At 71.4% G+C, this 48,349-nt stretch carries 46 protein-coding genes and 1 pseudogene (1 of these 47 cut by a window edge); 31 read left to right on the top strand and 16 right to left on the bottom strand.

Annotated elements, in window-relative coordinates; genetic code table 11:
- Positions 1–161 precede the first annotated feature (161 nt).
- Positions 162–926: a thioredoxin domain-containing protein gene (locus R2S09_RS19720; protein ID WP_306183689.1), complete on the top strand. Its 765-nt coding sequence runs from the start codon at positions 162–164 to the stop codon at positions 924–926.
- A 57-nt stretch (positions 927–983) separates the two neighbouring features.
- Here R2S09_RS19720 and R2S09_RS19715 read toward each other — a convergent pair whose 3' ends face one another.
- Genes R2S09_RS19715 through R2S09_RS19705 form a run of 3 tightly spaced genes read right to left on the bottom strand, consistent with a single transcriptional unit; the run spans position 984 to position 4,547 of the window.
- On the bottom strand, positions 984–3,281 hold the full coding sequence (locus R2S09_RS19715; protein ID WP_306183691.1) for an FtsX-like permease family protein: 2,298 nt from the start codon (positions 3,279–3,281) through the stop codon (positions 984–986).
- A 4-nt stretch (positions 3,282–3,285) separates the two neighbouring features.
- A complete protein-coding gene (locus tag R2S09_RS19710) occupies positions 3,286–4,035 on the bottom strand; it encodes an ABC transporter ATP-binding protein (protein ID WP_306183693.1) in 750 nt (249 codons plus the stop codon).
- Complete coding sequence (locus tag R2S09_RS19705; RefSeq protein WP_316742371.1) at positions 4,032–4,547, bottom strand: PadR family transcriptional regulator; 516 nt, start codon at positions 4,545–4,547, stop codon at positions 4,032–4,034. Before R2S09_RS19705 ends, R2S09_RS19710 begins: the two co-directional genes overlap by 4 nt.
- 129 nt (positions 4,548–4,676) lie before the next feature.
- On the opposite strand from R2S09_RS19705, the gene R2S09_RS19700 reads away from it, so the two are divergent.
- The 5 genes from R2S09_RS19700 (at position 4,677) to R2S09_RS19680 (ending at position 11,313) form a co-directional block, all read left to right on the top strand.
- Entirely contained in the window at positions 4,677–5,948 is a 1,272-nt protein-coding gene (locus tag R2S09_RS19700) for an ABC transporter substrate-binding protein (RefSeq protein WP_306183696.1), read from the top strand.
- Between the two features lie 144 nt (positions 5,949–6,092).
- Positions 6,093–7,706: a glycoside hydrolase family 13 protein gene (locus tag R2S09_RS19695; protein WP_306183697.1), complete on the top strand. Its 1,614-nt coding sequence runs from the start codon at positions 6,093–6,095 to the stop codon at positions 7,704–7,706.
- A 59-nt stretch (positions 7,707–7,765) separates the two neighbouring features.
- A complete protein-coding gene (locus R2S09_RS19690) occupies positions 7,766–9,097 on the top strand; it encodes an ABC transporter substrate-binding protein (protein WP_316742369.1) in 1,332 nt (443 codons plus the stop codon).
- Positions 9,098–9,103: 6 nt separating this feature from the next.
- A complete protein-coding gene (locus R2S09_RS19685; protein ID WP_316742368.1) occupies positions 9,104–10,477 on the top strand; it encodes an ABC transporter permease subunit in 1,374 nt (457 codons plus the stop codon).
- Positions 10,474–11,313, top strand: a complete 840-nt coding sequence (locus R2S09_RS19680; protein WP_306183700.1) for a carbohydrate ABC transporter permease — start codon at positions 10,474–10,476, stop codon at positions 11,311–11,313. Before R2S09_RS19685 ends, R2S09_RS19680 begins: the two co-directional genes overlap by 4 nt.
- Before the next feature lie 162 nt (positions 11,314–11,475).
- On the opposite strand, the gene pgl is transcribed toward R2S09_RS19680, so the two are convergent.
- Genes pgl through tkt form a run of 5 tightly spaced genes read right to left on the bottom strand, consistent with a single transcriptional unit; the run spans position 11,476 to position 18,113 of the window.
- A complete protein-coding gene (gene pgl, locus R2S09_RS19675) occupies positions 11,476–12,258 on the bottom strand; it encodes a 6-phosphogluconolactonase (protein WP_306183701.1) in 783 nt (260 codons plus the stop codon).
- Positions 12,255–13,316, bottom strand: coding sequence for a glucose-6-phosphate dehydrogenase assembly protein OpcA (opcA, locus tag R2S09_RS19670; RefSeq protein ID WP_306183702.1), 1,062 nt, complete (start codon positions 13,314–13,316; stop codon positions 12,255–12,257). Before opcA ends, pgl begins: the two co-directional genes overlap by 4 nt.
- Complete coding sequence (gene zwf, locus R2S09_RS19665; protein ID WP_306183704.1) at positions 13,313–14,851, bottom strand: glucose-6-phosphate dehydrogenase; 1,539 nt, start codon at positions 14,849–14,851, stop codon at positions 13,313–13,315. Before zwf ends, opcA begins: the two co-directional genes overlap by 4 nt.
- Positions 14,852–14,855: 4 nt before the next feature.
- Positions 14,856–15,974, bottom strand: coding sequence for a transaldolase (gene tal / locus R2S09_RS19660; RefSeq protein ID WP_316742367.1), 1,119 nt, complete (start codon positions 15,972–15,974; stop codon positions 14,856–14,858).
- Positions 15,975–16,010: 36 nt separating this feature from the next.
- Positions 16,011–18,113, bottom strand: a complete 2,103-nt coding sequence (gene tkt, locus R2S09_RS19655) for a transketolase (protein ID WP_306183706.1) — start codon at positions 18,111–18,113, stop codon at positions 16,011–16,013.
- A 664-nt stretch (positions 18,114–18,777) separates the two neighbouring features.
- Here tkt and R2S09_RS19650 point away from each other — a divergent pair.
- From R2S09_RS19650 to R2S09_RS19640, 3 genes are all read left to right on the top strand, one after another.
- Positions 18,778–19,764, top strand: coding sequence for a heme o synthase (locus R2S09_RS19650; protein WP_372337605.1), 987 nt, complete (start codon positions 18,778–18,780; stop codon positions 19,762–19,764).
- Positions 19,765–19,878: 114 nt separating this feature from the next.
- Positions 19,879–20,211, top strand: coding sequence for a hypothetical protein (locus tag R2S09_RS19645; RefSeq protein WP_306183710.1), 333 nt, complete (start codon positions 19,879–19,881; stop codon positions 20,209–20,211).
- Between the two features lie 85 nt (positions 20,212–20,296).
- On the top strand, positions 20,297–21,403 hold the full coding sequence (locus R2S09_RS19640; protein ID WP_316742366.1) for an amidohydrolase family protein: 1,107 nt from the start codon (positions 20,297–20,299) through the stop codon (positions 21,401–21,403).
- A 59-nt stretch (positions 21,404–21,462) separates the two neighbouring features.
- On the opposite strand, the gene R2S09_RS19635 is transcribed toward R2S09_RS19640, so the two are convergent.
- The 4 genes from R2S09_RS19635 to R2S09_RS19620 all read right to left on the bottom strand — a co-directional run bounded on the left by R2S09_RS19635 (position 21,463) and on the right by R2S09_RS19620 (position 25,272).
- A complete protein-coding gene (locus tag R2S09_RS19635) occupies positions 21,463–22,473 on the bottom strand; it encodes a COX15/CtaA family protein (RefSeq protein ID WP_316742365.1) in 1,011 nt (336 codons plus the stop codon).
- Positions 22,474–22,528: 55 nt separating this feature from the next.
- Positions 22,529–23,338: an ABC transporter permease gene (locus R2S09_RS19630; RefSeq protein ID WP_316742364.1), complete on the bottom strand. Its 810-nt coding sequence runs from the start codon at positions 23,336–23,338 to the stop codon at positions 22,529–22,531.
- 112 nt (positions 23,339–23,450) lie between these two features.
- Positions 23,451–24,428, bottom strand: a complete 978-nt coding sequence (locus tag R2S09_RS19625) for an ABC transporter ATP-binding protein (RefSeq protein WP_306183717.1) — start codon at positions 24,426–24,428, stop codon at positions 23,451–23,453.
- Between the two features lie 31 nt (positions 24,429–24,459).
- Positions 24,460–25,272 carry an AAC(3) family N-acetyltransferase gene (locus R2S09_RS19620; protein ID WP_316742362.1) on the bottom strand — a complete coding sequence of 271 codons (813 nt, stop codon included), beginning with the start codon at positions 25,270–25,272 and terminating at the stop codon, positions 24,460–24,462.
- 161 nt (positions 25,273–25,433) lie between these two features.
- Between R2S09_RS19620 and R2S09_RS19615 the strand changes: the two genes are divergently transcribed.
- The 12 genes from R2S09_RS19615 to R2S09_RS19560 all read left to right on the top strand — a co-directional run bounded on the left by R2S09_RS19615 (position 25,434) and on the right by R2S09_RS19560 (position 34,765).
- On the top strand, positions 25,434–26,186 hold the full coding sequence (locus R2S09_RS19615) for a metalloregulator ArsR/SmtB family transcription factor (RefSeq protein ID WP_306183721.1): 753 nt from the start codon (positions 25,434–25,436) through the stop codon (positions 26,184–26,186).
- Positions 26,183–27,604 (top strand): Fe-S cluster assembly protein SufB, encoded by a 1,422-nt coding sequence (gene sufB / locus R2S09_RS19610; RefSeq protein WP_306183722.1) that lies wholly within the window; start codon positions 26,183–26,185, stop codon positions 27,602–27,604. The genes R2S09_RS19615 and sufB overlap by 4 nt, the downstream gene beginning before the upstream one ends.
- Positions 27,605–27,664: 60 nt before the next feature.
- Positions 27,665–28,849 carry a Fe-S cluster assembly protein SufD gene (gene sufD / locus R2S09_RS19605; protein WP_316742361.1) on the top strand — a complete coding sequence of 395 codons (1,185 nt, stop codon included), beginning with the start codon at positions 27,665–27,667 and terminating at the stop codon, positions 28,847–28,849.
- Positions 28,846–29,169: a non-heme iron oxygenase ferredoxin subunit gene (locus R2S09_RS19600; protein WP_306183726.1), complete on the top strand. Its 324-nt coding sequence runs from the start codon at positions 28,846–28,848 to the stop codon at positions 29,167–29,169. Before sufD ends, R2S09_RS19600 begins: the two co-directional genes overlap by 4 nt.
- Positions 29,170–29,176: 7 nt before the next feature.
- Positions 29,177–29,941, top strand: a complete 765-nt coding sequence (gene sufC, locus R2S09_RS19595) for a Fe-S cluster assembly ATPase SufC (RefSeq protein ID WP_030182243.1) — start codon at positions 29,177–29,179, stop codon at positions 29,939–29,941.
- Entirely contained in the window at positions 29,938–31,194 is a 1,257-nt protein-coding gene (locus R2S09_RS19590; protein ID WP_306183728.1) for a cysteine desulfurase, read from the top strand. The genes sufC and R2S09_RS19590 overlap by 4 nt, the downstream gene beginning before the upstream one ends.
- A 21-nt stretch (positions 31,195–31,215) precedes the next feature.
- Positions 31,216–31,677 (top strand): Fe-S cluster assembly sulfur transfer protein SufU, encoded by a 462-nt coding sequence (sufU, locus tag R2S09_RS19585; protein WP_316742360.1) that lies wholly within the window; start codon positions 31,216–31,218, stop codon positions 31,675–31,677.
- Positions 31,674–32,006: a metal-sulfur cluster assembly factor gene (locus R2S09_RS19580; RefSeq protein ID WP_030182234.1), complete on the top strand. Its 333-nt coding sequence runs from the start codon at positions 31,674–31,676 to the stop codon at positions 32,004–32,006. The genes sufU and R2S09_RS19580 overlap by 4 nt, the downstream gene beginning before the upstream one ends.
- Positions 32,007–32,113: 107 nt before the next feature.
- A complete protein-coding gene (locus R2S09_RS19575; RefSeq protein ID WP_306183733.1) occupies positions 32,114–32,434 on the top strand; it encodes a multidrug efflux SMR transporter in 321 nt (106 codons plus the stop codon).
- On the top strand, positions 32,434–32,970 hold the full coding sequence (locus R2S09_RS19570; RefSeq protein ID WP_306183735.1) for a TetR/AcrR family transcriptional regulator: 537 nt from the start codon (positions 32,434–32,436) through the stop codon (positions 32,968–32,970). The genes R2S09_RS19575 and R2S09_RS19570 overlap by 1 nt, the downstream gene beginning before the upstream one ends.
- A 370-nt stretch (positions 32,971–33,340) precedes the next feature.
- Positions 33,341–34,330, top strand: a complete 990-nt coding sequence (gene dapD, locus R2S09_RS19565; RefSeq protein ID WP_306183736.1) for a 2,3,4,5-tetrahydropyridine-2,6-dicarboxylate N-succinyltransferase — start codon at positions 33,341–33,343, stop codon at positions 34,328–34,330.
- Between the two features lie 186 nt (positions 34,331–34,516).
- A complete protein-coding gene (locus R2S09_RS19560) occupies positions 34,517–34,765 on the top strand; it encodes an SCO4226 family nickel-binding protein (RefSeq protein WP_316742359.1) in 249 nt (82 codons plus the stop codon).
- A 68-nt stretch (positions 34,766–34,833) separates the two neighbouring features.
- On the opposite strand, the gene R2S09_RS19555 is transcribed toward R2S09_RS19560, so the two are convergent.
- Both R2S09_RS19555 and R2S09_RS19550 read right to left on the bottom strand, forming a co-directional pair.
- Complete coding sequence (locus tag R2S09_RS19555) at positions 34,834–35,349, bottom strand: hypothetical protein (protein ID WP_316742358.1); 516 nt, start codon at positions 35,347–35,349, stop codon at positions 34,834–34,836.
- Between the two features lie 32 nt (positions 35,350–35,381).
- A pseudogene (locus R2S09_RS19550) lies at positions 35,382–36,259 on the bottom strand (4-hydroxy-tetrahydrodipicolinate synthase family protein).
- A 277-nt stretch (positions 36,260–36,536) separates the two neighbouring features.
- On the opposite strand from R2S09_RS19550, the gene R2S09_RS19545 reads away from it, so the two are divergent.
- The 6 genes from R2S09_RS19545 to R2S09_RS19520 all read left to right on the top strand — a co-directional run bounded on the left by R2S09_RS19545 (position 36,537) and on the right by R2S09_RS19520 (position 39,978).
- Positions 36,537–36,677, top strand: a complete 141-nt coding sequence (locus tag R2S09_RS19545) for a hypothetical protein (RefSeq protein ID WP_189906459.1) — start codon at positions 36,537–36,539, stop codon at positions 36,675–36,677.
- A complete protein-coding gene (locus R2S09_RS19540) occupies positions 36,674–37,432 on the top strand; it encodes a hypothetical protein (RefSeq protein WP_316742357.1) in 759 nt (252 codons plus the stop codon). Before R2S09_RS19545 ends, R2S09_RS19540 begins: the two co-directional genes overlap by 4 nt.
- A 54-nt stretch (positions 37,433–37,486) precedes the next feature.
- Positions 37,487–37,924: a phage holin family protein gene (locus R2S09_RS19535; protein WP_306183745.1), complete on the top strand. Its 438-nt coding sequence runs from the start codon at positions 37,487–37,489 to the stop codon at positions 37,922–37,924.
- Positions 37,921–38,475, top strand: a complete 555-nt coding sequence (locus R2S09_RS19530) for a DUF3618 domain-containing protein (RefSeq protein ID WP_316742356.1) — start codon at positions 37,921–37,923, stop codon at positions 38,473–38,475. The genes R2S09_RS19535 and R2S09_RS19530 overlap by 4 nt, the downstream gene beginning before the upstream one ends.
- 158 nt (positions 38,476–38,633) lie before the next feature.
- A complete protein-coding gene (locus R2S09_RS19525) occupies positions 38,634–39,230 on the top strand; it encodes a helix-turn-helix domain-containing protein (protein ID WP_316742355.1) in 597 nt (198 codons plus the stop codon).
- 13 nt (positions 39,231–39,243) lie between these two features.
- On the top strand, positions 39,244–39,978 hold the full coding sequence (locus R2S09_RS19520; protein WP_316742354.1) for an SRPBCC domain-containing protein: 735 nt from the start codon (positions 39,244–39,246) through the stop codon (positions 39,976–39,978).
- Positions 39,979–40,062: 84 nt separating this feature from the next.
- Here the strand turns inward: R2S09_RS19520 and R2S09_RS19515 are convergent, their stop codons facing one another.
- Positions 40,063–41,889: an endonuclease/exonuclease/phosphatase family protein gene (locus R2S09_RS19515; protein WP_316742353.1), complete on the bottom strand. Its 1,827-nt coding sequence runs from the start codon at positions 41,887–41,889 to the stop codon at positions 40,063–40,065.
- Positions 41,890–42,187: 298 nt separating this feature from the next.
- Between R2S09_RS19515 and R2S09_RS19510 the strand changes: the two genes are divergently transcribed.
- From R2S09_RS19510 to R2S09_RS19500, 3 genes are all read left to right on the top strand, one after another.
- The gene (locus R2S09_RS19510; RefSeq protein WP_316742352.1) at positions 42,188–43,633 is read left to right on the top strand and encodes a hypothetical protein; all 1,446 of its coding nucleotides are present in this window, start codon (positions 42,188–42,190) and stop codon (positions 43,631–43,633) included.
- Between the two features lie 265 nt (positions 43,634–43,898).
- Positions 43,899–45,350 (top strand): alkaline phosphatase PhoX, encoded by a 1,452-nt coding sequence (locus tag R2S09_RS19505; RefSeq protein ID WP_316742351.1) that lies wholly within the window; start codon positions 43,899–43,901, stop codon positions 45,348–45,350.
- A gap of 524 nt (positions 45,351–45,874) precedes the next feature.
- Positions 45,875–47,458 (top strand): TROVE domain-containing protein, encoded by a 1,584-nt coding sequence (locus tag R2S09_RS19500; RefSeq protein WP_316742350.1) that lies wholly within the window; start codon positions 45,875–45,877, stop codon positions 47,456–47,458.
- A gap of 15 nt (positions 47,459–47,473) precedes the next feature.
- Here the strand turns inward: R2S09_RS19500 and R2S09_RS19495 are convergent, their stop codons facing one another.
- The gene (locus R2S09_RS19495; protein WP_306183761.1) at positions 47,474–47,899 is read right to left on the bottom strand and encodes a nuclear transport factor 2 family protein; all 426 of its coding nucleotides are present in this window, start codon (positions 47,897–47,899) and stop codon (positions 47,474–47,476) included.
- Between the two features lie 130 nt (positions 47,900–48,029).
- Between R2S09_RS19495 and R2S09_RS19490 the strand changes: the two genes are divergently transcribed.
- Positions 48,030–48,349, top strand: partial view of a helix-turn-helix domain-containing protein gene (locus R2S09_RS19490; protein WP_316742349.1) — the 5' portion only. The gene runs 247 nt beyond the window's last position; 320 of the gene's 567 nt are visible here — the first part of the coding sequence; its start codon is at positions 48,030–48,032; its stop codon lies beyond the right edge, outside the window.

The raw sequence follows: 48,349 nt of genomic DNA, 5'->3' as shown, positions 1-48,349 counted from the left end.
GGTCACCGGCCTGGACGCCTCGACCGAGGCGCTGGTCGCGAAGTACCGGGAGCTGCGCGGACGGAGCTGATCCGCCGCTCGTGCCGTCGCGGCGAATTTCCCTGTGCGCTCTCAGGGCGCGTCCCTTAGGGTTCCGGTGAACTTCTGGGGAGGAAGTAAGCATGATGCGCAGGGGGTTCGCCGCGGGGGTCGCGGTGGCCGTGATGGGGGTGTCGGCGGGGGGTTGCGGACATCGCGCGGCGGAGGCGGACAGCGGCCGGTCGGCGGCCACGACGGCGGGCGCACCGGCCTACGCCGGGCTGTCGGATGTGCCGGAGCGGCTGGGGGACGACGGGACGACCATCTCGGTCGGTGACCCGGCCGCCCCGGTGACCGTGCACCTGTACGAGGACCCGCGGTGTCCGGTGTGCAAGGAGTTCGAGAGCACCGGTGGTGCCCCTCAGCTGCGCGCGGCGACCATCCGGCGGGAGACGAAGACCCAGTACACCCTCGCCTCCTTCCTGGACGACAGGCTCGGCGGCTCCGGGTCCGAAAAGGCTGTCAACGCCCTGCGGGCCGCGCTGGACAAGGGGAAGTTCGCCGAATACCACGACGTGCTCTATGCCAACCAACCCGCCGAGAGCGTCGACGGATTCACCGACGCCTGCCTGCTCGAACTGGCGGCCAGGGTTCCCGGGCTGCGCGGGCCGGACTTCGACTCGGCCGTGAAGACCATGAAGTACCGCTCGTTCGTGACCACGTCCGAGGAGGCGTACGAACGCGCGGGCGGGGTGCAGGACCCCAAGGGGCCCGGCACCCCCACCGCCGAGATCAACGACGTGACCATCCCGAGGCAGTACAGCGGCGTGCTCTTCGACGGGGACGTCTTCGCCGGTCTGCTCGCCAAGATCCGGGCGAATCCCGACGTATGGCAGGACGCGGGCTGACAGGGCCGCTGTCCCGCCTCTCTGGCGCGACCCGGTGACAGACCGCCGGGCCGCGGTTCAGGCCACCGCGCTCAGCGTGTCCGCGAGCCGTCGCCGCGCCGCACGGGACGCCGGCAGGGCGGCGAGTCCCGCGGCGCCGGCCACCGCCGCGGCCCCGAACAGCAGCAGGAGCAGCGGGGAGGGGCCCGCGGCGATACCGGCGCCGATGCCGCTGGAGCGGCCCTGGGCGTCGATCAGCCAGTGGGCGAGCGGCAGACCGGCGGCCGCGGCGATCAGCACGGCGGTCAGGGCGGTGCAGCTGGTGGCCGTGACCGTGATCGCGGTGACCTGGCGCGGGGAGAGCCCGATCGCCTTCAGGGCCAGCAGGTCCCGCTCGCCCTCGCGCACGGTGCCGCCGATCGCGGTCAGCAGTTCGACGAGCCCGATCAGCGCGAGCACGCAGACCAGCCCGGCGACCACGGCACGCAGCGGGGACAGCCCGTCGGCCGGGTTGGTCACGGCGTGCACGTCCAGGTGTCCGTGGCCGGCCGCGAGCAGTGCGGCGGCGACCCCGTGGGCGTCGGCGCCGGGGCGCAGCCGCAGCTGGTAGAGGGTCGGGGTGAGATGCGGGTCGTTGTCGCGGAGGGTGTCCAGCGAGGTGGAGATGACGCGGCCGCCGTTCTCCGGCTCGATGCTGCGGCCCACGATGTGCAGGATCTGCGGCTGCTCGCCCACCGTCATCCGCACCCAGTCGCCGACCCGTACGTCGAGGAGATCGAGCAGGCCCTGCCCGGCCACCGCCTCGTCCGGACCGAGGGCGGGGCGGCCCTCGGCGAGGGTGTACGGGTAGGGGTCCTGGCGGGTGCCGAGGCCCCGCAGGGCGATCGTGGCGGTCTGGCCGGGCACCAGTGCCGCGGTCTCCACACCCGGGTAGACGGCGGCGACCCGCGGCTCACGGTCCAGCAGGGCCCGCGTCCCCCGGTCGCCGAGCGTGCCGTCCCCGCGGATGGTGAGCGCGGCCGGCAGACCGAGTTGTTCGGGCCGGCTGTGGAAGCGGTCGATGGTGGTCCAGGCGCTCATCGCCACCACGATCAGCAGCAGCGGCAGCGCGAGCCGGCCGACCGTGGCGAGGGTGCGCGGGCGGCGGGCGAAGGCCTGGTGCCCGCCGAGGACCAGCGCGGGCGGCAGGCTGAGGCCGAGCAGCCGCAGGGCCAGTGCCCGGCGTGCCGCGGCCGGCAGCCGGCCGCCGGGCGCCGTCGTACGGCCGGGCACCGGCACCGGGGGCACCCGGCCCGCCCGCCAGGCCGCGAGCCCGGTGACCGCGCCGATGAACAGCACCGCGCCCACCGGCACCACGGCCAGCGCCGCCGTGTGCCCCGGCAGCCCCTGCCACACCCCGACCGCGTCACCCAGCCGCCCCGGCACGCGGGCGCCCAGCCCCTGGATGAGGGCCGCCGCGGCCATGGCGCCCAGCACGGCGTACGCCACGTGCTGGAGCAGGAAGATCCGGACCACCTGGCCGGGCGTGAAGCCGATCGCCTTCAGCACCGAGATGTCCCGCAGATGACCGCGGATCCGGGTGCCGATCGCGCCGTGCACCGCGAACGCGGCGGCCACCAGCGCGCCCAGGCCGAACAGGCCCAGCACCTGGCCGAGCAGCCGGTTGTCGCCCTGCGCCTGGGCCTGCGCCTGCCGCCAGGTGGAGACCTCGGTGACCGAGCCGGCGCCGAGCACGGTGACGGCGCGCTGGACCGCGTAGTCGGTGTCGTCGGGGTCGGTGAGGCGCAGGCCCACGACCTGGCCGCCCGGGTCGCGCACCGCGGACGGCACCGCCCAGACGAGTCCGGGCTGCTCGCCGGGGCCGTAACGGGGTTCGGCGCTGTCGGCGACGCCCACGACGGTCAGCGTCCGGGTCGTGCCGGGCAGGGTCAGGGTGTCGCCGGGCTCGGCGAGCAGGGCGCGGGCCAGGCTGTCCTGAAGCACCACGCCGTCGGGCCGGGCGGGGTCGAGCCAGTGCCCCGAGACGAGCAGCGGGCGGCCGACGGCGGGCCGCCCGGGGGTGCCGCGCAGTTCGGCCGACGCGCGGGTCCCGCGGACGGAGACGGTGACGGACTCGGTGGCGTAGGGGCCGGCGACGGCGTCCACGCCGTCCAGCGCGGCCAGCCGGCGGGTGTCCGCGGACGGCACGGCATGGATCCACACATGGGCGCCGCGCGCCTGGGTGAAGACCCGCTGCCACGGATTGGTGGCGTAGCCGAACAGCGCCGTGGCCAGCAGCAGCGAGGCGACGATGCCGGCGGTCGCGAGCACGAGGAACAGGGCCTCGCCGCGGTGCGTCCGCAGATCGGAGTGCGCCCAGCGCAGGGTGGCACGCATGGGGTCAGTCCTTCAGCTCCAGTACGCCGGACGTCCCGGCCCGGCGGGACGGCGTGCCGTCCAGCTCCGCGTCGTCGGCTATGCGGCCGTCGAAGAAGCTGATCACGCGGTCCGCGGCGCTCGCCAGCCGGGCGTCGTGGGTGACCAGGACGATCGTCTGGCCGCGCTGGTGGAAGCGGGACAGCAGCCGCATCACCTCACGGGTGCCCTTGCTGTCCAGGCTGCCGGCCGGCTCGTCGGCCAGCAGCAGCGGCGGACGGTTGACCAGGGCACGGGCCAGGGCGACGCGCTGCTGCTCGCCGCCGGACAGCTCGCCCGGCATGCCGCGCTCCTTGCCGTCGAGCCCCAGTTCGCCCAGCAGCTCCTGCCGCTCGGCGCGGGCCTGCTTCGGGGAGCGGCCGGCGAGCAGGGCGGGCAGCTCGACGTTGTCGGCGACCGACAGGTTGGAGACCAGGTTGAAGAACTGGAAGACGATCCCGATGACCTTCCGGCGCTCCTCCGCCCAGCGGGCCTCGCTGTAGGAGTCGGTGCACCGGCCGTCCAGCCAGTAGCTGCCCTCGTCCGGCCGCTGGAGCCCGCCCAGCAGATGCAGCAGCGTCGACTTCCCGGCGCCGGAGGGACCGGTGACGGCCACGAACTCGCCCCGCGCCACCTGAAGATCCACCCCGCGCACGGCACGGGCGGGCGCACCCTCGCCGTAGTGCGTCTTGACGAGGCCCTCGGCGCGCAGCAGGGGGGTGGGGCGGTCGCTCACTGCGGCTCCTCCAGTTCCTCCTGGCACCGTTCCAGCCAGTCCAGGTCGGCCTGCAGGTGCAACATGGCGCCCTCGATCAGCAGTTGGGCGATTCTGTTGTCCCGGTTCTCGGCCGCGGCCAGCTTCGACAGATTGCGCATGGTGTTGAGGTACTGACGCCGCTGCTTGTTGATCAGGGCGATCTGGTCGGCGAGGCCGGTCCGCGGGGCGAGGGCGAGCTTCATGAAGAACTCGTCCCGCACCCGCGGCTCGTCCTCGGGCTCCGCGAACCAGACGCGCAGCTCCTCACGTCCGGCGTCGGTGAGGTGGTAGATCTTCTTGTTGGGCCGGCTGGACTGCTCGACCTCCTCGCCCTCGATCAGTCCAGACTTCTCGAGGCGGCCGAGGGTGACGTATATCTGGCCGACGTTCGGCTGAGGGTACGCGGAGCCCAGCAGTTGCTCAAGGTCCTGCTTGAGCTCGTAGCCGTGGGCGGGGCCGCGCGCGAGGAGTGCCAGGAGGGGCAGGCGCACTCGTGCTCTCCTCCTGTCCTCTCACAATGTGCTCCAGGCCCTAGTATCGCCCATACCTAACAGGTATACATGGCCTCTGACTCCCGGCGAGGGCGCCGGAGCCAGGTGTACGTGTTCAGGGAGGAACCTATGCGGTGGATACGCGCCGCCGGTAGGGGCCTCCTCGCACTCGTCGTGATCCTCACCGGGTACGCCGCCTCCGGCGCCCACGCCGACGAGGGCGCCGGCGAGGGCCGTGGCCCGCTCACCCTGGCCACCGCCGGGGATCTCACCGGCTATCTCGGCCCCCTCCTCCAGGGCTGGAACCGCACCCACCCCGCCGAGCGGGTCACCCTCGTCGAGCTGCCCGACTCCGCCGACGAGACCCACGCGCAGATGACCACCGACCTGCGCGGCGGCGACCGCAGCCGGTTCGACGTGCTCAACATCGACGTCAACTGGACCTCGGAGTTCGCCGCCGCCGGCTGGATCCGCCCGCTGCCGCGCGACCGCTTCCCGCTGAAGACCTTCCTGCCGCCGGTCGTCGACACGGCCACGTACGACGGACAGCTCTACGCCGTCCCGTATGTCACGAACGCCGGGCTGCTGCTGTACCGCAAGGACGTCCTCGCGAAGGAGGGCGTGCCGCCGCCGCGCACCTGGGCCGAGCTGGAACACGACGCCAGAACCATCGCGCCCAAATATGGTCTCGGGGGCTACGCGGGCCAGTTCCTGCCCTATGAGGGGCTCACCGTCAACGCGGCCGAGGCGGTGTACTCGGCGGGCGGCACGATCCTCGGCGACGAGGGCGCGCGCGTCACCGTCAACTCCGCCGCCGCCCGCGAGGGCATCGGTTTCCTCGCGCGCGGCTTCCGCGAGGGCTGGATTCCCAAGGCGGCGCTCACCTACAAGGAGGAGGAGTCCAAGCAGGCCTTCCAGGACGGCCGGCTGCTCTTCCTGCGCAACTGGCCCTACGCGTACGCCGTCGCCTCCGCCCCGGGGTCCAAGGTCGCCGGGAAGATCGGCGCCGTACCGCTGCCGGGGCCGGACGGGCCGGGCACGAGCGTCCTCGGCGGCTCCAACCTCGCCGTCAACACCCACGCGCGGCACCCCGACTCCGCCGCGCGCCTGATCGCATACCTGACCAGCGAGCGTGTCCAGCGCCAGGTGCTCACCCGGGGCTCGCTGCCGCCGGTGCGTGCCGCGCTCTACGAGGACCCCGCCCTCGTGCGGCGGTTCCCGTACCTGCCGACCCTGCGCGCTGCCGTGCTCTCGGCCGCGCCGCGTCCCAAGAGCCCGCACTACGACCAGGTCAGCCTGGTGGTGCAGGCCGTCGTGCACGACGCGCTGACCGGGCGTCAGACGCCCGAGCAGGCCGTGCGCCGGCTGGCGCGGGAACTCGACGCCATCGCCCGTCGCTAGCCGCGATAGTTACTTGTTAGGTAACGCGCACATCTCATTTGACTTCGCCATGCTCCAGTAAGTGGTGATTTGTACCCTCAACTGCTCGGTAGCCTCCGTTCATTTCGTTGACACCCATACGCAGCGCCTACCTAACATGCATGCATGTTGAGTAAGTACCACTGGTGGCGGGACGCGGTGATCTACCAGGTCTACGTCCGCAGCTTCCTGGACAGCACCGGCGACGGCATCGGCGATCTGGCCGGCGTCCGCGCGGGGCTGCCGTACCTGAAGAAGCTCGGCGTCGACGGGATCTGGCTGAGCCCGTTCTACCCGTCACCACAGCACGACCACGGCTACGACGTGGCCGACTACTGCGGAGTCGACCCGCTCTTCGGCGACCTCGCCGAGTTCGACCTGCTGGTGTCGGCCGCCCGCCGGTTCGGCGTCAAGGTGCTCCTCGACATCGTCCCCAACCACTGCTCCAGCGAGCACCCGTGGTTCCGCGAGGCACTCGCGGCCGAGCCCGGCAGCCCGGCCCGCGCCCGCTTCCACTTCGCCGACGGCCGCGGGCCCGACGGCAGCGAGCCGCCCAACAACTGGCACGCCATGTTCGGCGGCCCGGCTTGGAGCAGAGCCGGCGACGGCCAGTGGTACCTGCACATGTTCACGCCCGAACAGCCCGACTGGAACTGGCGCAACCCCGAGATCCCCGCCGAGTTCGACCGCGTCCTGCGGTTCTGGCTGGACCGAGGCGTCGACGGCTTCCGTATCGACGTCGCCGCCGGCCTCTTCAAACACCCCGAACTGCCCGACTCCGACGACCCGGAGGCCGACGCCCGCACCCGCGACTCGGTCAACCCGCTCGCCTGGAACCAGCCCGAGGTGCACGACGTGTGGCGCCACTGGCGCTCCATATGCGAGGAGTACCGCGAGCGGGACGGACGCGAGCGCCTGCTCGTCGGCGAGGTCTCCGTCCCCACCGCCCGTGAACACGCCCTGTACGTCCGCCCGGACGAACTCCACCAGGCCTTCTTCTTCGACCTGCTCAGCGCCCCCTGGAACGCCGACGCCTTCCGCAAGGTCGTCTCCGAGGCCATGCAGGACATCGCCGGCACCGGCTCCACGGTCACCTGGGTCCTCAACAACCACGACCAGATCCGCACCGTCACCCGCTACGGCGAACCCGTCCCCGAAGGCAGCGGACTGGGCGCCGCCCGCGCCCGGGCCGCCGCGCTGCTGATGCTGGCACTGCCCGGAGCCGCGTACATCTACCAGGGCGAGGAGCTCGGCCTGCCCGAGGTCGTCGACCTGCCCGACGACGTGCTCACCGACCCGATCTTCCGCCGCACCGGCAGCCGCTCCCGCGTCCGCGACGGCTGCCGGGTGCCGCTGCCCTGGTCGGGACAGGCGTCCCCGTTCGGCTTCACCTCCGGCGCCGAGGGCGTACGGCCCTGGCTGCCGCAGCCGGAGTACTTCGCCGAGTACGCCACCGACCGTGCCCTCGCCGACACCCGCTCCTTCTGGCACCTGTACCGCGACGGTCTTCAACTGCGCCGGGAACTTCCCCAGTTGGGCGAGGGCCACCTGCGCTGGCTGGACACCCCGCCCGGCGTCCTGGCCTTCGTCCGCGGCGACGGCCTGGTCTGCGCCGTCAACTTCGGCACGGCCCCCGTGCCCGCCCCCGTCTCCGGCACCCCGCTGCTGGCCAGCGGTCCCTGCCCCGCGGCCGGGGTGCTGCCCGGTTCCACGGCCGCCTGGTGGATCGCCGAGCTCTGATCCCCGGCACCCCGATCTCTCGCCAGTCTCACACCAACCCCTCGAAGGGAACATCGACGATGATGCGACGACGTACCACCCTGCTCACCGGCTGCACCGCCCTCGTCCTCGCCCTCGGCGCCACCGCCTGCGGCGGCGACCCGGTCTCGGCGGGCGGCGGCGACAAGGAACTCAGCGGCCAGACCGTCACCGTCGCCGGTGTCTGGTCCGGCAGCGAGCAGAAGAACTTCCAGAAGGTGCTGGACGCGTTCACCGCGAAGACCGGCGCCAAGACCCAGTTCGTGTCCACCGGCGACAACGTCTCCACCGTCGTCGGCAGCAAGATCGAGGGCGGCAACGCCCCCGACGTGGTGATGGTCCCGCAGGTCGGTGTGCTCCAGCAGTTCGCGAAGAAGGGCTGGCTCACCCCGCTGTCCGCCACCACCCGGAAGGAGGTCGACGCGGGCTACGCGCCGGTGTGGAAGAAGTACGGCAGCGTCGACGGCACCCTGTACGGCCTGTACTTCAAGGCCGCCCACAAGTCGACCGTCTGGTACAGCCCCGACGCGCTCACCCAGGCCGGCGTCCAGCCGCCCACCACCTACGACGCGATGCTCAAGGCCGGGCACACCGTCTCCGACTCCGGGCTCGCCGCCTTCGCGGTCGCCGGGCAGGACGGCTGGACCCTCACCGACTGGTTCGAGAACATCTACCTCTCCCAGGCCGGACCCGACAAGTACGACGCCCTCGCCGCACACCAGCTCAAGTGGACCGACGCGAGCGTGGTCAAGGCGCTCGGCACGCTCGGCAAGCTGTTCAAGGACAAGCAGCTGATCGCGGGCGGTCAGAAGGAGGCCCTCAACACGGACTTCCCCGGTTCGGTGGAGAAGGTGTTCGGGCCCAAGCCGCAGGCCGGCATGGTCTACGAGGGCGACTTCGTCGCCGGGGTCGCCCACGACCAGTTCGGGAAGACCATCGGCAAGGACGCGAACTTCTTCCCCTTCCCCGCCGTCGACGGCGGCAAGGCACCCGTCGTCAGCGGCGGCGACGCGGCCGTCGTGCTCAAGGACGGCAAGAACGCCAAGGCCGGCATGAAGCTCCTGGAGTACCTGGCCACTCCCGAGGCCGCGGCCGTGTGGGCCAAGGCGGGCGGCTTCCTGTCCCCGAACAAGAAGCTCGACCTGGCCTCCTACGGCGACGACGTCACCCGGGCCACCGCCAAGTCCCTGGTCGACGCGGGCGACTCGGTCCGCTTCGACATGTCCGACCAGGCGCCGGCGGCCTTCGGCGGCACCAAGGGCACCGGCGAGTGGAAGCTGCTCCAGGACTTCCTGCGCGACCCGTCGGACCCGAAGGGCACCGCGGCGAAGCTGGAGGCCGCGGCGGCCAAGGCGTACCAGGGCCAGGGCTGAGCGGCCATGACCGCCACCACCGTCACCAAGGAGCGGGCGGCGAGTTCTCCGCCGCCCGCCGGTCAGGCCGACCGCGCGCGCCGCGCGCGGCGGCGGGGCCGGATCGTCGCCCTGCTGTTCGCGTTCCCCGCGCTGCTGCTGCTCGGCGCGCTCGTCGTCTACCCGGTGCTGTTCTCCGTCGGCCGCAGCTTCTTCGACGCCTCCGGCACCCGCTTCGTCGGCGGCGACAACTACACCGAGATGTTCCGCGACCCGGCCACCCTCAAAGCCATCCGGAACACCGTGATCTGGGTGGTCGTCGCCCCGGCGCTGCTGACCGGACTGGGCCTGATCCTCGCCGTGCTGGTGGAGAAGGTCCGCTGGGCGACGGCGTTCAAGCTGCTGCTGTTCATGCCCATGGCGGTGTCCTTCCTCGCCGCCGGGATCATCTTCCGGCTCGCCTACGACCAGGACCCCGACAAGGGCGTGCTCAACGCCGCCGTCGTCTCCGTCCACGACGCCTTCGCCGGCACCTCCACCTACCCCACGGCGCGGGCCCGCACCGGACCGCACGGGCTCACCCAGGCCCACGACGGCTCCTACACCACGAACGCCGCCGTGTCGCCGGGCGCCACGGTCGCGCTGCCGATGGTCGGCGTACTGCCCGGGGACCTGCCGAAGGACGCCTCGCCCGCCTACCCGGCGGCCGGGCGGAAGGCCGCCGCCGGCGAGGTGCGCGGGGTCGTCTACCTGGACTTCACACCCGGCGGAACGGGCACCCAGGGCAAGGTCGACCGGCGGGAGAACGGACTACCCGGGATGAAGGTCGAGGCCGTGCGCGAGGGGCGGACCGTCGCGCACGCCACCACCGCCTCCGACGGCTCCTTCCACTTCTCCGGCCTGCACGCGGGGTCGTACACGCTCCGGCTCCCGGAGTCCAACTTCGCGCCGCCCTATCAGGGCGTCTCCTGGCTCGGGCCGACGCTCGTCACCCCGGCGATCATCGGGGCGTACCTGTGGATCTGGACCGGGTTCGCGATGGTGCTGATCGGCGCCGGACTGTCCACGCTGCCGCGCGACGCGCTGGAGGCGGCCCGGATGGACGGGGCCAACGAGTGGCAGATCTTCCGCCGCATCACCGTTCCGCTGCTCGCCCCGGTGCTGACGGTCGTCTTCGTCACGCTCGTCATCAACGTGATGAAGGTGTTCGACCTCGTCTACATCATCGCGCCCGGGCCGGTGCAGGAGGACGCGACCGTGCTCGCCACGCAGATGTGGCTGGTGTCCTTCGGCGGCGGCAACAACCAGGGGCTGGGCAGTGCGCTGGGTGTGCTGCTTCTGCTCCTCGTCATCCCCGCGATGGTCTTCAACGTCCGCCGCTTCCGAAGGAGTCAGCGATGAACACGGTCAGGAGAGGCCTGGGCAACGGGCTCGTGCAGGCCTTCCTCGTGGTGATCGGCCTGGTCTGGCTGACACCCCTGGCCGGGCTGTTCGTGTCCTCGCTGCGCTCGGCCCAGGACACCGCGAAGGGCGGCTGGTGGACGGCGCTGACCAGCCCCGGCCAGCTGTCCTTCGACAACTACTCGGCGCTGCTGAAGAACGCCGGCATCACCCAGGCCTTCTGGAACACCGTGCTGATCTCGGTCCCGGCGACCGTGCTCGTCGTCGTCATCGCCGCGCTCGCCGGATACGCCTTCGCCTGGCTGGACTTCCCCGGCCGCGAGCCGCTGTTCCTGCTGGTGGTCGCGCTGCTGGTGGTGCCGGTGCAGATCGGACTGCTGCCGGTGGCCAAACTCTTCGGGCAGCTGGGGCTGTTCGGCACGATCCCCGGTGTCGTGCTGTTCCATGTGGCGTACGGGCTGCCGTTCGCGGTGTTCCTGCTGCGGAACTACTTCGCGGAGATACCGAAGGAGATGCTGGAGGCGGCGCGGATGGACGGGGGTGGGGAGTGGCGCATCTTCGTGCAGCTGGTGCTGCCGGTCGGGCGGCCGGCGATCGCCAGCCTCGCGATCTTCCAGTTCCTGTGGGTGTGGAACGACATGCTGGTGGCGCTGTTGTTCGCGGACAGTTCGTCGCAGCCGTTGACGGTGGAACTGCAGTCGCAGATACGGCAGTTCGGGAGCAACATCGATGTGCTGGCGCCGGGGGCGTTTCTGTCACTGGTGGTGCCGGTGGTGGTGTTCTTCGCCTTCCAGCGGCACTTCGTGCAGGGGGTTATGGCGGGGTCGGTGAAGTAGGTCGGTACGGGTGGTGGTGCGGGTGCGGGGCGGGGAGGGTTTTCGCCCCCGCCGCCCCTGCCCTTCCCGTCCCTGGGAGCTGCCGCCCCCGGGCCCCGCTTCGGCCTTGACGGCCTCGTCCTCACACTCCCCCAGAGGGGGCACCCCCGGAGGGGCTGATGTTCACGCCGACGCCGGGGGGTACAGCGACCTCGGGAGCTGGGAGGCCGCTGCTGTGTCCAGGAGCCACAGGGTGCGGGCGCGGCCGTGGGCGCCTGCCGCGGGCGCCTGGATCTCGCCGGCGCCGGAGAGGGCCATGGCCACCGCGTTCGCCTTGTCCTCGCCCGCCGCCAGCAGCCAGACCTCGCGGGCCGAGCGGATCGCGGGCAGGGTGAGGGAGATACGGGTGGGCGGCGGCTTGGGGGAGCCGTGGACGCCGATCACCGTGCGCTCCGTCTCCCTGACCCCCGGGTGCTCCGGGAACAGGGACGCCACGTGGGTGTCCGGGCCCACGCCGAGCATCAGCACGTCGAAGGTCGGCACCGCGCCGTGGTTGGCGGGACCGGCCGCACGGGCCAGTTCCTCGGCGTAGGCGTCGGCCGCCGCCTCGACGTCCGTGCCGTACGGGCCGTCCGACGCGGGCATGGCGTGCACGCGCTTCGGGTCCAGCGGCACGGCGTCCAGCAGCGCCTCCTCGGCCTGTGTGATGTTGCGCTCCGGGTCGCCCTCCGGAAGGAACCGCTCGTCGCCCCACCACAGGTCCAGGCGGCCCCAGTCGATCGCGTCCCGGGCCGGTGCGGCGGCCAGCGCGGCCAGCACGCCGTTGCCGTTGCGGCCGCCGGTCAGGACCACGTTCGCCGAGCCCGTCGAGGCCTGGGCGTCCACGATCTTCGTGATCAGCCGGGCCGCGGCGGCCTGCGCCATCAGTTCCTTGTCGCGGTGGACGACCAGCTGGGGAGTGCTCACTTCGCCGCCGCCTTCCGGCTCGTGGACTTCCGGGCGGTCCGGGACGCCGCCCGCTGCGCGGGTGCCTTCGCCGTGTCCTCCTCGGCCGTGGCGACGGCGACCGGCCCCTCCTCGGCGAGCACCGGCCCGGCGGCGCCGGTCAGCCGGTCCACCCCGAAGCGCAGCGCCGACGCGTAGGTGTCGTCCGGGTCGAGCCGCCGCAGCTCCTCCGCGATCAGCTCGGCCGTCTCCCGCCGCTTCAGCGCCACCGCGCGCTCCGGCTGCCCCTGGATGGCCAGGGTCGCCAGCCTGCCGTCGGCCCGGTCCAGCCTGATCGGGCCGCAGCTGGTGTCCAGACGGACCGCGGTCAGTCCGGGCCCGGCGGACGGCGAGCACTTCACCGGCACCTCCAGCCGGTCCGCGAGCCACATCGCCAGCAGCTCGCAGCTCGGGTTGAACTCCTCGCCCTCCACCTCGACCGAGCGGACCTCGCAGGTCACCTGGTCGAGAGCGGCCGCCAGCATCGAGCGCCACGGCGTGATCCGGGTCCACGCCAGGTCGGTGTCGCCGGGGCTGTAGGCCTCGGCCCGCGCCCCCAGTTCGCGCAGCGGGTCCTCGCAGGCGTAGCTGTCGGTGACCCGGCGCTGGGCCAGCGCGCCCAGTGGGTCGTTCGCCGGGTCGAGCGGGCCGTTCACCGGCCACCAGACGACGACCGGCGCGTCCGGCAGCAGCAGCGGGAGCACCACCGACTGGGCGTGGTCGCACACCTCGCCGTACAGCCGCAGCACCACCGTCTCGCCGGTGCCGGCGTCCGCGCCCACCCGCACCTCGGCGTCCAGCCGCGACGACGTGCGGTCGCGCAGGGTGCGCGAGATGCGCCGGATCACCACCAGGGTGCGCGAGGGGTGCTCGCGGGAGGCGTCACCGGCGGCCTTGAGGGCGTCGTAGGCGTTCTCCTCGTCGGTGACGATGACGAGGGTGAGCACCATGCCCACGGCCGGGGTGCCGATCGCCCGGCGGGCCTGCACCAGCGCCTTGTTGATCTTCCCGGCCGTGGTGGCCGTCAGGTCTATCTTCATGGCCGGCGCCAGCTCCGTCCGTCTCGTGCGAGCATCTCGTCCGCCTCGGCCGGCCCCCAGGTCCCGGACGCGTACCGCGCGGGCCTGCCGTGCTTGTCCCAGTACTCCTCGATCGGGTCGAGGATCTTCCAGGACAGCTCGACCTCCTCCGTGCGCGGGAAGAGGTTGGCGTCGCCGAGCAGCACGTCCAGGATCAGGCGCTCGTAGGCCTCCGGGCTGGACTCGGTGAAGGACTCGCCGTAGGCGAAGTCCATCGACACGTCCCGGATCTCCATCGACGTGCCCGGCACCTTGGAGCCGAAGCGGACCGTCACGCCCTCGTCGGGCTGGACGCGGATGACGACCGCGTTCTGTCCCAGCTCCTCCGTCGCCGTGGTGTCGAAGGGGGAGTGCGGGGCCCGCTGGAAGACCACCGCGATCTCGGTGACCCGGCGGCCCAGCCGCTTGCCGGTGCGCAGATAGAAGGGGACGCCCGCCCAGCGGCGGTTGTCGATCGCCAGCTTGATCGCGGCGTAGGTGTCGGTCTTCGACTTCTTGTCGATGCCCTCTTCCTCGAGGTAGCCGATGACCTTCTCGCCGCCCTGCCAGCCGCCCGCGTACTGCCCGCGCACGGTGGACCTGCCGAGGTCCTTGGGCAGCCGGACGGCACCGAGCACCTTCTCCTTCTCCGCGGCCAGCGCGTCCGCGTCGAAGGAGGCGGGCTCCTCCATCGCGGTGAGCGCCATCAGTTGGAGCAGGTGGTTCTGGATGACGTCCCGGGCGGCGCCGATCCCGTCGTAGTAGCCCGCGCGACCGCCGATGCCGATGTCCTCGGCCATGGTGATCTGCACATGGTCCACGAAGGACCGGTTCCAGATCGGCTCGAACATCTGGTTGGCGAAGCGCAGCGCCAGGATGTTCTGGACGGTCTCCTTGCCCAGGTAGTGATCGATCCGGAAGACCTGCTCCGGCTCGAACACCCCGTGCACGACCCGGTTCAGCTCCTCGGCCGACGTCAGGTCGTGACCGAAGGGCTTCTCGATGACCGCGCGCCGCCAGGAACCGCCCGTCTGCTCGGCCAGGCCGTGCTTCTTCAGCTGCTGGATGACGACCGGGAACGACTTCGGCGGCACCGACAGATAGAAGGCGAAGTTGCCGCCCGTGCCCTGCGCCTTGTCCAGCTCCTCGATCGTGCCGCGCAGCCGTTCGAACGCCTCGTCGTCGTCGAAGGTGCCCTGCACGAAGCGCATGCCCTGGCTGAGCTGCTGCCAGACCTCCTCGCGGAACGGCGTGCGCGCGTGCTCCTTGACGGCGTCGTGCACGACCTGCGCGAAGTCCTCGTGCTCCCAGTCGCGGCGGGCGAAGCCGACCAGCGAGAAGCCAGGCGGCAGCAGACCCCGGTTGGCGAGGTCGTACACGGCGGGCATCAGCTTCTTGCGCGACAGGTCGCCCGTGACGCCGAAGATGACCAGGCCCGACGGCCCCGCGATACGCGGGAGCCGTCGGTCCGCGGGGTCACGGAGCGGGTTCGCTCCGGTACCGGAAAGCGGCGACAAGGTGTCAGCCCTCCGTGGGAGCGAGGCGCTCCAGCTCCGCCTCGGTCGACTTCAGCAGGTCGTTCCAGGAGGCCGCGAACTTCTCGACGCCCTCGTCCTCCAGGACCTGGACGACGTCGTCGTAGGAGATGCCGATCTTCTCCAGCGCGTCCAGGTCGGCACGGGCCTGCTCGTAGGTGCCGCGGACGGCGTCGCCGCGGATCTCACCGTGGTCCTCGGTGGCCTCCAGCGTGGCCTCCGGCATGGTGTTCACCGTGTTCGGCGCCACCAGCTCCTCGACGTACATGGTGTCCTTGTACGCCTTGTCCTTCACACCGGTGGAGGCCCACAGCGGACGCTGCTTGTTCGCGCCGGCCTTCTCCAGCGCGTTCCAGCGGTCGGAGGAGAAGACCTCCTCGTACGCCTGGTAGGCCAGACGCGCGTTGGCAACGCCCGCCTTGCCGCGCAGAGCCTTGGCCTCGTCGGTGCCCATCTCGTCGATGCGCCGGTCGATCTCGGTGTCCACGCGGGAGACGAAGAACGACGCCACCGAGCGGATCTTCGACAGGTCCAGGCCGCGCTCCTTGGCCTTCTCCAGGCCGGTCAGGTAGGCGTCCATGACCGCGCGGTAGCGGTCCAGCGAGAAGATCAGCGTGACGTTGACGCTGATGCCGTTGCCGATGGTCTCGGCGATCGCCGGCAGGCCCGCCTCGGTGGCCGGGATCTTGATCAGCGTGTTCGGGCGGTCCACCAGCCAGGCCAGCTGACGGGCCTCGGCGACCGTCGCCCGCGTGTTGTGCGCCAGGTGCGGGTCGACCTCGATGGAGACCCGGCCGTCCTGGCCGCCGGTGGCGTCGAAGACCGGGCGCAGGATGTCGGCGGCGTCGCGGACGTCCGCCGTGGTGATCATGCGGATGGCCTCTTCCACCGTCACCTTGCGGGCGGCCAGGTCCGACAGCTGCCGGTTGTACCCGTCGCCCTGCGAGATCGCCTTCTGGAAGATCGTCGGGTTGGTGGTGACGCCCACGACGTGCTGCTGGTCGATCAGCTCGGCGAGGTTGCCGGACGTGATCCGCTTGCGCGACAGGTCGTCCAGCCAGATCGCGACGCCTTCGTCCGTGAGGCGCTTGAGTGCGTCTGTCATGGAAATTGCATCTCCTACGTGTCGTATATGTGAGCGTCAGCGCTGGGCGGCGGCGATGGATTCCCGGGCCTTGGCCGCCACGTTCTCGGCGGTGAAGCCGAATTCGCGGAAGAGCACCTTGGCGTCGGCGGAGGCACCGAAGTGCTCCAGGGAAACAATGCGCCCCGCGTCTCCCACGTACTTGTGCCACGGCAGGCCCACGCCCGCCTCGACCGCGACGCGCGCCCGCACGGCCGGGGGCAGGACGCTGTCCCGGTACCCCTGGTCCTGCTCCTCGAACCACTCCTGGGACGGCATGGACACCACGCGGGTGGGGACGCCGTCGGCCTGCAGCTGCTCGCGCGCCTCGACGGCCACGTGCACCTCGGAGCCGGTGGCGATCAGGATCACCTGAGGCTCGGCGTTCTGCCCGTCGGGGCCTTCCGCCTCGAAGAGGACGTAGCCGCCGCGTGCCGCGTCGTCGTTGGGCTCGTACGTCGGCACGCCCTGGCGGGTCAGGGCCAGGCCGTGCGGCTGCCCCTTGCCGAACTCCTTGGTCCAGCGGTTCAGGATCTCCCGCCAGGCGATCGCGGTCTCGTTGGCGTCGGCCGGGCGGACGATGTTCAGGCCCGGGATCGCGCGCAGCGAGGCCAGGTGCTCGACCGGCTGGTGGGTGGGGCCGTCCTCGCCCAGGCCGACGGAGTCGTGCGTCCACACGTACGTCACCGGCAGGTGCATCAGCGCGGACAGGCGCACGGCGTTGCGCATGTAGTCGGAGAAGACCAGGAAGGTGCCGCCGTAGACGCGGGTGTTGCCGTGCAGCGTGATGCCGTTCAGCTCCGCGCCCATGGAGTGCTCGCGGATGCCGAAGTGGATGGTGCGGCCGTACGGGTCGGCCTCCGGCAGCGGGTTGTCCTCGGGCAGGAACGACGAGGTCTTGTCGATCGTGGTGTTGTTCGAACCCGCGAGGTCGGCCGAGCCGCCCCACAGCTCCGGGATCACCTCGCCGAGGGCCTGGAGCACCTTGCCGGACGCGGCGCGCGTGGCCAGGGCCTTGCCGGCCTCGAACACCGGGATCTTCTCGTCCCAGCCGGTCGGCAGCGCCGCCTTCGCGATCCGGTCGTACTCGGCGGCCCGCTCGGCGTTCGCCTCGCGCCAGGACTGGAAGGACTTCTCCCACTCGGCCTTCGCCTGCCGGCCGCGCTGAAGCGCCTGGCGGGTGTGGTCGATGACCTCGTCCGCGACCTCGAAGTGCTGCTCGGGGTCGAAGCCCAGGACGCGCTTGGTGGCGGCGACCTCGTCCTCGCCCAGCGCCGAGCCGTGCGCGGCCTCGGTGTTCTGGGCGTTCGGGGCCGGCCAGGCGATGATCGAGCGCATCGCGATGAAGGAGGGCCGGTCGGTGACGGCCTTGGCCTTCTGGATCGCCTCGTAGATCGCCTGCGGGTCCAGGTCGCCGTCCGCCTTGGGCTCCACGCGCTGCACATGCCAGCCGTAGGCCTCGTAGCGCAGAGCGGTGTCCTCGGAGACGGCCGTCTCGGTGTCGCCCTCGATCGAGATGTGGTTGTCGTCCCACAGCAGGATCAGATTGCCCAGCTTCTGGTGGCCGGCCAGTGAGGACGCCTCCGCCGAGATGCCCTCCTGCAGGCAGCCGTCACCGGCGATGCAGTAGACGTAGTGGTCGAAGGGGGACTCGCCCGCGGGTGCCTGAGGGTCGAACAGGCCGCGCTCGTAGCGGGCGGCCATCGCCATGCCCACCGCGTTCGCCACACCCTGCCCCAGCGGGCCGGTCGTGGTCTCCACTCCCGCCGTGTGCCCGTACTCCGGGTGACCGGGGGTCTTCGAGCCCCAGGTGCGGAAGGCCTTCAGGTCGTCGAGCTCCAGGCCGAAGCCGGCCAGGTACAGCTGGGTGTAGAGGGTCAGCGAGGAGTGGCCGGCGGACAGCACGAAACGGTCGCGCCCCACCCACTGCGGATCCGCCGGGTCGTGCCGCATCACCTTCTGGAACAGGGTGTAGGCGGCAGGAGCCAGGCTCATCGCCGTACCGGGATGGCCGTTGCCGACCTTCTGTACGGCATCGGCGGCCAGGACGCGCGCGGTGTCCACCGCACGCTGGTCCAACTCGGTCCACTCGAGGTCTGTGGTGGTCGGCTTGGTGCTCACCCTGGGTCAGGGCTCCTCTCCACATGTCGGATGCCGGCACACATGAGTGCGCACCGGCTGCCGGCGCTTCTCGCGTCGGCCGGCCGTTGCTGAGCCTACCCCCGTAAGGACGTGCATTTTTTCGAGTCATTCCAGACTGCCGGGACTCTCCGAAATCCGCCTCCCGACTGGCCGGGACCATATTCGGCAACTGAATACGGAGCCGCTCATCCGATCGCTCAATCGAGCTCTCGTGCGCCCGTCGGACGGGTGTCGGAAGGGTGTCGGGAGAGGGGCCGGAAGGGTGTCGGAAGGGTGCCGGGAGGGATGCCGGAAGGTGTCGGAAGCTCGTGAGGAAGGCGTTCCGAAAGACTGTTCCCTTCGCCATTGCGAAAGACCGTCCCCTCGCCGTTCCGGTCTCCGTTCCTGTCTCTGTTCCCGTCTCCGCTCGCGTCTCCGCGTCTCCGTTCCCGTCTCCGTTCCCGTCTCCGTGCCGGCGGGTCCGTCCGCTTTCGCCGTTCCGGCGGTCCGCGCACCCGCCGCGGGGCCCGCCGCCGGGGCACCGGCCAACACGACCCGACCCCCGCGAAGGCCGGGGTCTGGGCAACGTCTACAGTGGCGTGGTACGCGCGAGCCTTTACCGAGAGTTCACAGGGCGGGGTTCGCTGGGATGTCTCTGTCAGGGGTGTGCGTGACGGCCGTCGAATCCCGTCCTGGGGATACCTCCCAGGCCCTTGAGGCTCTGGGGGAGGGAGTACTCGGTGCAGGCCAGAGCCCGAGCCACCGGCCGTTCGGGGCCCGTGTCAAGGCGTTCGTGGCGTTGACCAAGCCGCGGATCATCGAGCTGCTGCTCATCACCACGGTTCCGGTGATGTTCCTGGCCCAGCAGGGCGTGCCCGATCTCAAGCTGGTGCTGCTGACCTGCGTCGGCGGCTACCTCTCCGCGGGCGGCGCCAACGCGCTGAACATGTACATCGACCGTGACATCGACGCACTTATGGACCGGACCTCGCAGCGCCCCCTGGTCACCGGGATGGTCAGCCCCCGCGAGTGCCTGGTCTTCGGCATCACCCTCGCGGTCGTCTCGACGCTGCTCTTCGGCCTCACCGTCAACTGGCTGTCGGCGTGGCTGTCGCTCGGAGCGCTCCTCTTCTACGTCGTCGTCTACACGATGATCCTCAAGCGGCGTACGTCGCAGAACATCGTCTGGGGCGGCATCGCCGGCTGCCTGCCGGTGCTCATCGGCTGGTCGTCCGTCACGAACTCCATGTCGTGGGCGCCGATCGTCCTCTTCCTCGTGATGTTCTTCTGGACGCCGCCGCACTACTGGCCGCTGTCCATGAAGGTCAAGGAGGACTACGCGCGCGTGGGCGTGCCGATGCTCCCGGTCATCGCCTCCAACAAGGTGGTCGCCCGGCAGATCGTCATCTACAGCTGGGTGATGGTCCTGGTCTCCCTGCTCCTGACCCCGCTCGGCTACACGGGCTGGTTCTACACGGTGGTCGCGCTCGCGGCCGGCGGCTTCTGGCTCTGGGAGGCGCACGGGCTGCAGAACCGGGCCAAGGCCGAGGTGACCGGCGCGAAGCTGAAGGAGATGCGGCTGTTCCACTGGTCGATCACCTACGTGTCGATCCTCTTCGTCGCGGTCGCGGTGGACCCCTTCCTGCGCTGAGCCCAGGTGGTCCCCTCCTGCACCGGTACGAGCGCCTGTGACGGGCGGGGTGCGTGGTCAAGGCCACTCACCCCGCCCGTCGCCGTTCGATCTACCCGTCGGTAGGCTCCTGCCATGGCAGACACGCAGCAGGTTGACCCCAAGGCCGAGCGCAAGGCCGCCCGCCTCGCCCAGCGGATCGGTTCCTTCTCCAAGGCCCACGGCGGGACCGAGGGCCAGGTCGCGTACATCGGGCAGCGCGGCGCCCGGATCGTCCTCGTCGGCGAGGACGGCGCCTGGGGCGACATCGTGGCCCCCACGTACGCCATCGCCGAGCAGGCCGTGCGGAAGTCCGGGATCACCGTTCACGAGTCGTTCGACGGCGAGTTCGCGGCCAAGGTGAAGACGGGCCCCTACGAGTGGTCCCGCATGGCGGGCATCCAGCTGGGCGGCCCGAGCAACCGCTGAACCAGGACGCCGGGCGGGCAACACCTGAGAGCCGGTTCACCCGTTAGGCCCCGTGGAGGAAGCGGTCCACCCACGGGAGAACCGGATGATCGAGACGCCGTCCCTCGTGGACCAGTACTGCCACGGCGTACTGAGAACGGAACTGGGCCTCGGCACCTTCGAGGCCCAGCTGGCCCGGACCGAGGGCCCGCCCGCGCCCGGCACCACCCTCTTCGACACCCAGACCGGCTTCGCGGTACGCCGCTGGTGCCCCCCGCTGCTCGGCCTGGAGCCGCACTGCCCGCCTGCCCGCTATCTCGCCCGGCGCCGGGAACTGGGCGTCCTGGAGGCCGGCCGCAGACTGCTGCGCGGCAGCGGCATCACGACGTACCTCGTCGACACCGGGCTGCCCGGTGACCTCACCGGTCCCGGCGAGATGGCCTCGGCGGGCGGCGCCGCCGCCCATGAGATCGTGCGCCTGGAACTCCTCGCCGAGCAGGTCGCCGACACCTCCGGCACCGTAGAGTCCCTCCTCGCCAACCTCGCCGAGTCGGTGCACGGCGCCGCCGCGCACGCCGTCGCCTTCACCTCCGTGGCGGGCGTACGGCACGGCCTGGCGCTCGCGCCCGAGCCGCCCGGACCGGGGGAGGTGCGGGGCGCCGCGGGCCGCTGGCTGGCCGGGCGGCGGGTCGGCGGGGAGCTGAGCGATCCGGTGCTGCTGCGCCACCTGCTGTGGATCGCGGTGGCCTCCGGGCGGCCCCTCCAGCTGCACGCGGGGCTCGGCGAGCCGGGTCTGCGCATCGACCGCACCGATCCGGTGCTGCTCACGGACTTCGTACGGGCGACGGCGGGCCTGGGCACGGACCTCGTCCTGCTGCACGGCTACCCGTACCACCGCCACGCCGCCCACCTGGCCGGCGTCTTCCCGCACGTGTACGCCGACTCGGGCGCCGCCCTGGTGCGCACCGGGGCCCGGGCCGCCACGATCCTCGCCGAGATCCTGGAACTCGCCCCCTTCGGCAAGATCCTTTTCTCGAGCGGCGCCCATGGACTGCCCGAGCTGCACGTGGTGGGGGCCCGTCTGTTCCGAGAGGCGCTGGCGAGGGTGCTCGGCTCCTGGGTCGCGGAGGGCGCCTGGTCGCCGGGGGACGCGCAGCGGGTCGCGGGGATGGTGGCGGCGGGGAACGCGCGGCGGGTGTACGGGCTGGAGTGACCCCTCGAAGGCCCGCTCCAGCTCTGCGCGGAGCCGGTCGGGCCGGCGGTCCGGGGAATCTACGCCTTCGCCAGGGAGGCGGCCTCGGCGGGCTGCTCCGGAAGGCCGGTCACCGCCTCGGGCCGCTCGCGCAGCGACAGCAGCACCCGCAGCACCCCGATCCACATCAGGCACGAGCCCAGCATGTGCAGGCCGACCAGGAACTCGGGAAGGTGCGTGAAGTACTGCACGTAGCCGATGACGCCCTGGCCGAGCAGGATCAGGAACAGATCCCGGGTGCGGCTCAGCGGTCCCTTCGGCGCGTCCACGGCCTTCAGCACGAACCACAGCGCGAACGTCAGCGTCACCACGATCCAGGCCAGCACCGCGTGCAGCTTGGCGACCGTCTCCCAGTCGATCGGGATGCGGGCCACCTCCTTGGAGTCGCCCGCGTGCGGACCGGCCCCGGTCACCACCGTGCCCACGGCGATCAGCAGGCCGCTCGCCAGGACCAGGAACCACACCAGCTGCTGCACCGCCTTGCCGACCAGCGGACGCGGTGCCGTGTCACCCTCGCGGGAGCGCTGCCACATCACCGTGGCGACCGTGATCAGCGCCGTGGACAGCAGGAAGTGGGCCGCCACGGTGTAGGGGTTCAGGCCGACGAGCACCACGATGCCGCCGAGCACCGCGTTGCCCATGACGATCCAGAACTGCCACCAGCCCTGCCGGGTCAGGCTGTGCCGCCACGGCTTCTGCGAACGGGCGGCGATGATCGCCCAGCCGACGGCGGCGCACAGCACGTACGTCAGCATGCGGTTGCCGAACTCGATCACACCGTGGAAGCCCATGGCCCGTGTGGTGGTCAGCGAGTCGTCGGTGCAGGTGGGCCAGGTCGGGCAGCCCAGGCCCGAGCCGGTCAGGCGGACGGCGCCGCCGGTGACGACGATGACGACCGCCATGGCGAGCGCGGCGAGGGCCGCCCGCTGGACGGTCCGCGGGTGCGGGGTCCAGCGTTCGGCGATGAAGGAGAGCGGGTTGCGCACGACGGACACGGCGTCGTCGCGGGTCAGCTTTGGCACGCGTTCCATCGTAGGGCGCCGCTTGTGCACGCTTTCACGAGGGTCCATCGGATGCCTCTCGTTCCTACTCCCAGCGGAAGAGCTTTCCGGCGGCGGCCAGCCCCACGACCGCCCATACGGCAAGGATCCCCAGGTCGCCCCACGGCATCCCGGCGCCGTGCTGGAGCACGTCCCTGAGGCCGTCCGAGAGGGCGGAGATCGGCAGCAGGCCGAGCACGTGCCGCGCCGCCGACCCGAACTTCTCCAGTGGCACGATCACGCCGCCACCGACGAGCAGCAGCAGGAAGACCAGGTTGGCGGCGGCCAGCGTCGCCTCGGCCTTGAGCGTGCCCGCCATCAGCAGGCCGAGGCCCGAGAACGCGGCCGTGCCGAGGACCAGCAGGAGCAGGACGGCGAACGGGTTGCCGTGCGGGGACCAGCCCAGCGCGAAGGCGATCACGGTCAGCAGGACGACCTGGAGAACCTCCGTGACCAGCACCGACGCCGTCTTGGCGGTCATCAGGCCCCACCGGGGCAGCGGCGAGGAGGCCAGCCGCTTCAGGACGCCGTAGCGCCGCTCGAAGCCCGTGGCGATGGCCTGTCCGGTGAACGCCGTCGACATCACGGCGAGGGCGAGGATGCCGGGCGTGAGGAAATCCACGGCCTTGCCGGCGCCGGTGTCCACGATGTCCACGGAGCTGAACAGCGCCAGCAGCAGCGTCGGGATCACGACGGTCAGCAGCAGCTGCTCGCCGTTGCGCAGCAGCATCTTCGTCTCCAGCGCCGCCTGCGCCGCGATCATGCGGGGGAGCGGGGCCGCGCCGGGGCGTGGGGCGTAGGTGCCGGCGGGAGTACCGGCGGGGGTGCCGGCGGACGTGCCGGTGGTGGTGGTCACGAGCGCAGCTCCTTGCCGGTCAGCTCCAAGCTGTGTTTTCCCGGGGGACACTGCATCCGATTGCGGCTGCGCCGCGGGCCGGACCCCCGGCCGGGCTCGGTGTGGACCGGATTCATGAACGAAGCTCCTTGCCCGTCAGCTCCAAAAACACATCCTCCAGGGTGTGCCGTTCGACGGAGATCTTCTCCGGCATCACCCCGTGCTGCGCGCACCACGACGTCACCGTGGCGAGCAGCTGAGGGTCGACCTTGCCGACGACCCGGTACGAGCCCGGCGTCAGCTCGGCGGCGGTGCAGTCGGCGGGCAGCGCCTTGAGCAGCGAGGCGACGTCCAGGCCGGGGCGGCCGGTGAAGCGCAGGGTGTTCTCCGCGCCGCCGCGGCACAGCTCCTCCGGGGAGCCCTGGGCGATGACCCGGCCGGCGTCGATGACGGCCACGTCGTCGGCGAGCTGCTCGGCCTCCTCCATGTAGTGCGTGGTGAGGATCACGGACACCCCGTCGGCACGCAGGTCGCGCACCAGGTCCCAGGTGGCGCGCCGGGCCTGCGGGTCGAGTCCGGCGGTCGGCTCGTCGAGGAAGACGAGCTCGGGCCGGCCCACCACGGCCATGGCGAGCGCGAGCCGCTGCTGCTGCCCGCCGGACAGCCTGCGGTAGCCGGTGCGCCCGCAGCTGCCCAGGCCCAGCCGCTCGATCAGCTCGTCCACGTCCAGCGGGTGGGCGTGCAGCTTGGCGACGTGCCGCAGCATCTCGTCGGCCCGGGCGCCCGAGTAGACGCCTCCGGACTGGAGCATGACGCCGACCCGGGGCCGCAGCTCGGCGGACTGTCTCACCGGGTCGAGGCCCAGGACGCGCACCGTCCCGGAGTCCGGCTTCCGGTAGCCCTCGCAGGTCTCGACCGTGGTCGTCTTGCCCGCACCGTTGGGACCGAGCACGGCGGTCACGCCCGCCCGGGCCACCAGGTCGAGGCCGTCCACCGCGGTCTTCGTGCCGTACCGCTTCACCAGGGACCGGACCTCGACGACCGGGTGCGACGCGAAGCGTCTCCCTGAGGGGTGGTGGTCGGGAGACGGGCGGGCGGGCTCACTTCGCATGGGTCCAGAGTCTAGGGACGCGCCGGACGGATCAGGCGGCCGGGTGCGGGAAGTCCTCCTCACGGGGACGGTGCACGGCAAGCCAGCGCTCGGCGTACGCCACCGCGTCCGCCAGCGGGAACAGGCGCGCCCCCGCCGCGCCCACCGTCCCGCGTGCCACCGGACGGTCCCGTTCGAAGTCGTGCCCGAGTTCGTCGAAGCGTTCGGAGGTGATGGACACCTCGGTCACGACCTCCCAGCCGTGCGGCCCCGGCCGGCCCAGCTCGACGAGCGGTGACGGGATCCGGTACTCGGCCAGGTGGAAACAGGTGCAGGCGTCGAATCCGGCGCCCAGCAGCAGCACGCGGGCGCCGGCGGCCTCCAGCCGGGCCAGCGGGCTTCGCTCGCCCAGCCGGCAGTCGGCGGCGTGGCCGTCCACGATCTCGGCGGCGTGTGGCCCGAGCGCCGCGAACGACGTGTGCGGGTGGGCGCTGCGCCGGGCGCCCGGCCAGGTGCGGACGGTCTCCGGTATCACGCCGACCCCGAGCGACGGCGTGACCTGGGGGTCGTAGGCGGGCATCGCCGCGCGGATCGTCTCCCACCACTCCCGCGGCACCGGGGGCCTGCTCCACCCCGCGGGGTCGGTGAGGCCGCCGGTCTGGGTGGGGACCACGAGCGTGCCGTCCGGGCCGAGGGCGTCGAGCAGCCCCTGGACGACCGCGACGGCACCGCCGCAGACCCAGCCGAGCGAACTCAGGGAGGAGTGGAGGAGGAGGATCTCGCCGGGGCGTACGCCGAGCGCGCGCACCTGCTCGGCGATCATGGTCCGGGTGACAAGAGGGCCGGTCACGGGGGGTGTGGGCATGACCCGGCAGTGTGGTGCACGACGCCGGGCGGTGCCACCGGTTTGATCGGGCGGCGACCGTTTGCGCAGGTCGGATTAGGTTTGCCTAAGTGACGCAGGGCACCGTCCGCCCGGACCGCGGTCGCTTGTCAGGCTCTCGGGAATTACGCAACAATGGCGTTGTGAAAAACGTCGGCGAGGCTCGGGAGACCCCTACGGGGACCCCTCAGGAGGAGCTCGCGGCCGGGATGCGCTCGGATCGTTCCACGCGCAACCGGGTCGCGCGGTCCATCCTGGACCACGGCCCGTCGACCGTCGCCGAGCTGGCCGGCCGGCTCGGGCTCACCCAAGCGGCCGTGCGGCGCCATCTGGATGCCCTGGTCGCCGACGACGTGGTGGAGGCGCGCGAGCAGCGGGTGTACGGGGCGCGGACACGCGGCCGGCCCGCCAAGGTCTTCGCGCTCACCGACTGCGGCCGGGACGCCTTCGACCAGTCGTACGACGCGCTCGCCGCGGACGCGCTGCGCTGGATCGCCGAGCGGGAAGGCGGGCAGAAGGCCGTCGCCGCCTTCGCCCGGGCCCGGATCGCCGCGCAGGCGAGCGCGTACCGCAAGGCGATCGAGGGTGTCAGCCCCGACAAGCGGGCCGAAGCGCTGGCCAAGGCGCTGAGCAGGGACGGGTACGCTGCTACGGCGCGCAGCGCGCCCCTCCCGCACAAGGGTGAGCAGCTCTGCCAGCACCACTGCCCGGTGGCGCATGTCGCGGAACAGTTCCCGCAGCTGTGCGAGGCGGAGACGGAGATCTTCGCCGAGCTGCTGGGTACCCACGTCCAGCGGCTGGCGACCATCGCCCACGGCGACGGCGTATGTACGACGTTCATCCCCCAGATTTCCACTGACGCATCTGCAAGCACGGCCGGGAGGAACCCCGCATGACTCTCCCCACGGAGACTGCTCACCCCGAACTCGAGGGCCTGGGCAAGTACGAATACGGCTGGGCCGACTCCGACGCGGCCGGTGCCTCCGCCAGGCGCGGCCTGAACGAGGAGGTCGTCAAGGACATCTCCGGGAAGAAGTCCGAGCCGGAGTGGATGACCAAGCTCCGCCTCAAGGGTCTTCGGCTCTTCGAGAAGAAGCCCATGCCGAACTGGGGCTCGGACCTGTCGGGGATCGACTTCGACAACATCAAGTACTTCGTGCGCTCCACGGAGAAGCAGGCGGAGTCCTGGGAGGACCTTCCCGAGGACATCAAGAACACCTACGACAAGCTCGGCATCCCCGAGGCGGAGAAGCAGCGCCTCGTCGCCGGTGTCGCGGCCCAGTACGAGTCGGAGGTCGTCTACCACCAGATCCGCGAGGACCTGGAGGAGCAGGGCGTCATCTTCCTGGACACCGACACCGCGCTGAAGGAGCACCCGGAGCTCTTCAAGGAGTACTTCGGCACGGTCATCCCGGCCGGTGACAACAAGTTCGCCGCGCTGAACACCGCCGTGTGGTCGGGCGGCTCCTTCATCTACGTCCCGCCGGGCGTCCACGTGGAGATCCCGCTCCAGGCCTACTTCCGGATCAACACCGAGAACATGGGCCAGTTCGAGCGGACCCTGATCATCGTCGACGAGGGTGCCTACGTGCACTACGTCGAGGGCTGCACCGCGCCGATCTACAAGTCGGACTCGCTGCACTCCGCGGTCGTCGAGATCATCGTCAAGAAGAACGCCCGCTGCCGCTACACGACCATCCAGAACTGGTCGAACAACGTCTACAACCTGGTCACCAAGCGCGCCGTGGCCTACGAGGGCGCGACCATGGAGTGGATCGACGGCAACATCGGCTCCAAGGTGACGATGAAGTACCCGGCCGTCTACCTGATGGGCGAGCACGCCAAGGGCGAGACGCTGTCCATCGCCTTCGCCGGCGAGGGCCAGCACCAGGACGCGGGCGCCAAGATGGTCCACATGGCGCCGAACACGTCGTCCAACATCGTCTCGAAGTCCGTGGCGCGCGGCGGCGGCCGTACGTCCTACCGCGGCCTGATCGAGATCGGCGAGGGCGCCGCCGGCTCGAAGTCGAACGTGCTGTGCGACGCGCTGCTGGTCGACACCATCTCCCGGTCGGACACCTACCCCTACGTCGACGTCCGCGAGGACGACGTGTCCATGGGCCACGAGGCCACGGTCTCCAAGGTCTCCGAGGACCAGCTCTTCTACCTGATGAGCCGCGGCCTGAGCGAGGACGAGGCCATGGCGATGATCGTGCGCGGCTTCGTCGAGCCGATCGCCAAGGAGCTGCCCATGGAGTACGCGCTGGAACTCAACCGGCTGATCGAGCTGCAGATGGAGGGCGCGGTCGGCTGACCGCCGCCGCAGGACCCCCGTCAAGCCCTTACGCAACGGAAAGCGAGCATTACGACAGCCATGGCTGAGGCCCAGAACATCCCCGTGGGTTCCACCACCGCGGGCTCGATCGCGGTCGCCGCCGAGTCGACCGTCGCCACGCGCATGAGCGCGCCGCCCTCCTTCGACGTGGCGGACTTCCCGGTCCCGCACGGCCGCGAGGAGGAGTGGCGGTTCACCCCGCTGGAGCGGCTGCGCGGCCTGCACGACGGCACCGCCACCGCCACCGGCACCGGAGTGAAGGTGGACGTCCAGGCCCCCGAGGGCGTCACCGTCGAGACCGTCGGCCGCGACGACGCCCGGGTCGGCCGGGCCGGCACGCCGGTGGACCGCGTCGCCGCCCAGGCCTACTCCTCCTTCGAGCAGGCCTCGGTCGTGACCGTCCCCAAGGAGACCGTCCTCACCGAGCCGATCCGCGTCGCCGTGCACGGCGAGGGCGGGGTCGCCTACGGTCACCAGGTCATCGAGCTCGGGGCCTTCGCCGAGGCCGTCGTCGTCATCGACCACACCGGTGACGCGGTGCTCGCCGCCAACGTCGACTACGTCCTGGGCGACGGCGCCAAGCTGACCGTCGTCTCCGTCCAGGACTGGGACGACAAGGCCGTCCACGTCGCCCAGCACAACGCGCTGGTCGGCCGGGACGCCTCCTTCAAGTCGGTCGTCGTCACCTTCGGCGGTGACGTGGTCCGCCTGCACCCGCGCGTGACCTACGCCGGCACCGGCGGCGAGGCCGAGCTGTACGGCCTGTACTTCACCGACGCCGGGCAGCACCAGGAGCACCGCCTGCTGGTCACCCACAACACCCCGCACTGCAAGTCCAACGTCGCCTACAAGGGCGCGCTCCAGGGCGACGACGCACACGCCGTGTGGATCGGTGACGTGCTCATCGAGGCCAAGGCCGAGGGCACGGACACCTACGAGATGAACCGCAACCTGGTGCTGACCGACGGCGCCCGGGTCGACTCCGTGCCGAACCTGGAGATCGAGACCGGCGAGATCGTCGGCGCCGGACACGCCTCCGCCACCGGCCGCTTCGACGACGAGCAGCTGTTCTACCTGATGGCCCGCGGCATCCCGGAGCACGAGGCCCGCCGCCTGGTGGTCCGCGGCTTCTTCGCCGAACTGGTCCAGCAGATCGGTGTCACGGACATCGAGGAGCGCCTGCTCGCCAAGATCGAGGAAGAGCTGGAGGCGTCGGTCGGATGAGCGCCGCCTTCGTACGCGTCTGCGGGCTGAGCGAGCTGGAGGACGACACACCCAAGCGGGTGGAGATCGACGGCACGCCGATCTCGGTCGTCAGGACCGAGGGCGAGGTGTTCGCCATCCACGACATCTGCTCGCACGCGAACGTCTCGCTCGCCGAGGGCGAGGTCGACGACTGCCACATCGAGTGCTGGCTGCACGGCTCGCGCTTCGACCTCCGCTCGGGCAAGCCGGACGCCCTGCCCGCGACGCGCCCCGTCCCCGTATACCCCGTCAAGATCGAAGGGGACGACGTTCTCGTCTCCCTCACCCAGGAGTCCTGAGGCACCCATGGCAACGCTTGAAATCCGAGACCTGCACGTCACCGTCGAGGCCGACAACGCCACGAAGGAGATCCTCAAGGGCGTCGACCTGACCGTGAAGCAGGGCGAGACGCACGCCATCATGGGCCCCAACGGCTCCGGCAAGTCGACCCTCGCCTACTCGCTCGCGGGTCACCCGAAGTACACGATCACCGGCGGCACCGTGCTGCTCGACGGCGAGGACGTCCTGGAGATGTCCGTCGACGAGCGCGCCCGCGCGGGCCTGTTCCTGGCGATGCAGTACCCGGTCGAGGTTCCCGGCGTCTCCGTCTCCAACTTCCTGCGCACCTCCGCCACCGCGATCCGCGGCGAGGCCCCCAAGCTGCGCACCTGGGTGAAGGAGGTCAAGGAGACCATGGAGCGGCTCCACATGGACCCCTCCTTCGCCGAGCGCAACGTCAACGAGGGCTTCTCCGGCGGTGAGAAGAAGCGCCACGAGATCCTCCAGCTCGAGCTGCTCAAGCCGAAGATCGCGGTCCTCGACGAGACGGACTCCGGCCTGGACGTCGACGCCCTGCGGATCGTCTCCGAGGGCGTGAACCGCGTCCGCGAGACCGGCGAGGTCGGCACGCTGCTGATCACGCACTACACGCGCATCCTGCGCTACATCAAGCCCGACCACGTCCACGTGTTCGCCGGCGGCCGCATCGTCGAGTCCGGCGGCCCCGAGCTCGCGGACAAGCTGGAGAGCGAGGGCTACGAGGCTTACACGAAGGGTGGCGCATCCGAGTGACACAGCTGCCGGGCCTCCTCGACACCGAGGCGATCCGTAAGGACTTCCCCGTCCTGGACCGACTGGTCCACGACGACAGGAAGCTCGTGTACCTGGACAACGCGGCGACCTCGCAGAAGCCGCGCCAGGTGCTGGACGCCCTGAGCGAGTACTACGAGCGCTACAACGCCAATGTCCACCGCGGTGTGCACGTGCTCGCCGAGGAGGCCACGGCGCTGTACGAGGGCGCGCGCGACAAGGTCGCCACGTTCATCAACGCGCCGAGCCGCGACGAGGTCGTCTTCACCAAGAACGCCTCCGAGTCGCTCAACCTCGTGGCGAACATGCTCGGCTGGGCCGACGAGCCCTACCGGGTGGACTCCGACACCGAGATCGTCATCACGGAGATGGAGCACCACTCCAACATCGTCCCCTGGCAGCTGCTGGCGCAGCGCACGGGCGCGAAGCTGAAGTGGTTCGGCCTCACCGACGACGGCCGTCTGGACCTGTCCAACATCGACGAGATCATCACGGAGAAGACGAAGATCGTCTCCTTCGTGCTGGTGTCCAACATCCTCGGCACCGTCAACCCGGTCGAGGCGATAGTGCGCCGCGCCCAGGAGGTCGGGGCGCTGGTCTGCGTCGACGCCTCGCAGGCCGCCCCGCACATGCCGCTGGACGTGCAGGCCCTCCAGGCCGACTTCGTGGCTTTCACCGGCCACAAGATGTGCGGCCCGACGGGCATCGGCGTGCTGTGGGGCCGCCAGGAGCTCCTGGAGGACCTCCCGCCCTTCCTGGGCGGCGGCGAGATGATCGAGACCGTGTCGATGCACTCCTCGACGTACGCCCCCGCCCCGCACAAGTTCGAGGCGGGCACCCCGCCGATCGCGCAGGCGGTCGGTCTGGGCGCGGCGATCGACTACCTCAACGCCATCGGCATGGACAAGATCCTCGCCCATGAGCACGCGCTCACCGAGTACGCGGTGAAGCGCCTGGCTCAGGTCCCGGACCTGAGGATCATCGGCCCGACCACGGCCGAGGACCGAGGAGCCGCGATCTCCTTCACCCTGGGCGACATCCACCCGCACGACGTGGGCCAGGTCCTCGACGAGCAGGGCATCGCGGTCCGGGTCGGCCACCACTGCGCCCGTCCGGTCTGCCTCCGCTACGGAATTCCTGCGACCACGCGAGCGTCGTTCTATCTGTACTCCACGCCGGCCGAGATCGACGCACTGGTCGACGGCCTGGAGCACGTACGGAACTTCTTCGGCTGACGGGACGGGACGAGCGATCGCATGAAGCTGGACTCCATGTACCAGGAGGTCATCCTGGACCACTACAAGAACCCGCACGGGCGTGGTCTTCGGGATGGCGACGCCGAGGTCCACCACGTGAACCCGACGTGCGGCGACGAGATCACCCTTCGCGTGAAGTACGACGGCACGACGATCAAGGACGTCTCGTACGAGGGCCAGGGCTGCTCCATCAGCCAGGCCTCGGCCTCCGTGCTCAACGAGCTCCTCGTCGGCAAGGAGCTCGCCGAGGCGCAGAAGATCCAGGAGACCTTTCTGGAGCTGATGCAGTCCAAGGGCAGGATCGAGCCCGACGACGCGATGGAGGACGTCCTGGAGGACGCGGTCGCGTTCGCCGGGGTGTCCAAGTACCCGGCCCGGGTCAAGTGCGCCCTGCTGAGCTGGATGGCCTGGAAGGACGCGACGGCCCAGGCACTGGACGGCGCCGAAAGGAAGACGGCATGACCGACACCGCAGAACTGAAGCCGGTCTCCGAGGAGGAGCTCCGCGAGGCCCTGATGGACGTCGTCGACCCGGAGCTGGGCATCGACGTCGTCAACCTCGGCCTGATCTACGGCATCCACATCGACGAGTCGAACATCGCGACCGTCGACATGACCCTGACGTCGGCGGCCTGCCCGCTGACGGACGTCATCGAGGACCAGGCCAAGTCCGCCACGGAGGGCCTCGTCAACGAGCTGCGCATCAACTGGGTCTGGATGCCGCCGTGGGGCCCCGACAAGATCACCGACGACGGCCGCGAGCAGCTGCGCGCGCTCGGCTTCAACGTCTGACGGGAATCCAACGTCCGACACCCGGGAACGGCGAGGTCCGCACGGACCTCGCCGTTTTCGTCCCGCCGATATGTACGCCCGTACACAACCCTCGCTAGGCTCCCGCCATGGGATATGTGATGCTCGCGGGCGCCATCACCGCCGAAGTCGCCGCCACGACGGCCATGAAGTACAGCGACGGCTTCAGCAGACTCGGACCGTCCCTGGTCACCCTCGTCGGCTACGTACTGTCCTTCTTCCTGCTGGCCCAGACCCTCAAGAGCGTCTCCATCGGCACGGCCTACGCCATCTGGGCCGGAATCGGGACGGCGGCCGTCGCCGCGCTCGGCCTGGTCCTCTTCGGTGAGGGCCTGAGCACGGCCAAGGTCGCCGGAATCGTGCTGATCATCGGCGGAGTGGTGGTGCTGAACCTGGGCGGAGCCCACTGATGCCCCGCCGCTACGACCCCGAACGCCGGCAGCGGATCATCGACGCGGCGATCCGCGTGGTGGCACGGCAGGGCATCGCCGGACTGAGCCACCGCTCGGTCGCGGCGGAGGCCGACGTCCCGCTGGGCTCCACGACGTACCACTTCGCCACCCTGGACGACCTCCTGGTCGCCGCGCTGCGCCAGGCGGAAGAGGGCTTCGCCAAGGCGGTCGCGACCCGCGGCGGGCTGACCGACCCGCACACGGACCTGGCCACGGACCTCGCCGGCTTGATGGGGGAGTGGCTGGCGGGCGACCGCACCGGCGTCGAGTTGGAGTACGAGCTCTACCTCGCGGCCCTGCGCCGCCCCGCCCTGCGCCCGGTGGCCGCCGAGTGGGCCGAAGACCTGGCCGCCCTCCTGGCCCACCACACCGACCCGCTGACGGCTCGGGCCTTGGTGGCCCTGATGGACGGCATCTGCCTACAGGTACTCCTCACGGACACGCCGTACGACGAGCAGTACGCGCGCGAGATCCTGGCGAGACTGATCCACTGACACGGACCGCCCCCACGCACCCGCACGCGCTACGCGCACCCCCACACACCAGCGCGCGCTGGCGCGGACCCCCGCCCCACGACCGGACGCCCCATAAGCACCCCCGCACAGGCTGCCGCAGGCACCCGACCCACAACCGAACGCCCCACACGCACCCCACCCCCGCGCAGCCCGCCGCAGGCGACCCGCGCGGCCCACCGCACCCCCCCCCCGCGTAGCCGGCCACAGGCGACCCGCGCGCCCACCGCACCCCTCCGCGCCGCCCACCGCACCCCTCCGCGCCGCCCGCCGCAGGCGACCCGCGACCGTCCCCTGAGACGCAGCCCGGACCGGTTCGCCCCCGGCGCCCCCCGCCGGTTAGGTTTCCCCTATGACCGACACGACTGCTCTTCGCACCACCGGCGCCGTGGCCGCCGGTCTCGCCACGATCGCTTCCGACGGCACCGTTCTCGACACCTGGTACCCCGCGCCCGAGCTGACGGACGAGCCCGGCCCGACCGGTACCGAGCGGCTGTCCGCGGAGCGGACCGCCGAACTGCTGGGCGGCGGCGCGACGGCGGCCGTCGGCCCGGACGCCCGCCGCGGCGTCGAGGTCGTCGCGGTCCGCACGGTCATCGCCTCCCTCGACGAGAAGCCGGTCGACGCGCACGACGTCTACCTGCGCCTGCACCTGCTCTCGCACCGCCTGGTCAAGCCGCACGGCCAGAGCCTGGACGGCATCTTCGGCCACCTCGCCAACGTCGCCTGGACCTCCCTCGGCCCGGTCGCCGTCGACGACATCGAGAAGGTGCGGCTGAACGCCCGCGCCGAGGGCCTGCACCTCCAGGTGACCTCCATCGACAAGTTCCCGCGCATGACGGACTACGTCGCCCCCAAGGGCGTGAGGATCGCCGACGCCGACCGGGTCCGCCTCGGCGCGCACCTCGCCGAGGGCACCACCGTGATGCACGAGGGCTTCGTCAACTTCAACGCCGGCACCCTCGGCACCTCCATGGTCGAGGGCCGCATCTCCGCCGGTGTCGTGGTCGGCGACGGCTCGGACATCGGCGGCGGCGCCTCCACCATGGGCACGCTCTCCGGTGGCGGCAACGTGATCATCTCCATCGGTGAGCGCTGCCTCGTCGGCGCCGAGGCGGGCGTGGGCATCGCGCTCGGCGACGAGTGCGTCGTCGAGGCCGGCCTCTACATCACCGCGGGCACCCGCGTGACCATGCCCGACGGTCAGATCGTCAAGGCCCGTGAGCTCTCCGGCGCCTCCAACATCCTCTTCCGCCGCAACTCGGTCACCGGCACGGTCGAGGCCCGCCCGAACAACGCGGTCTGGGGCGGCCTGAACGAGATCCTGCACAGCCACAACTGATCACGGCCATGGCTGATCACGGGCACAATTGATCACCGGGGCGGCCGCACCCCGCGGCCGCCCCGGTGATCGGCGGCCTGGTCGCCGTCACGGCCGTACGGGGACAGGATGGAGATGACGGAACTGGCCCAGCGGACTCGGCGATGCCGAACGCCGGGACGCGGCAGCGGAAGGAGATGCGCCGCCATGCCCCAGTTCATGGATGTCCACCACGGGATGAAGGGCATCTCTGCCGACCAACTGATGCGGGCACACCAGGCCGATCTTGCCATCGAGGACGAAGAAGGCGTCCACTTCGAGAAGGCCTGGGCGGACCCGGAGTCCGGCACGGTCTACTGCCTCTCCGAGGCCCCCTCGGCCGAGGCGATCCAGCGCGTCCACGAGCGCGCCGGTCACCGGCCCGACGAGATCCACCCCGTTCCCCTGACCGTGTGACCGAGGCCCCCGCCCGCGATGAACGAACCAAGCCGCAGGCGGGGGTCCCGTGCGGACGGACGCCCCGTTCACGTCGCTGTGTCGCGACGCAGCGAGTCCGCGAACCTCGCGAGCGCCGTGAAGTCCGGCCCGCGCAGACCCGCCCTCGCGTCCACGTGATGCAGCAGAGCAGGGCCGGGGTGCTCCGCCGTCACGTACGCGGTGTCCGCCGGGGTCTGCTCGTCGTCCACCCAGGCGAAGGGGCGGCCCGCCGCGTACGCCACGATCGCCTCCGTCTTCCAGTGGACGCCGTCGGGCCGGAAGGCGAACAGCCCCTCGCCGAAGTCGACGTACGGCAGTTCGGGCAGGCCGAGGACCGGAGCGAGCCAGCGGTTCGCGGCGTCCATCCAGGTGGTGGCCCAGCACAGGTCGTAGCCCAGCTCCAGCAGCGCCGGGCCGTGCGAGGGGTTCAGCCAGACCCGCAGCACCCGGCCCGGGTGCAGCGCCACCCGGATCGTCGTGTAGCCCTCGGGGCGCCGCTCCGGCTGGGCCGCCCACGGGTTGAGGGGGCCGTCGACGTCGAGGAACAGCAGCGGGCGGCTCACGAGGCCACCTTACGGCTCGGCCACCCCACGGCTCAGCTCCCGGGCGCGGACGCCGACAGGCGCTCGTAGGCATCCCGCAGCGCCTCGACCGTCTCCCGGCCGGCGGGCCGCAGCGGTGCGCGCACCGGGCCCGCGGGCAGCCCGAGCGCGCCGAGCAGCCCCTTGACGGTCACGGTGCCGGGCAGCCCGGAGGCCATCGTCAACTCCACGAGCTCGACGGCCCGTTGCTGCAACCGCGCCGCCAGCGCGGTGTCGCCCGCGTCGAACGCGTCCAGGACGGCCCGCAGTTGGCGCGGTGCCGCGTTCGCGACCGTGCTGACGTATCCGGTGCCGCCGACCGCGTACAGGGCGAGGATGTGCTCGTCGCAGCCGGCGTAGAACGCCAACTCGGTGCGGGCCGGCAGCTTCTGGACGCCGAGGAGGTCGTAGGAGCAGTCCTTGACCGCCACGATCCGGGGGTGTTCGGCCAGCCGGGGATGTCGTACAGCACGACCGGCAGGCCGGAGGCGTCCGCGACCGTGCGGAAGTGTTCCTCCACGGCGTTCTGCGGCGGCCTGCTGTAGTACGGGGTCACCACCAGGACCGCGTCGGCGCCCGCCTTCTCGGCCGCCAGGGCGAGTTCGACGGTGTGCCGGGTGTCGGCCGTGCCGACGCCCGCCACGATCGGGACCCGGTCCCCGAGTGCCTCGCGCACCGCCCGGATCAGCGCCGCCTTCTCGGCGTCCGTCGTGGTCGGCGACTCGCCCGTCGTGCCGCTCAGGACCAGGCCGTCGCAGCCCTCGCGCACCAAGCGGTCGGCGAGCCGCTGGGCACCGTCGAGGTCGAGCGCCTCCGAGTCGGCGGTGAAGGGCGTGATCATGGCGCACAGAGCGCGGCCGAGGGGCGGGGCGGAAGCGGCTGCGGTTGTCATGACGGCAGTGTCGGCGACCACACCGTGAAGCTCCACTTGATTCTTCTACGGAAATCCGCTAAGCGATGCTGCAATATGTGAGGCGGCGCAGCGCAGCGCCGCACAGTGAAGCGCCACGCTCAAGACGGCTCCCCCTCAGGACAGCCCCCGCTCAGGACAGCTCCCCTCAGGACAGCGTCCGCTCAGGACAGCGCCTCTCCGGCGCCCTGTGTCCAAGTCGCCCGTCATGCGTCACCATGGGCATGAGGTCCCCGACGGGCAGTCCATGGGAGGCGTCATGAAGCTCGGCAAGGCACTGGCCACCGGAGTCGCGGAGGAACGGCAGCAGCCGCGGGTCGCCGAGGAGGAGATCGAACGTCCCGAGGAGATCCAGGAGCCGCAGGCCGCCGCGCCCGAAGAGGTCCCGGCCGCCCGATGAGGCTGCGGCTGCCGACGGAACGCCCGACGGAGCCGCCGACCGGTTACAAGATCGCTCATCCGGTGCTGTCCCAGGACGGCACCCGGGCCGGTTTCACCGGAGTGTCGCTCGGCGGCGCGCTGCCGTACGGCGTCGTCGCCGAGGCGGGCTGCGTCTACGGCCGCCGGCACCGCCCGCCCGCCCGGCTGTGCGACTGCGGCTTCCACTGCGTGCACGAACGCACGGCGGCCGAGGCGCTGCTGTGCACGGCCGAGCACCGGTCCGCGGTGCTCCTCGAGGTGTCGGTGCTGGGCGCCTACATCCGCTTCGAGCGCGGCTTCCGCTACGCCCGCCAGCGGGTGCGGACGATGACGGTCGGCCCGTGCGCGTGCGGCGCGCCCGCCGTCGCGCTGGCCGACGCGGGCTGGGGCAGGCCCGGACTGCGGGCCCTGGCCGCCGCGTGCGCGGCCTGCGTACGCGGGCGTGTGTCCGTGACCCCGGCGAGCTTCGCCCGGCTGGCCGGGGACGGGCTGCGGGCCGTGACGGACGGCGCGCTGGGCGGCGCGTCCCTCGGTGCCGACGGCACGGACGGCGTACCCGAGGGACTGACCACGCCCGACGGACCGACCACACCCGAGTGGCTCGGCGCGCCCCAAGAGGTGGGCGTGCCCGAACTCGCCGCGGAGGCGGCCCTGTTGCAGGCGCGGCTCGACTGGTTCCAGACCCAGCTGGCCCGGCTCGGCGAGCGCGGGACCGGCCCGGCGGGCCACGGGTAGCGGGGGCGCCTTTGGGTACCCGGGGTGTTCCGGACCGAGAGGAGGCGGGACACCGTGACCGGGACCATCGAAGCCAGACCTGCGCGCGAGCTGCACCACCCGGTGGGCGACCGCTCCGTGGGCGAGCTCGTGCACCAGGCCACCGAAGACCTCTCCCTGCTGGTACGGCAGGAAGTGGCCCTCGCCAAGGAGGAGCTGACCGCGAAGGGCCGGCGTATGGGGCGCGGCGGCGGGCTGCTGGGCGCCGCGGGCGCCATCGCCTACGTCGGACTGATCGCGCTCGCCGGCACGGCGGTCGCCGCACTCTCTCTGGCGCTGCCCGTGTGGGCCTCGGCGCTCATCGTGACGGGCGCCCTGTTCGCGATCGCGGGTCTGCTGGCCCTGGTCGGCCGCTCCCAGTTGCGGCGAGCCGGACCGCCCGCACCGCAGCGGACGATCGGCAGTGTCAAGGCGGACGTCGAGGAGATCAAGGAAAGGGCGCACCACCGATGACGGACAGGACGCAGGGAACGGGTGGCGCATCGAGGCGGGCCTTCGGCGCCAAGGGCCCCGACGAACTGCGCGCACAGATCGAACAGACCAGGAGCCGGCTCGGCGACACCGTGGAGGAGCTGGCGGCCAGGGCCGATGTGAAGGGCCGGGCCAGGGCGCGCGCCGCGGATCTGCGCGACCGGGCGGGGGCGATGACGGTCGGCCTGCGCAGCACGGCCGCACAGGCCGGGCACCGCGCCCAGGAGAAGGCGACCCTGGTCGGGCACAAGGCGCAGGAACGGGCCGGCGTGGCCGGGCACAGGGCGCAGGACCGGGCCGCCCTGGTGGGGCACCGTACCCAGGAGAGGGCCGCCCAGGTCGGGCACCGGGCGCAGGAGAAGGCCACGTCGATGGGGCACAGGGCCGAGCAGGCGGTCCCCGGACCCGTGACCGACGCCGTCCAGGCCTGCCGGCGCAACCCGCGCCCCCTGATGATCGCGGGCGCGGCCTGCGCGGCCGCGGTGACGGCAGCGCTGCTGGTACGCCGGTACAGGCGCAGGACATGCCAGTAGGGCTTCCTCCCAGGAATGCCGCCGCCCTCCACCGCACCGGTGGAGGGCGGCGGCCTTTCCGGAGCCACTCGGGCCGGACGGGCGGCGCGCACCCGGACAGCCGCACCGAAAACTCAGACCGTCTGGACAAAAAAAGTGTTCGGTGAGACGGTGGACCCATGCTGGACGTGACCGTGATCGAGGACGCCGAGGCGGCGGCCGTCTCCCTGGACCCCGTCCGGGCCCGGCTGCTCGCCGAACTGGCGGCCGGACCCGCGTCGGCCGCCATGCTGGCCGGACAGGTCGGCCTGCCCCGGCAGAAGGTGAACTACCACCTCAAGACGCTGGAGCGGCACGGCCTGGTCGAACTGGCCGGCGAGCGCCGCAAGGGCAACGTCACCGAGCGGCTGATGCGCGCGACCGCCGCGTCGTACGTCATCTCGCCGCTCGCGCTGGCCGCCGTGCAGCCCGACCCGGACCGCTTCCGCGACCAGCTGTCCGCGCGCTGGCTGCTCGCCCTCGGGGCCCGGCTGGTGCGCGACGTCGGGGCGCTGATCACCGGTGCGGCCAAGGCCCGCCGACGGCTGGCCACGTACGCGCTGGACGGCGAGGTGCGCTTCGCCTCGGCCGCCGACCGGGCGGCCTTCGTCCAGGAACTGACGGCGGGCATGAGCGCCCTGATCCGCAAGTACGACGCCCCCGACGCCGAAGCCGGGCGCGACCACCGGATCGTCGTGGCCGTCCACCCGACCCTCAAGGCAACCGAGCAGGACTAGTCAGGAGCCCGCCATGTCCAAGGAATTCGAGATCGCCCGCGAGTTCGAGGTCGACGCCACCCCGGAGCAGGTGTGGGAGGCCGTCACCACCGGCACCGGAGGATATCTGTGGCCGATGGAGCCGCCGGAGCCCCGGGTCGGCGGCAAGGGCCCCTTCGGGTCCACGGTCACCGCGTGGGACCCGCCGCACCGCTACACCAACCGCGTCGAGGACGCCGAGGGCATCTCCGAGCAGACCCTCAACCAGCTCGACTACACCATCGAGCCCCGCGACGAGGGGCGACGGGCCTGGGTGCGGTACGTGCACAGCGGCATCTTCGTCGACGACTGGGACAACCAGTACGACGGCGCCGCCAAGCACAACGACTTCTATCTGCACACCCTGCGGGAGTACCTGGTGCACTTCGCGCCCCGGCCGGCCGCCTTCGCCACGTTCGACGGGCCGGAGGCGTCGAAGGCCGCCGACGCCCTCGCCGTGGTCGGACGGGCGCTCGGTGTCGGCGAGGACGTGGCGGCGGGCACGCGGCTGACCGTCCGGGGGCCGGACACGTTCGAGGCCGTGGTCGACTTCCGCAACCCGTACTTCATCGGACTGCGCACGGACCGGGGTCTCACCCGCGTCTTCGGGCGCAACCACTGGGGGCACCCGGTCGGCATCTCCCTGCACGACTTCACACCGGGCGTCGACATCAAGGAGTGCGAGGCCGCCTGGCAGGACTGGCTGAACGGGGTGTTCAGCCAGTCCTGAGCCCGACGCGCCCCTAGGGGTGTCTCGTCGATCATGCCGGGCTCGCGGTGGCTCCCTGATCCGGCCTGACCGACGAGACACCCCCTACGGACGGAACCGCAGCACCTGCGGGTCGTGGTCGCTGATCTGGTCGTGGAACTCCGAGTTGATGTGCACGCTGTCGTACTCGAAGTCGCAGCCGCGCCGGATCGCCGGGCTGATCAGGATCTGGTCCAGGACCTGCTGGTTGCCCTGGTAGTCGTAGGTGTAACGCTCGCTCTTCGGCAGCGACTTGATCGCCGACCACAGCTCGCCGTCACCCTCGAGGATCTTCGTGGTGCCGGAGAACTCGAAGTCGTTCATGTCGCCGAGCGCGATGACGTTCGCGTTCTTCTGCACGGACAGGATGTCCTTGACGAACGCGTTGACCACGGTCGCCTGGGCGTGGCGCTGGATCTCCGAGCTGCGCACCGGCGGCTGGTACTGCGCGGTCAGACCCTGGTCGCCGCCCTTGGAGTTGAGGTGGTTGGCGATCACGAAGACCGTCTTGCCGCGGAAGACGAACTCGCCGGCCAGCGGCTTGCGGCTGTCGCTCCAGGCCGCGTCGGCCGGGTCGACACGGCCCGGGGAGGCCGTCAGCCGCGCCTTGCCGTGCACCTTGGTCACGCCGACGGCGGTCGTGGAGCCGCCGCCCGGACGGTCCACGAAGGACACCCGCGCCGGGTTGAACAGGAACACCTGGCGGATGTTGCCGCCCGGCTGGCCGCCGTCCTGGTCGTTGACCGGGTCGATTGCGCGCCAGTCGTACGTCGGGCCGCCCGCCGCGACGATCGCGTCGATCAGCTTGTTCACGGTCTGGCTCGCGTCGACCGTGCCGTCGTCGGTGGCGCCGTTGTCGTCCTGGATCTCCTCCAGCGACACGATGTCGGGCGACTGGAGGTTGTTCACGATCGCGGACGCGTGCTGGTCGAACGTGGTGTCCGACGGGTCGAGGTTCTCGACGTTGTAGGTCGCCACCGCCAGCTCGCGGCTCGACTGCTTCCGGGTCGTCTCGCGCTCCAGGCCGCCGCTCCCCAGCGTGCCGAGCTTGCTCGCGACCAGGGTGTAGCCGCCGTACTGGTTGAAGTCCAGCGGGCCGGTGGTGGCGCCCTCCAGGGTGTCGCCGACGTTCGCCGCCGGGAAGTCGGCCGTCGAGCCCAGCGACTGGATCTGCAGCCGGCCGGTGTTCTGGGAGTCGTAGGAGCCGTAGACGGTGCCGCCGCGGGGGCTCGGGTGCTCGTGCGGCTTCACCGTCACCCACAGCTCGCTGTACGGGTCGGTCGCGGTGACCACGCGGGCGTCGGCGACCTGGACGTTCATGCCCTCCAGGGACTCGTAGTAGTCCAGGGCGTACGCCGACGGGTCCAGGGTCAGGCCGTTGACCGAGCCGGCCGCGGCGGTGTCTCCGGTGGGGGCGTACGCGTCCGGCACCGAGTCCTCGTCGACGACGACCGGCGCCGGGACCGCGTTGCCGGTGGAGACCGTGGTGATCACCGGCTTGGTGATCTCCGTGACCGACTGGTTGCCGGAGGACGCGCCTCCCGGGACGTACTCCGAGACCGTGCCGGTGACCGTGACGGAGTCACCCACGGCGACCTTCGGGGTGGAGCCGGTGAAGACGAACACGCCCTCGCTGGTGGCCGGGTCGTCGTCGGGGGTCGGGTCCTGGATCCAGAAGCCTCTGGAGGAGCCGTAGGCGCGAGTGGCCGTGACGATGCCGGGCACGTCCGTGACCTTCTGGCCCGCGAACGGCGATATTCGGGTCGTGCCCTGGATGTCGTGGATGCGCACCGAGTCGGCGTGCGCGGGCGTGGTGAGGACGACGGCCGATGCCGCCGAGCACACGGCGGCGACGGTGAGCGCGGCAAGGCGCGCGGAAGACCTGCTCGGCAAGGGATCCCTCCGGGGACGTACGTGAGCGCCGGGACGAGGGTGGAACGGGGAAGCGTGCCGGGCTCAGGCCCTCTGTGACACGCGTAGAGCCGAGTGAACAGTTGTCCCCCCAACGTCTACGCGCGTCAATCTCCTGCCTGGCGCCCGGAGTTGTCAAGGTTTCGGCCATGTACGGCCGCTGACGGCCAGATGAACCGGGCGGCATCGGTGGAAATCCGTCTAGGCTGAGCGGTTGAGTCGTCAAGGCCCCCAGGCCCGCCCACGTCCAGGCCTCCAGGCCCGCTAGGAGAACCAGCCGATGTCAGACAGGTCCCCGTTGCCGCCGGTGCGGCTGGCTTCCGAACCGGAGCTGGCCCGGGACGCCCTCGCCACCCCGCTGCTCGCGCGCGCCGCCCGGCTCGCCCGCTGGGCCGGACCCGCCACCCGGGTCGACGCCGGCGGCGTGCTCGTCGAGGAGCAACTGCCCGAGGCGGCCGGGGTGCTGGGGCTGCACGGGGACGACGCCGCGGCCCTGGCGAGCGAGGCCTGGCGGATCGCCGTCGACACCGGGCTCGTGGAGATCACCGACGAGGAGGAGGGCACCGTCGCCGCCGGCGCCGAGCTGCGCCTGCTCACCGGCGGCTCGCCGCAGGACGTTCTCGAGGTGTGGCTGACCGCCCTGGAGGCCGTGGTGGCCGACGCGAGCGTGCCCGACCTGGAGGGCCTGATCGACGCGATGGACGAGGGCGGCGCCGTCGACCTCTCCGCGCTCGGCTGGGACCCCGAGGCCGAGGCCGAGTTCCTGGACGGCGTGCTCGCCAACCTCTACCTGCTCACCGCCGGCGAGGACGGCCCCGCCGGCGGCCCGGTGCCGCTGCCCGCGCTGGCCGCCTCCGTGATCGTGCCCGGCGACATCGCCGAGCCCACCAACGACATGCTGGAACAGGTCTCCGACGCCATGATGCGGCTGGACGACCAGTTCCGGCTGCTGGAGCCGGCCGGAATCGTGGAGTACCGGCCGGTGGACGAGGGGCTCCTGGCGGACGCCGAGCACACCGAGGACCCCGCCGCCGATCCGGCGGCCGCCGAGGACGACGTGGACGTCACCCGCTACGGCATGGTGCGGCTCACCCCCCTCGGACTGTACGGAGTGCGGGCCCGGCTGCTGGACGCCGGCCACGACGCCCCGGCGGTCGGCGACCTCGCGGACAAGGGGGCGGACACGCTGCTCGACGGCACCGCCGGCTACCCGCCCGCCGCCACCCACGCCGAGACCGAGCAGTGGCTGGCGCGACGCGAACCCCTCGACGCGGCACGCGAGTTGCTCGCCGCGGCGCGCGGCGCGGACGCCGGGGCCCCGCTGCGGCGGCTGCGCTGCCAGCAGGCGCTGTCCCTGGTGGGCGCCGTGGCCGAACCGGCGCTGCGCGAGGTGCTCGACGACCCCGAGCTGGGCGGGCTGGCCCGGGTCTGGCTGTCCGAGCGGGGCCTGCCCGACGTGCCGCCGCCGTCCCAGGACATGGTCTTCTGGCTGACCATCGACACCGTGGCCGCGCAACTGGCGGCCGAGGGCAACTCCGACGAGCTGCACGCCCTCGTGCAGGGCCTCGCCGAGCAGCACAGCGGGTTCTTCGCGGCGGCCTGGCGGGTGGACCACCCGCGGACGGCGGACGTGCTGGAGGCGATGGGGCGGCTGCACCCGGACAAGAAGATCGCCAAGGAGGCCCGCAAGGCGGCCTTCAAGGCACGGTCGGCGCACGAGAGCTGATCGCTGCCGCCGGGTCAGAGCCGGGGCGTCTCCGCCGGCGGCCCGGCGGTCCCTTGTCCGGTGACTTGGCCGTCCCGCGTCCGGTGACTTGGCCGTCCGGTGTCCGGTGACTTGGGTCTTCCATGGGCTCGCGCATACGGATTCATGAAACAGAGTCCGATGAAGTCGACCGGTGTTCAGCCGTCGTTCAGGCACGGGCGGGACGGTTGCGCCGAACCGAGGCCCGCCACCCTCCACGGCAGCTTCCACCGTCTCAGGAGACACCATGTCGCTCACCCGCAGGGACTTCGCCAGAAAATCCGCGATCACCGGTGCCGGGGTCGCCCTGGCGGGCAGCGTCGGCGCGCTCGCCACCGCGCCGAACGCCCTCGCCGCCACGGACATCGACAGCGACGAGGCGGAGTCGGCGCGCGGTGGCCACCACGGCGTCGGCTACGGCCCGCTGATCGCCGACCCGAACGGCATCCTCGCGCTGCCCGCCGGCTTCTCGTACGAGATCATCACCTACAGCGGCAGGACCAAGCTGGAGTCCGGCGAGTTCACACCGTCCAACCACGACGGCACCGCCACCTTCGAGGGCCCCCGCGGCACCGTCCTGCTGGTCAACAACCACGAGCTCGCCGGCGCCCGCGCCCAGTGGCCGCACCCGGTGCCGCTCACCGAGGGCCTGGTCTACGACCCGGCGGCGGCCGGCGGCTGCACCGTCGTCGAGGTCCGCCGCGGCGGCGGGGTCGCCGAGTGGGTCGGCATCGCCGGCACCGCCACCAACTGCGCGGGCGGCAGCACCCCCTGGGGCACTTGGCTGACCTGCGAGGAGACCGAGGACAAGGCCGGCAAGAACGGCTTCACCAAGGACCACGGCTACGTCTTCGAGGTCGACCCGGAGGACCACCGGGCCAACCGAGACCCCAAGCCGATCAAGGCCCTAGGCCGCTACGCCCACGAGGCCGTCGTCATCGACCCCAAGCGCGGGCACGCGTACCTCACCGAGGACGCCTCCGGCCCCAACGGCCTGCTCTACCGCTGGACCCCGCCGGAGGGCTTCCGCCACGGCCGCGGCAGGCTGCGCACCCTCGCCGACGACGCGGGCGTCCTCCAGGCGTTCAAGTGCTTCGACTCCGGCGGCAAGTTCGTGGACGACCTGTCCCGCGCCACGAAGATCGGCACGGTCTACGGCGTCGACTGGGTGGACGTCCCCGACCGGGACGCGAAGACGGTGTCCGTGCGCAAGCAGTTCGGCACCGGAGAGATCACCCGCGCCCGCAAGCTGGAGGGCATGTGGTGGGGTGACGGCGGCGCCTACATCGTCTCCTCCTTCGCCCGCGAGGAGAGCCCCGTCCAGCACGACGGCCAGGTCTGGTTCTACGACCCCAAGCGCCGCACCCTCACCCTGAAGGTGCTGCTCGGCGTCAACCCCGACCCGGCGAAGGACGGTGCCTTCGACGGACCGGACAACATCACCGTCTCCCCCTACGGCGGCCTCGTCATCGCCGAGGACGGCGAGGGCGTCCAGCACCTGTTCGGCGCCACCGAGAGCGGCCGCACCTACCCCATCGCCCGCAACGAGCTCAACATCGGCACCGAGGAGGAGCCGGAGTACAGCGAGTTCACCGGCGTCACCTTCTCGCCCGACGGCAGGACCCTGTTCGCCAACATCCAGACCCCCGGCATCATGCTCGCCATCACCGGTCCGTGGAAGCGGCAGAAGCGCGGCTGAACCCCTTCCGAACGACCGGGAATTAATTCGCTCGCCCGTCCCGCGGCTCCCCTCCTAGAGTGATGCACGTCCAGGTGCGACAGGCAGGACCTACTTCCACTCTTAATGGGGAGGCCGCGGGTTCGAATCCCGCCACCGGCTCGACATGCCGGTGTAGCTCAGTGGCAGAGCACCGACCGTCGGTTCAGCCGCCCTCGATCTCTGGACACCGAAAACCTCATGCACCTCCCGGTGCGCGGGCGACGGCTACTTCCCTTTCAAGGAATGAAAAACAGCCGCCGCCGACCTGACCTCGGGAGGCGCAGCTCACGGTGGGTGCCCGGTGCGCAGGCAACGGTTACTTCCTTGGATCGGACGGTTGCGGGTTCGAGTCCCGTCATCGACTTCGGGTCGATGTAGCTCAATCGGCAGAGCATCTGACACAAAGTCCGTCGCCGACCCCTGAACTCGGGCATCCTCCTTCTGCTGCGCCTCCCTCCGAAACACGACGTCTTACGTCGCCGACGAATTCGGGGGAATTCAGCATGGCGCGATTCAACTCCAAGGCTTCCAAGGGACAGCCCACCTCGCGGGTCACCTCCACGGGGCGCGTGCTGCGCACGTACGAGGGCGGCCGGGGCCAGGAGCGTGACGCACGCTCGGAGCTGTTTCTGCTCGCGATCTCGAACATGGTCTCCCAGCAGACCTTCTACGAGTCCGGCGCCGACCGCGACGACCGGTTCGCGAAGCTCGTGCGCGAGCTCGCCGTCGCCGACCCGTCGTGGACGGCCGGCCTGCTCGGCTGGCTGCGAGGCGAGGGCAACATGCGGACGGCCTCGATCGTGGGCGCCGCCGAGTACGTCCACGCACGGCTGGCGGCGGGCGCGACCGGCGGCCCGTCGAACCGGCAGGTCGTGGACAGTGTGCTCCAGCGCCCGGACGAGCCCGGCGAGCTGCTCGCCTACTGGACGTCCGTCTACGGCCGTGCCGTGCCCAAGCCGGTCAAGCGCGGGATCGCCGACGCTGTACGGCGGCTGTACCACTGCACGTCGCTGCTGAAGTACGACACCGCGTCCAAGGGCTACCGCTTCGGCGACATCCTTAACCTGGTGCACGCCTCGCCGGACCCGGACAAGCCGTGGCAGGGCGAGCTGTTCCGGTACGCCCTCGACCGGCGCCACCACCCGGACACCGCAGTGCCGCCCGAGTCCGTCCCGGTACTGGCCGCCCGCCGCGAGCTGATGGCGCTGCCCGTCGAGCAGCGCCGGGCGGTCATCACCGAGCCCGGCGGCGCCGAGCGGCTGGCGGCGGCCGGGATCACTTGGGAGGCGCTGGCCGGCTGGATCCAGGGCCCGATGGACAAGGCGGCCTGGGAGGCCGTGATCCCGTCCATGGGCGCGATGGCATTGCTGCGCAACCTGCGGAACTTCGACGAGGCCGGTGTCTCGGACGAGGTCGCGGCCCAGGTCGCGGCGAAGATCAGCGACCCGGCCGAGGTCGCGCGCTCGCGGCAGTTCCCCTTCCGGTACCTCGCCGCGTACCAGCACGCGCCCTCGCTGCGCTGGTCGTACCCGCTGGAGCAGGCGCTTCGCTACTCGCTCGCCAACGTGCCGGCGCTGCCGGGCCGGACGCTCGTGCTGGTCGACCGCTCGGGATCGATGTTCTGGTCGCAGGTGTCCGAGCGCTCGCAGCTCAACCGGGCCGACGCGGCGGCGATCTTCGGCACCGCGCTCGCGCTGCGGGCGGCGAAGGCCGACCTCGTCGAGTTCGGTTCAACCAGCAACCAGGTCCCGTTCCGCAAGGGCGAGTCGGTGCTGAAGATCCTGGACCGCTTCGGCAACCTGGGCGGCACCGACACGACCGAGGCGGTGCGCCGGCACTACCGGAAGCACGACCGGGTGCTGATCGTCACCGACGAGCAGTACGCCCCGAACCGCCACGGCGACCCGACGGTCCAGATTCCGGCGCACGTCCCGGTCTATACCTGGAACCTCGAGGGCTACCGGGCGGGCCACGGCCCGTCGGGCACGGGCAACCGGCACACGTTCGGTGGGCTCTCGGACTCGGCTTTCCGGATGGTTACGCTGCTGGAGGCGGCACGGGACGCCGACTGGCCGTGGGCGGCGTGACGGCCCGGCACCGGGTCATCGCGGCAGCGCGCCGGTGACCGCGAGGCCGTCCATGTAGTCGCGGACGTGGACGAGCAGGCCGTCGCGGACCCGCATCACCAACAGGCCGGGGACCTCGAAGGGTGCACCGGTCGTGGTCACGGTCCCGGTGACGGTCTGCTCGACGGTGATCACCTCCGGGTCCGTGGACTCGTGCACCGCCAGCTCGTGGACCGCCTCCGGCCGCGCCGGGCTCGCACCCCACAGCGCCCGGTAGCCCGCGCGCACCTCTTCGCGCCCCTCGTAGCGCGCGGGAAGGCCGGGGAAGCGGAACGGGAACTCGTGCACCGCGTCCGGCGCGTAGAGGTCGGCGAGGTCGTCGGCGGACTTGTCGAGGATCGCGCGGCGGTAGCGGGCCAGTACGCCGCGTGGGCCGGGGCCGGTCGGGGGAGCGGTGGACATGGGCGGGCTCCGTTCGGCAGAGGACCGGGGACAGTGGCCGGAGACATGACCAGAGGCTTAACCGGAGACTGTCTCCGGTTGATACCGGATAACATACGGAGATGGCCTCCGGTTCGCAAGGAGTAGCGGGATGACGCGGGTCCGGCCCATGCGCGCGGACGCTCGGCGCAACTACGAGCGGTTGCTGAAGGTGGCGGCGGAAGCCTTCGCCGAGCAGGGGGAGAACGCGTCGCTCGACGACATCGCCAAGCGTGCCGGGGTCGGCTCGGGCACGCTGTACCGGCACTTCCCGAACCGCCGGGCGCTGCTGGAGGCCGCGTACGCCGACCGGATGCAGGCCCTTGCCGCGCGGGCCGACGAGCTGTCCGAACGCCTGCCGCCGGGCGAGGCGCTGGTGGAGTGGCTGAACGAGCTCTGCGTCGGGACGATCCAGGTGCGCGGGCTGAAGGC

The organism is Streptomyces sp. MK7 (assembly GCF_032658145.1).
Classification (GTDB): Bacteria; Actinomycetota; Actinomycetes; order Streptomycetales; family Streptomycetaceae; genus Streptomyces; species Streptomyces spiralis.
The sequence above is the reverse complement of the archived record's forward strand: the minus strand, read 5'-3'. Positions and strand labels throughout refer to the sequence as shown.

What these genes read in the sequence shown, in the direction of transcription:
- R2S09_RS19500 (WP_316742350.1), top strand. Translation starts at nt 45,875, where the DNA reads ATGGCGCGATTCAACTCCAAGGCTTCCAAGGGACAGCCCACCTCGCGG.
- R2S09_RS19540 (WP_316742357.1), top strand. Translation starts at nt 36,674, where the DNA reads ATGAGGCTGCGGCTGCCGACGGAACGCCCGACGGAGCCGCCGACCGGT.
- R2S09_RS19520 (WP_316742354.1), top strand. Translation starts at nt 39,244, where the DNA reads ATGTCCAAGGAATTCGAGATCGCCCGCGAGTTCGAGGTCGACGCCACC.
- R2S09_RS19580 (WP_030182234.1), top strand. Translation starts at nt 31,674, where the DNA reads ATGACCGACACCGCAGAACTGAAGCCGGTCTCCGAGGAGGAGCTCCGC.
- R2S09_RS19600 (WP_306183726.1), top strand. Translation starts at nt 28,846, where the DNA reads ATGAGCGCCGCCTTCGTACGCGTCTGCGGGCTGAGCGAGCTGGAGGAC.
- R2S09_RS19685 (WP_316742368.1), top strand. Translation starts at nt 9,104, where the DNA reads ATGACCGCCACCACCGTCACCAAGGAGCGGGCGGCGAGTTCTCCGCCG.
- sufU (WP_316742360.1), top strand. Translation starts at nt 31,216, where the DNA reads ATGAAGCTGGACTCCATGTACCAGGAGGTCATCCTGGACCACTACAAG.
- tal (WP_316742367.1), bottom strand. Translation starts at nt 15,974, where the DNA reads ATGACAGACGCACTCAAGCGCCTCACGGACGAAGGCGTCGCGATCTGG.
- R2S09_RS19530 (WP_316742356.1), top strand. Translation starts at nt 37,921, where the DNA reads ATGACGGACAGGACGCAGGGAACGGGTGGCGCATCGAGGCGGGCCTTC.
- R2S09_RS19505 (WP_316742351.1), top strand. Translation starts at nt 43,899, where the DNA reads ATGTCGCTCACCCGCAGGGACTTCGCCAGAAAATCCGCGATCACCGGT.
- R2S09_RS19525 (WP_316742355.1), top strand. Translation starts at nt 38,634, where the DNA reads ATGCTGGACGTGACCGTGATCGAGGACGCCGAGGCGGCGGCCGTCTCC.
- R2S09_RS19620 (WP_316742362.1), bottom strand. Translation starts at nt 25,272, where the DNA reads ATGCCCACACCCCCCGTGACCGGCCCTCTTGTCACCCGGACCATGATC.
- R2S09_RS19680 (WP_306183700.1), top strand. Translation starts at nt 10,474, where the DNA reads ATGAACACGGTCAGGAGAGGCCTGGGCAACGGGCTCGTGCAGGCCTTC.
- R2S09_RS19570 (WP_306183735.1), top strand. Translation starts at nt 32,434, where the DNA reads ATGCCCCGCCGCTACGACCCCGAACGCCGGCAGCGGATCATCGACGCG.
- R2S09_RS19635 (WP_316742365.1), bottom strand. Translation starts at nt 22,473, where the DNA reads ATGGAACGCGTGCCAAAGCTGACCCGCGACGACGCCGTGTCCGTCGTG.
- R2S09_RS19640 (WP_316742366.1), top strand. Translation starts at nt 20,297, where the DNA reads ATGATCGAGACGCCGTCCCTCGTGGACCAGTACTGCCACGGCGTACTG.
- dapD (WP_306183736.1), top strand. Translation starts at nt 33,341, where the DNA reads ATGACCGACACGACTGCTCTTCGCACCACCGGCGCCGTGGCCGCCGGT.
- R2S09_RS19720 (WP_306183689.1), top strand. Translation starts at nt 162, where the DNA reads ATGATGCGCAGGGGGTTCGCCGCGGGGGTCGCGGTGGCCGTGATGGGG.
- R2S09_RS19510 (WP_316742352.1), top strand. Translation starts at nt 42,188, where the DNA reads ATGTCAGACAGGTCCCCGTTGCCGCCGGTGCGGCTGGCTTCCGAACCG.
- R2S09_RS19545 (WP_189906459.1), top strand. Translation starts at nt 36,537, where the DNA reads ATGAAGCTCGGCAAGGCACTGGCCACCGGAGTCGCGGAGGAACGGCAG.
- R2S09_RS19560 (WP_316742359.1), top strand. Translation starts at nt 34,517, where the DNA reads ATGCCCCAGTTCATGGATGTCCACCACGGGATGAAGGGCATCTCTGCC.
- sufC (WP_030182243.1), top strand. Translation starts at nt 29,177, where the DNA reads ATGGCAACGCTTGAAATCCGAGACCTGCACGTCACCGTCGAGGCCGAC.
- R2S09_RS19700 (WP_306183696.1), top strand. Translation starts at nt 4,677, where the DNA reads ATGCGGTGGATACGCGCCGCCGGTAGGGGCCTCCTCGCACTCGTCGTG.
- sufD (WP_316742361.1), top strand. Translation starts at nt 27,665, where the DNA reads ATGGCTGAGGCCCAGAACATCCCCGTGGGTTCCACCACCGCGGGCTCG.
- R2S09_RS19645 (WP_306183710.1), top strand. Translation starts at nt 19,879, where the DNA reads ATGGCAGACACGCAGCAGGTTGACCCCAAGGCCGAGCGCAAGGCCGCC.
- R2S09_RS19575 (WP_306183733.1), top strand. Translation starts at nt 32,114, where the DNA reads ATGGGATATGTGATGCTCGCGGGCGCCATCACCGCCGAAGTCGCCGCC.
- sufB (WP_306183722.1), top strand. Translation starts at nt 26,183, where the DNA reads ATGACTCTCCCCACGGAGACTGCTCACCCCGAACTCGAGGGCCTGGGC.
- R2S09_RS19690 (WP_316742369.1), top strand. Translation starts at nt 7,766, where the DNA reads ATGATGCGACGACGTACCACCCTGCTCACCGGCTGCACCGCCCTCGTC.
- R2S09_RS19695 (WP_306183697.1), top strand. Translation starts at nt 6,093, where the DNA reads ATGTTGAGTAAGTACCACTGGTGGCGGGACGCGGTGATCTACCAGGTC.
- R2S09_RS19715 (WP_306183691.1), bottom strand. Translation starts at nt 3,281, where the DNA reads ATGCGTGCCACCCTGCGCTGGGCGCACTCCGATCTGCGGACGCACCGC.
- R2S09_RS19495 (WP_306183761.1), bottom strand. Translation starts at nt 47,899, where the DNA reads ATGTCCACCGCTCCCCCGACCGGCCCCGGCCCACGCGGCGTACTGGCC.
- R2S09_RS19625 (WP_306183717.1), bottom strand. Translation starts at nt 24,428, where the DNA reads ATGCGAAGTGAGCCCGCCCGCCCGTCTCCCGACCACCACCCCTCAGGG.
- opcA (WP_306183702.1), bottom strand. Translation starts at nt 13,316, where the DNA reads ATGAAGATAGACCTGACGGCCACCACGGCCGGGAAGATCAACAAGGCG.